This window comes from Acidovorax sp. 99, from assembly GCF_003096455.1.
GTDB classification, from domain to species: domain Bacteria; phylum Pseudomonadota; class Gammaproteobacteria; order Burkholderiales; family Burkholderiaceae_C; genus Acidovorax; species Acidovorax delafieldii.
This window is the reverse complement of record NZ_QEKU01000001.1, coordinates 2,346,075-2,401,646: the sequence shown is the minus strand read 5'-3', so window position 1 is coordinate 2,401,646 and position 55,572 is coordinate 2,346,075. Positions and strand designations below refer to the sequence as shown.

The following is a 55,572-nucleotide window of genomic DNA, read 5'->3' as shown; positions in this document are numbered from 1 at the left end:
CGTCCGGGCCTGATCGAGACCGACATCCACGCCAGCGGCGGCCTGCCCGACCGGGTGCGCGACCTCTCGCACCAGGTGCCCATGCAGCGCGGCGGCACGGCCGACGAGGTGGCCGAGGCCATCGTCTGGCTGATGTCCCCTGCAGCGAGCTACACCACCGCCACCTTGATGGATGTGTCGGGCGGGCGCTAGGAGAGAAGGCCCGGAGCCACCCGTGGCAGGCACGCTGCAATGCAGCATGCTTGGCCGCCAAACGGTGCAGAAAACACCGCATACTCGCGCACAGCCCGGGCTGCACCACCCTCATCTGCCGTTGGCCTGAGCCCCCCGAAGAACCACCCTGCCCACTTGCCCTTGGGAGCGCCCTGATGGACCTCAAACCCCTGATCACCCTGCTGGCCATCGTGAACCCGCTGGCCATCGTGCCGTTCTTCATCCACTACACGCAGGGCTTCTCGTACCCGCAGCGGCGCCGCACCATCCAGGTGGCCAGCTTCAGCGTGTTCTGCGTGATTGCAGCCTGTGCGCTGCTGGGCCTGCAGATCCTCGACTTCTTCAACATCTCGCTGCAGAGCTTCCAGGTGGGCGGCGGCATGCTGCTGCTCATCAGCGCGATGAACATGCTCAACGCCCAGCCCGCCGAGGCCAAGCCCAGCACCAACGAATACGAAGAAGGCGCCGAAAAGGCCGCCGCCGGCAGCAGCATTGCCGTGGTGCCGCTCACCATCCCGCTGCTCACCGGCCCGGCCAGCATGTCCACCGTGGTGATTTATGCCGACCGCGCCCAGACCTTCTGGCAGCACGCCGCGCTGGTGGGCTACGGCGTGGTCATCGCGCTGGCCACGGCCGTGTGCTTTGCGCTGGCCGACCCCATTGCGCGCGTGCTGGGCAAAACCGGCATCAATGTGATGACCCGGTTGATGGGCCTGATCCTGGCCGCGCTGGCCGTGGAGGTGATGGCCGACGGGCTGGGCAAGCTGTTCCCCATCCTCGTCGCACGCTGACCCTCCATGTCCGCCCGCCTGCTGCTGCTCGAAGACGACCCCGCCATCGCCCGCACCGTGGCCTATGCGCTGGAGCGCGATGGCCTGACCGTCACGCACAGCCTGCTGGTGCACGACGCGCGCCAGCAGCTGCAGAGCGCACGGTTTGACCTGCTGGTGCTGGACGTGGGCCTGCCCGACGGCAGCGGCCTGGACCTGCTGCGCGATGTGCGCAACACCGCGCCCACCGCCGCCCTGCCCGTACTGATGCTCAGCGCCCACGGCGAAGAAATCGACCGCGTGCTGGGCCTGGAGCTGGGTGCCGACGACTACCTCACCAAACCCTTCAGCCCGCGCGAACTGGCTGCGCGCGTGAAGGCTCTGTTGCGCCGCGCGGGTCACGGCAATGGCAACAGCCACCCGGCAGCGCCCGCCGCCACGGCCGCCGCACTGTTCCACGACGACGAGACGGGTCAGCGCATCAGCCTGCGCGGCCAGGCCCTGCCGCTGACCCGGCGCGAGTACCGCCTGCTGGCCCACCTGCTGCGCGGCGCAGGCCGCATCCACTCGCGCGACGCCCTGCTGGCCGCCGCCTGGGGCGACGACAGCGAAAGCACCGACCGCACGGTGGACACCCACATCAAGACCCTGCGCGCCAAGCTGCGCGAGCTGGACCCGGCGCGCGAGTACATCAGTACCCACCGGGGCATGGGTTACTGCCTGGACATCTGAAGCCAAATTGCCTGCCAGCGCCCATCCGAAAAGCGCTGACAGCTATTGTTTTTGAAGTAACGCACCATGCGCCTCGGCATCCGCCTGCTGTTCGCCTTCTTCCTCATCAACGGTATCGCCGCGTTCTTTGTGCTGCGCGTGTTCATGGCCGAGATCAAGCCCAGCGTGCGCGAAGTGATGGAAGACATGATGGTGGACACGGCCAACATCCTGGCCGAGCTGGCCAGCGAGGACCTGGCCGCAGGGCGGCTGGCGGCACAGGCCAACAACAGCAGCACCAGCCCGTTTGCGCAGCATGTGCGGCGCTATGCCACGCGGCCCATCGATGCGGCGATCTGGGGCTTTTCCAAGCAGTCGCTTGACTACCGCATCTATGTGACCGACACCACCGGGCGCGTGCTGTTCGACTCGGAAAACCGTGCCATCGGTGCCGATTATTCGCAGTGGCGCGATGTAGCCCGCACGCTGCGCGGCGAGTACGGCGCGCGCTCTACGCGCGATGTGGAAGATGACGACACCAGCGGCGTGATGCATGTGGCCGCGCCCATCTACGTCAAAAGCCAGATCGCGGGTGTGCTCACCGTGGCCAAGCCCACGCGCACGGTGCAGCGCTTTATCGACCGGGCCGAGCGCAAGGTGTTCATGGGCGGGCTGTTACTGCTGGCGCTCTCGGCCGCCGTGGGCGTGGCGGTGACGCTGTGGATGGTGTGGAACGTGCGCCGCCTGCGCGACTACGCACTGAGCGTGCAGGGCCCGGCCGATGGCGAACGCCACGACCCGAACCTTCCGCCCCCCACGGCCCTGGCTGTGCCCGAGGTGCCCGGCGAGCTGGGCGACCTGGCCCGCGCCATGGACCGCATGCGCGCGCGGCTGGAGGGGCGCGACTACATCGAGGGCTATGTGCGCGCGCTCACGCACGAACTCAAAAGCCCCGTGGCCGCCATCCGGGGCGCGGGCGAGCTGCTGCAGGACGAGCTGCCCGCCGCCGACCGCGCCGAGTTTGCGACCCAGGTGGTGCAGCAAAGCGAACGCCTGCAGCGCATCATCGACCGGCTGCTGGAGCTGTCCAAGCTGGAGCAGCGCCAGCACGCCGAAGGCCGCGCGCCCGTGGCGCTGCACGACTGCGCCGAGGCCGCCATTGCCCAGACCCGCGCCCGCGCGGGGCAGCGCGGCATCACGCTGGCATTGCAAGGGCACGGCACCAGCGGCCCGTGGGAGGCCGAACTGGTGACGCTGGCGCTGACCAACCTGCTGGACAACGCGATCGACTTTGCACCCGCAGGCAGCACGGTGCGGGTGGAGCTGGACGGCGCCACAGTGGCCGTGCAGGACAGCGGCCCCGGCGTGCCCGACTACGCACTGCCGCGCCTGGGCGAGCGCTTTTTCACCACCGCACGGCCGGGCGGCGAGCGCAGCGGATCGGGCCTGGGGCTGGCGATTGTGCGGCGCGTGATGGCGCTGCACGGCGGGCAGATGGTGGCGCGCAACACGGCGCCAGGGCTCCGGGTGGAGCTGGAGTTCCGCCGAGCCTAGACGGCGCTGTTCGGGAGGCAGGGCTGGGCCTGGAGAAATTCAACCAGGTCGCCCACCGTGGTCACTTTGCCGAACAGGGGGTTGGCCGATGTGTCGACCAGGCTGCGGCGGGACCGCTGGGCCATGTCTACGACCAAGTCGTCCAGATCGTCAGCATCGAGGCGCAGGTCACGCTGCAGGTGATCGGTCACGCGCAAGGGCACTGCCATCGCTACAGACAAGCTGCGCTGCAGTTCCTCGTACACCGCGCGCACCACCCAGGTGTCCACACGGCGGCAGTCAATGGAGCGGGCGAACTGGCAGATAGACTCGCCCGCCCGGCTTTGCGCCATGCGGGCCAGGCGCAGGGCCTCGCGCCGGCTCAGGATGGCCACCAGACTGCCGAGCGCCAGGAGCGAGCCGCTCACCGCCACGGGGTGCGTCCGGAACACGGCCACGAAGGCCACCGCCATCACGACCAGAACACAGCGCGCCGGCCAGCGCAATGGCGGGCGGACAGCCACCGAGGGCATGAAGCGGGACGCTGTTTTTCGCATGGCACTCCCCAGGCGGATGACACAGGCGGTCGATTCTGCCAGCGCCCCACTTCGCACTTCGCACGTCACCCCCGCCACTTCACACTGGCCTCACAAACTTCATAGCGCCCTCACAGCGCACCACAACACTGCCTCCACAACAGTCACTTGTGGAGGATCTTTTGTTCAAACACCCCTTGTTCACCAAACTGGCGGCGCTGACCGCCATCACCGTGTTGCTGCTCTTTGGCCTGGGCCTGATCGAAGACGTGGTGCGCGACCGGCTGCGCTACCGCAGCATCACCGCGCAGAGCGTGGCCGAGAGCCTGGCCGGGCCGCAGACGCTGATGGGCCCCATGATCCACAGCGCCTGCTTGGAAAGCTGGGATGAAGAAGTCGGCAAGGGCGAGGAGCGCCGCATGGTCGAAAGGCGCCGTGAGTTCATCCTGACCGCCATGCCCGAGCAGCTCAAGCTCACCACCGGCGCCGCGATGGAGGAACGCGCACGCGGGCTGCACAAGGTGAACACCTACAACCTCAAGGCCAACGTGACGGCGCAATGGGGTTCGCTGGCCAGCCTGCTGCCGCAGAGCAGCATGAAGAATTCGCGCATGCACTGCGGCGCGCCCATTGTGATGATGGCCGTGGGCGACGCGCGTGGCATCCGCACCGCGCAGTTCACCATGGGCAGCCAGGCGCTGGCCCTCAAGCCCGGCACCTTCCACCCCACCTACAGCCGGGGCCTGCACGCGGTGCTGCCCGAATCGGTGCGCGGCAAGGCCGATGGCCTGACCGCCACGCTGGACCTGGAACTGGTGGGCACCGAGCGCCTGGCCATCGTGCCGCTGGGCGGCAACACCGAGGTGCTGATGACCAGCAGCTGGCCCCACCCGTCGTTTGCCGGGCGCTTTCTGCCATCAGAACGCGAGGTCAAGAAGACCGGCTTTTCGGCCCAGTGGCGCCTGTCGTCGCTGGCCACCACGGCGCAGGCCGACATTGCGAACGGCAAGCGCATCTGCCTGGGCGCGGATGAGGGCAGCGACTATGCACACAGCGGGGCCACGCCGGGCGACTGCGCCGACAGCTTCAGCGTGGCCTTCATCGACCCGGTGAATCCCTATTCCCTGTCGGACCGCGCGACCAAGTACGGCGTGCTGTTCATCGCTCTTACCTTCGTAGCCGTGGGCCTGTTCGAGCTGATGAAAAAGCTGCGCGTGCACCCGGTGCAGTACCTGCTGGTGGGCAGCGCGTTGTGCAGCTTCTTCCTGCTGCTGGTGAGCCTGTCGGAGCACCTGCCGTTTGGCATTTCGTACGCGGTGGCCGCGAGCGCGTGTGTGCTGCTGCTGGCCTATTACGCCAGCCACATGCTGGGCGGGCTCACGCGCGGTGTGCCACTGGGGGCGGGCATTGCGCTGCTGTATGGCCTGCTGTACGTGCTGCTGCAGCTCGAGCAGACAGCGCTGGTGGTGGGTGCGATTGCGCTCTTCCTGGTGCTGGCAGCGGTGATGGTGCTGACGCGCAAGGTGAACTGGTACGGCCTGTCGCAAGGCGGCACGCCCCCGCGCCCCACCATGCCGCCCATGCAGCGCCCCGCAGCCCCGCGCGCGGAGGCCGCATGAACGCCGCCACGCAGACCACCCGCTGGGCCCAGTACCTGGCGCAGGCCCAGGCACTGACGCCGCCCGCCAGCACCGGCCCCGCAAGGGGCCCTGCGCTGACCGCCGCCGAAGCGGCCCGCGTGCAGCGCCACCGCGACCAGTTGATGGCGGCGCTGCGGTCGCAGGACCGGCTGGCCTTGCACTGCGCCAAGCAGCAGGTGCTGGACGCAGCCTTTTGCCCCCACCGTGCCGAGGCGGACCACAGCCACGGAGGGCCTGCAAGCGGCGCTGCAGATTCGCCCGCCCTGCGCCGGGCGCTGCGCGACCTGGCGTGGCGCACAGCGGCCTTGCTGTTGCCGCGCCGGCCGGAGTTCTGAAGGTGTCCCGGGGGCCGTGCGCAGGCCCCTGGGGCACAATTTTTTAGTGAGAACGGGTGGTAGCGCTAGTGCAATATGCGCTGGCAGCTATCTAAAACAGAGCATCTACACTACCACGGTGCGGCTGCGCCCCTCGCGCTTGGCGGTATAGAGCGCAGAGTCCAGCAGGCGCAGTGTGATGTCCAGCGGGCGCAGCGGGTCGAACAGGGTGAGCCCCATGCTGACCGACAGCACCAGCGCCGGCTCGATGCCGGGCAGCGGGTGGGCGGCCAGCGCCGCATGCACACGCTCGGCCACCACCTGTGCCTGGTCGAGCCCGGTGGCGGGCAACAGGGCCAGAAACTCCTCGCCCCCCCAGCGCCCCAGCACATCGGCCGCCCGGAAGACGTCGCGGCAGAGGGTGGCAAACAGCTGCAGGGCCTGGTCGCCCACATGGTGGCCGTACACGTCGTTCACGCGTTTGAAGTGGTCCAGGTCCATCATCAGCAGGCAGGCCGGCTCGTTGCCCCGCTGCAGCAGCGCCCATTCCTGGCGCAGGCGGTCGGTGAACGAGCGGCGGTTGGCCAAGCCAGTCAGCACATCGGTGTGGGCCAACACGTCCATCTGGTGGCGGGCCGCCTCCAGCTCCACCAGCATCTGCCCCTGGCGGTCGTTGGCGCGCTTGAGTTCCAGCAGCCGGATCACCTGGCGCGCCAGGGCACTGAGCAGGTCCTGCACCTTGGCAGACAGCTCGCGCGGCCGGTGGTCCAGCACGCACAGCGTGCCCAGCACAAAACCGTCGGGTGTGACCAGGGGCGCCCCGGCGTAAAAGCGCAGCGGGTTCTTTTGCGTGACGATGGCGTAATGCGCAAAACGCGGGTCTTGTGCCAGGTCCGGCACGATGAAGACGCCGGACTGCCGGATGGCGTAGCGGCACACCGACTGGTTGAGCGGGGTCTCGCGCAGTGCAAACCCGCGCGCGGCCTTGAACCACTGGCGCTGGTTGTCCAGCAGGCTGATCAGGGCCACGGGGGCTTCGCAGATGTAACCCGCCAGGTCGGCCAGCTCGTCGTAAGCGGGCTCCATGGGGGTGTCAAGAATGCCGTAGCGCTGCAGGGCTTGCAGGCGGTCGGTGTCGTCGCAGGGGTCGTCAGAAGGGGTGGTGTCGGCCATGACGCGAAGCGGCCGCGCCGCCCCCATTTGCCTTGAGATGGGGCAGCATGCCATACAAGCTGCACAGCTGCATGGGTGTTAGCCCGATTGCCCCATGACTTCGTCCGGCGGAACGCTTACCTTGATGCTCTGGTGCAGCGTTCGGTGTGCCCACTGCAGCGGGCAGTCCGTCAATATATGGGGGTCAGGCTGCCAAGGCAGGTGCGGCATCACGCTGGGTAGCGGGCTCGTCGGAACCGGGCGCGCCGGAGTCTGAGCAAGTGGCGCCACCGCATCCGTGGATCAATGCCTCGGGCAGCGCTGTGGGAGCGTGCACCACGCCCGTGGCGGGGTCAAAGCCCACGCGGCGCAGGTGCAGCGCCAGCGAGGCATCCATGCTCTGCGCGTGCTGCGGAAACCACAGCGCCAGTTCGCTGGCCATCACGCGCAGCACCTTCAGGTCGCCCTGCTCGGCACGGGCCGTGCCTTCCCGCATCACCTGCAGCACCACCTTGTGCTGCATGCTGTGGCAGTTGCCCGAGGCAAAGCGGGTAGAAGCCATCCAGTCGTCTTCCTGGCCGAAATGCTGCTCTGTGTGCTCCACCAGCGTGCGCCAGCGGGGCAGCAGCTCCGCGTCGCTGGCCTGGTCCACGGCGGCCAGCAAGTCGACAAACTCCCGGTGGGTGTCATCCATCAGGGGCAGGTCGAGGTTCAACGCATCAGACCATTCGAGGTGGGCCATGGGACTCCTTGGGCGGGCAGATCAAACGAAGGTGCGAGCTTAGAAGCCCCGGCCCGGCCGGGTGTTGATGCAGGTCATGGCTACGCCATACGCAGCCAGGCCCTGCACCGCGCGCGGCGGGCAGGGCCTGGTAGTGCAAGGGATTTGGGCGCTCAGCGCCCGCCCCATCAGCTCTGGCCGTACATGCGCTTGGCGTCGTCCACACACTTGGACTTGAGGTCGCCAGTCATCGTGTCGCAGCGCTCCTTGGCAGCCTTGTAGTTGGCTTCATTCTTCTCGGCGGTGGCGTCCTTGCGCGCCTCTGCCACGTTGGCGGCCTTCTCGGCCGCTGTGTCTGCAGGCTTGGCCTGGGCGGCGGCCACCTTGGCGTTTTCCTTGGCCTTCACATGTTCGGCCTTGGCATCCTTCACGCACACGTCCTTGGCGTTGCCGGTCAGGTCGTCGCACTTTTCCTTGGCGACAGCGTAGGCGGCGTCGGCACGGGCTTCAGCTACCTTCTGGCTGGCCTTGGCGCTGGGCTTGTACTGGGCTTCGAGCTCGGCCTTGGCCACGTCTTCCGCGCCCTTGGCTTCCTTCATGCAGATGTCCTTGGCGTTGGCCTTGAGGGCATCGCACTTTTCCTTGTTCATCTTGTAGTCTGCCGAGATGCTTTCCTTGGCGGCCTTGTGTTCCGCAGGGGTCATGGCAAAAGCGGTGGTCGCCATCAGACCGGCTGCGCAGGCGGCGATCAGGGTGCGTTGGAATGTCATGGTTTTCTCCTCGATGAAATTGAATGCAATGGGTGTGAATCTTGTGGGGGCGGTATGCCAGGGGTGGCCTGGCCGGGCGCGGGGCGAAGACCCCGCAGCGCGGTCGCGCTGTTTGCGCTATCAGTCGTTGAAGCGGAAGTCGGGGTGGCGGTCTTGCCATTCCTTGAGCTGCTTTTCAGCCGCGTCGCGGGCGATGCCCTGGCGCTCTTGCAGCTTGCCCAGGAACTGTTCGCGCTTGCCGTCGATGACATCGAAATCGTCGTTGGTGAGCTTGCCCCACTGTTCGATCATCTTGCCCTTGAACTGCTTCCAGTTGCCCTTGATGGTGTCTTCATTCATGGTGTGACTCCTTGTGCGAATTTCGCTTCAGCCATCCACTCGAAGTGCGTGGAACCTTTGCGTGATGCGATGGAGTTCACTGTAAAAATGATCTGGCGCTGGCGCCGTAGTCCGCGCCACGCAGCACGCGTCAGCACAGGACTACGGGCGTGACGGACATCGCCGATGCAGCGGCTCTGGCCCTCTGGCGAAGGCCCAACACCGCCCCCGCAAGGTACAAAGTGTTGCAAGGGCCCATCATTCAGACCCTGGGTGCGGCAGGCATTGCAGAGGCGTGTTTCGCTTGGTAACACTTGTGTTTCCAGGCGGGGGCGGCGTGTGATTTAGTCACGGCTGTGCTGCCAGCGGCAGACTTTTGACCACGACCACCATGACACATCCATATGAGGAGACTCTGACAACTGCGGTTGCAGAGGCACCTGAGGGCCAGCCCCTTCCCACCGAATCAACAGCCGCCAGCAGCCGGGCCCATGCGCCCCTGCTGACGGCGCTGTTCGCGTCCACTGCCTTGGCCGCCTGTGGCGGGGGCGGGGGCGACAGCACGCCGGGTACGGGCACCCCCGGCACCCCCGGCACCCCAGGCACACCCGCACCCACCACCCCGTCCCTGGGCAACTACGCACACCCTTCAGCCACGTCGGACAACGAGGCCGCCCGCTTTCTGCTGCAGGCCCAGTTCTCGGCATCGACCGCCGAAATCGCCGCCCTGCGCGCCACTACCTATGCAGACTGGCTGGAGAGCCAGTTCAATGCGGGCCCCAGCCAGGGCGGTTGGGACTGGCTGAACCAGCGCGGCTACGCAGACATCAGCAACGACACGGCCTACTACGACAACTCCTACCCCGCCGACTACATGATCTGGTACCAGCTCATGAAGTCGCCGGACGGACTGCGCAAACGGGTGGCGCAGGCGCTGTCCGAGATCTGCGTGGTCTCGCTCAGCGGCGTGGACATCACCTGGCGCTGCCATGCCATGGCCTGGTACTGGGACCAGCTGGTGAACAACGCCTTCGGCAACTACCGCTCGGTGCTGGAGAACGTGACGCTGAACGCGGCCATGGGCTACTACCTCAACACCCGTGGCAACCAGAAGGAAAACGCCGCCACGGGCCGCCAGCCCGACGAAAACTATGCCCGCGAGGTCATGCAGCTCATGTCCATCGGGCTGGTCGAGTTGAACCTGGACGGAACCCCCAAGAAAGACGGCGCCGGCAAGCCCATTGACAGCTACACCATGAACGACGTGACCAATCTGGCGCGCGTGTTCACGGGCTACGACTACGACCAGACGCAGAACGTACCCACCACCGTGCCAGGCACCACACGGGTGGTCTCCAACACCACCTTTGCGCGGCTGCCCATGGCGCTCAATGCATCGCGCCACTCCACGCTGGCCGCCACCTTCCTGGGCACCACCGTGCCCGCCAACACGCCCGGCGCCGCAGCACTCAAGACCGCGCTGGACACCTTGTTCAACCACCCCAACGTTGGGCCCTTTATTGGCAAGCAGCTCATCCAGCGGCTGGTCACCAGCAACCCGTCACCCGCCTACGTGGCGCGCGTGGCTGCGGCCTTCAACAACAACGGCGCCGGCGTGCGGGGTGACCTGCGCGCAGTGGTCAAGGCCATCTTGCTGGACGACGAGGCACGCTCGCCCACCGGGCTGACCCAGCCCGGCTTTGGCAAGCTGCGCGAGCCCATGTTGCGCTTTGTGCAGTGGGGCCGCACCTTTGGCATCAACTCGGTGCAGGGCAGCTGGAAGATCGGCGACCTGAGCGACCCCGGCTCCCGCCTGGGCCAGAGCCCGCTGCGTTCGCCCTCGGTGTTCAACTTCTTCCGCCCAGGCTACGTTCCACCATCCACGGCCCTGGCGGCAGCGGGCGCCGTGGCCCCCGAGTTCCAGCTGGTCAACGAGAGCAGCGTGGGGGGCTACCTCAACTACATGCAGGGCGTAATCCGCAACGGCATCTTTGTGAATGCCCCGGAGCTGCCCAACAATGCCAGTAGTTCCAACAACGGGTACGACATCAAGGCCAGCTACGCCAACGAGCTGGCCATCGTGGCGGATGCGGACGCACTGGTCGCACGCATCAACCTGCTGATGTGCGCAGGCCAGCTGTCCGCAGCCACCGTCAAGCTCATTGCGGACGCGCTGAAGGCAACGCCCGTCACCGCCGCCAGCACCGACGCTGTCAAGCTCGACCGCGTGGCGGCCGCCGTCTTCCTGGTCATGGCTTCGGCCGAATACCTCGTTCAAAAGTAAGCCCTGCCATGCACCTGCTTCAACCCGAACTCCACACCCGCCGCGCGTTTCTGCGCCGCTCCACCCAGCTGGGCCTTGCTGGCACGGCCCTGCCCTTTGCGCTCAACCTGGCTGCCATGGGCGAGGCGGCGGCCTTCAACGCCACCGACTACAAGGCGCTGGTCTGCGTGTTCCTGTACGGCGGCAACGACTACGCCAACACCGTGGTCACCTACGACGATGACAGCTACAACCGCTACAACACCATCCGGGGCGGTGGCGCAGGCCAGACGGCCGGCGGCATCGCGCTGGCCAAAGCAGCCCTCACCCCGACGCTGCTGACACCCACCACGCCGCTGCCTGGCGGCCGCCAGTACGCGCTGCACCCGGCCATGACAGGGCTGGCTGGCCTGTTCAACAGCGGCAAGGCGGCCGTGCAGCTCAACGTGGGCCCGCTGGTGGTGCCGCTAACCCGCGCGCAGTACAACAGTGCCGACCGCGCCACCTACCCCGTGCCGCCCAAGCTGTTCTCGCACAACGACCAGCAGTCGGTGTGGCAGTCATCCTCGCCCGAGGGCTCCACCGTGGGCTGGGGCGGCAACATTGGCGACCTGGCGCTGTCCTCCAACGGCAATTCGCTGTTCACCTGCATCTCGGTCACGGGCAATGCGGTGTTCCTGTCGGGCGACTCGGCCCTGCAGTACCAGGTCAGCACCAATGGGGCAGTGGCCATCAACGGTGTGAAGAACCGGGTGTACGGTTCTTCAGCGGTGCAGAGTGCGCTCGCGTCGCTCATCCAGCAGCCACGCACGCAAACGCTGGAGAACGAATACAACCGCGTGACCACCCGCGCCGTGACGGCCGAAAGCCAGATCACCAACGGGATCGCGGGCGTGACGCTGGCTACCACCTTCCCCAACAACAACTCCCTGGCCAACCAGCTCAAGATGGTGGCGCGCCTCATTGGCGCACGCACCAGCCTGGGCAGCAAACGCCAGGTGTTCCTGGTGTCGCTGGGGGGGTTTGACCTGCACGACAACCTCATCGCGCAACAGCCGGTGCTGATGCAGCGCGTGAGCGAGGCCATGACCGCGTTCTACAACGCCACGGTGGAGTTGGGCGTGGCCGACAAAGTCACGGCGTTCACCGCCTCCGACTTTGGCCGCACGCTCAGCTCCAACGGCGATGGCTCGGACCACGGCTGGGGCAGCCATCACCTGGTGGTCGGCGGCGCCGTCAAAGGCAAGGCCTTCTATGGCAGCGCGCCGCCGGTCAGCATCACCAACACGGCTGCCCCCGAAGACCAGTGGCACGTGGGCCAGGGCCGCCTGCTGCCGTCCACCTCGGTGGACCAGTACGCCGCCACCCTGGCCAAGTGGTTTGGCGTGGCCGACAACGAAATGGCGGGAGTGCTGCCCAACATCACGCACTTTGGCGCAGCGGCGGGGCGGCCGGACTACCCGGTGGACCTGGGGTTCCTGTAACTCGATGGAGCCCCCGTGACCCGGGGGCCTGCAGGTCGCGACCACGGCAAGGGCCTGGGGCCTCCACGGCTCCCCAATAATGGCAGCATGACGACTCCCTCTGCTTCCCCGCTTCGCCCCCGCGTGGTCATCATCGGTTGCGGGTTCGGCGGCCTTGAAGCCGCCCGGGCCCTCCAAGGCGCGGCGGTGGATGTGACCCTGGTGGACAAGACCAACCACCACCTCTTCCAGCCCCTGCTCTACCAGGTGGCCACGGCCGGGCTGTCGGCCCCGGCCATTGCGGCGCCCATTCGGCACCTGTTCCGGCAGCAGCGCAATGTGACCACCTTGCTGGGCGAGGTCATCCGCATCGACGTGGGCCAGCAGTCCGTGCATCTGGCAGACGGCGCCACGCTGCCGTATGACCACCTCATCGTGGCCGCCGGCGCCACGCACAGCTACTTTGGCCGCGACGAGTGGGCGGCCTACGCGCCCGGGCTCAAGACGCTGGACGACGCGTTCGAGATCCGCCGCCGCGTCCTGCTGGCGTTCGAGGCGGCCGAGAAGGAACCCGACCCCGCACGCCGCGCGGACTGGCTCAACTTTGTGGTCGTGGGCGCAGGCCCCACGGGCGTGGAGATGGCCGGCACGCTGGCAGAGATTGCGCGCCACACGCTGCCTGGCGAGTTCCGCCACATCGACCCCGCGAGCGCGAAGATCATCCTGCTCGAAGGCGGTGCACGCGTGCTGCAGGCCATGCCCGAGGCCCTGAGCCAGCGCGCCAAGGAACAACTGGAAAAGCTGGGCGTGGACGTTCGCCTGGGCGCCCGCGTCACCGCCATCGATAGCGATGGCTTGAAGGTCGAATCGCCTGCAAGCTCTAGTACATCAAGCGCAAACAGCTACCAAATAAATAGCAAGTGCATTGTATGGGCCGCTGGCGTGGCTGCGTCACCCCTGGGCCGCCACCTGGCGGATGCCACCGGTGCCAGCACCGACCGCGCGGGCCGCGTGGTGGTGGAGCCCGACCTGACGCTGCCGGGCCACCCCGAGATCAGCGTGATCGGCGACCTGGCGGCCGCCAAGAGCCACGTGGCCGGCCATGAACCCACGCCCGTGCCCGGCGTGTCGCCCGGCGCCAAGCAGATGGGCCGCGCCACGGCGGCCAACATCCTGCGCCGCCTGGCAGACCAGCCCACCCAGCCGTTTCGCTACCGCGACTACGGCAACCTGGCCACCATCGGCCGCAACTCCGCCGTGGTGGACCTCACCTCGCCCGCCGGGCCAGTGCGGTTCTCAGGCTACTTTGCGTGGCTGTTCTGGCTGTTTGCGCACGTGTACTTCCTGATCGGCTTTCGCAACCGGCTGGTGGTGCTGCTGGACTGGGCCTGGGCGTACTGGAGCTTTGCGCGTTATGCGCGGGTGGTGACGGGCATTGAACGCCATGAGACCGCGCCCCCGTCCCCGGCACCGCCGGGCACCTGACGGCCACGCGCGCTGCGTGGCGCAACAGCCAAAGCCAGCGCCTTGCCTGCAGGCTCTTGCCACAAAGACCTGTTGCGTTACTGCCCCACCTGCTCCACCCACGCCGCCAGCTCACTGGCCAGCTGGCCCGACGCCGCTGCCAGAGCGGCCACGCCGCCCGCCGCATCGGCCGACTTGGCGGGCTTCTGCACGATGAACACGCGCTGGCCGCGCAGCGATTCGCCCGCCGGGGTCAGCTCGACCACCGTGGCGCGCAGGCGCACCACCCCGGCGCTGTCGCTGGGACTGGTGAACAGGTGGCTGAACTCCTCCAGCTCGGTGCGCAGCACCAGGGGCAACTTGTTGCCCTGGGCGGGCTCGCGAGCCTGGGCGGCGCCGTCGTCGGCCTTGAGCACGGCGCGGCGCTGGCCCAGTTGCTCGCGCAGGCGCTGCTGCAGCAGCTGTGCAGGCGGCTGGCTCCAGCGGGCCTGGCTGTAGGGGCGCAGCTGCTGGGCGTCGGCATAGGCGAGGCGGTACAGCACGGCGTTCCCCCCCTCGGGCAGGCCGGGGGCGTCCATGTCGGCCATCGCCAGCGGAGGCAGGGGCGCACGGCGGTCTGTGGGCACGGTGGCCAGCGGGCCGGGGCCAAAGTCATACAGCACGGGGCGGGCCGGAGGCGCTGGCAGGGCCGAGCAGCCCGTGAGCAGCAGCACCGCCGCCAAACCACAGCCCCACAGCGCAGTAGCGCTAGATGAATATGCCTTGGTTGCTACATTTTTAATAGTATTCATGTTCACTCCTCACAGAGGGCCTGCGCCACCAATGCAGCGCGGGAGGGGGTCCAGCTCACGGGGCGCTGCCAAACCCTGGCTCACCCGGTCCGGGCGGGATGCGCCCCGAGCCATAGATGAACAACTGCGGGTTGTCGCTGATGCCCCCCGCCGCGCGGCCCATCTGGCGGGCGGCACGGGCCGTGTCGTCGGCGGCGCGGTTCACTCGGGGCAGGGTGGCGGTGCTGAACTGGTCCGCTGCGCGCGCCAGCGACTGGGTGCCAGCGGTGATCTGGTCAATGGGGCCGCCGTCGGCGTTGAGCCGCTGGTTGGTCTTGCCCAAGTCCACCGCCAGGGCCGACACACTGGCGCCCGCCTGCTGCAATGACTGCAGGGTCTGGCGCGCATCGCTGGCCAGGGGCGGCAGCGCGGCCAGGGCCGGGTCCAGGCGCTGGGCCACGGTGGCATCGAGCCGCTGGGTCAGGGTGTTGACGCTGCTGGCGGCCTGGCCGATGCTGGACAGCGCCTCGGTGAGCTTTTGCTGGTTGTTGTCGCCCAGCAGCTGGTTGATGCGGCGCGTGGCCTCTTCGACCTGGCCGAGGATGGCGGGCGCCTGTTCGGCCAGCTTGCCAAACGGCGAGGGCTTGAGCGGCAGGCGCGGCAGGCCGCTGGGGCCGGGGGGCAGCTCGGGGTAGGGCTTCTCGGCATCGTCCAGTTGCACGTGTGCCAGGCCAGTGACGCCCTGGTAGCCCAGCACCGCAAAGGTGGTGGGGCTGATGGGCGCCTGTTCGTTGACCGCAATACGGATCAGCACGTTGCCGCTCACCTGGGGGTCGAACCCGATGCGCGTGACCTTGCCCACGGCCACGCCCTTGTAGCGCACGGTGGCCTGGGGCTGCAGGCCACTCACGCCGTCGCGGGTGGAGAGTTCGTACTGCTCGTAGTTGGCGTTGTCGCGCGTGAGCCAGATGGCCAGGCCTGCCAGCATGGCGGCCACCACCAGCACAAAGATGCCTGCGGCGAGGGCGTGGGATTTGTTTTCCATCAGGGATGTTCCTTGTCGGGCGCAGGCGCGGCGGCGGTCTGCACCGCGGCCTGCTGCACAGGGGGCACGGGGGCCATGGCGCGTTGGCCACGTTCGCCCATGAAGAAGTGCTCGATGAACGGATGCGAAAAGTGCGCCACCTCGTGCGGCGGACCAGTGACGATGACCTTCTTGTCCGCCAGCACCGCCACGCGGGTGCTGAGCGCGAACAGCGTATCCAGATCATGCGTGACCATGATGACCGTGAGCCCCAGCGCCGCGCGCAGCTCGCGCAGCAGCGCGCAGAAGTCGTCAGAGCTGCTCGGGTCCAGGCCCGCCGTGGGCTCGTCCAGCAGCAGCAGCGGTGGGTCCATGATGAGCGCGCGGGCCAGCGCCACGCGCTTGACCATGCCCCCCGACAGGTCGGCTGGCATGCGCGTGGCGTGTTCGGGCTGCAGGCCCACCATCTGCAGCTTGACCAGCGCGGCATCGCGCACCAGCTCGGGCGGCAGCGTGCCCTGCTCGCGCAGCGCAAAGGCCACGTTGTCGAGCACGTTGAAAGCCGAGAACAGCGCACCGTGCTGGAACAGCATGCCCACCCGGCTGGCTGCCCCCTCGCGCCCCATCTCGGACGCGGGCCGGCCCAGCACGGTGACCTGCCCGCGCGTGGGCCGGGCCAGGCCCAGGATCTGGCGCAGCAACACCGTCTTGCCCGTGCCCGACCCGCCCACCAGCGACAGCATCTCGCCGCGCTGCACGGTGAAGTTCAGGTCCTGGTGCACGGTGAAGGTTTCGTCGCCCTTGCCAAACTGCGTCCAGAGGCCTTGCACATCCACGATGGGCGGCTCGCCGGGCGCGACGGCGATGTGTTCGGGCTTGGCGATGCGCTCAGTCATATGCCGATGTTCTTGAACGCTATGGCAAACAGCGCATCCACGATGATCACCATGGTGATGGACGACACCACCGACGCCGTCGTGCCTTCGCCCAGGCTCTGGGTGTTGGGCTTGACGCGCAGGCCCCAGTGGCAGCCGATCAGCGCAATGAACGCACCAAACACCACCGACTTGGCCATGGCCAGGCCCAGGTTGCCGATCTTTACCGCTGCGGGCAGTGCCTGCACAAAGTACGACGGCGAGATGTCCATGGAGATGTCTGCCGCCAGCATGCCGCCCGCCAATGCAGCCAGCGTGGTCCACACGCTGATGAGCGGCATCGCCAGCGCCAGCGCCAAGGTGCGTGGCATCACCAGCCGGAACCCGTGCGGGATGCCCATCACGCGCATGGCGTCCAGCTCCTCGGTCACCCGCATCACACCGATCTGCGCGGTGATGGACGAGCCCGAGCGGCCCGCCACCAGGATGGCCGCCAGCATGGGCCCCAGCTCGCGGATCAGCGAGATGCCCAGGATGTTGACAATGAACGACTCGGCACCAAACTGCCGCAGCTGCAGGCTCATCAGGTAGGCCAGCACCACACCGATGAGGAACCCCACCAGCGCCGTGATGGGCAGCGCCGTGGCGCCCATGCGGTACAGATGGCCGGACACATCACGCCATGGCCCCTTGCGCGGTGCGCGTGCCAGGCGCCCCAGGTCCAGCACCAGCTGGCCCACCATCTCCAGCAGGTGGCGGGCGTGGTCCACACCGTGCAGTACCAGCACGCCCAGGTGATCGACCTGTTCGCCCAGGCGCCAGGGCTCAGGCGGCGGTGCAACACAGGTGAACTGGGCCACCCGTGCCAGCATGGTGCGCTGGCTGTCGGTGCAGGCCAGCTCTGCGGGCCAGGCGTGCTGCCAGTGGTTCCACAGCAGCTGCGCGCCCACATGGTCCAGCCACTGCAGCTCCCGCAGGTCCCAGCCCAGCGTGGGGGCGGGGGGTGCGCCGCGCAGTTGGTCCGACACGGCCTCCCATTGCGCCGCGTTGCCCAGCTCGGCCGCACCCCAGCGCCCACGCAGCTGCGCACACGGCCCTTGGGGCGTATCGGCGCGGACGATGTGGGGAGCGTGGTCGGTCATGGGTCTGGCCGCCAGGGCAGCCGCAGGGGTGGGGTCGTCAAGAAGCAGCAAGGAAGAGCGTGCATGGTAGCGGAGCGAATCCTGCACGCGCTGTCGGACACGAGCCTGTCAAGCACAGACAGGCGGCGAAGCGTGTAATTATTATCAAATCAGCGCCAAGCGCAATCAATTCAAGCATCAGCAGCTACCAAAAGTGTAGCAATAGGCACACACCCTATCGACAGGGCCTGCCCCATCCGCACAATGGCCCACCGTTACCACCTTTGATCGGCACCGCCCCTCCTCCATGAGCGACACCACGTTTGACACCATCATCATCGGCGGAGGCACAGCCGGTGCCTTGCTCGCCAACCGCCTGAGCGCCGACGGCCGCCATCGCGTGCTGCTGATCGAGGCCGGCCGCAAGGACGACTACCACTGGATCCACATCCCCGTGGGCTACCTGTACTGCATCGGCAACCCGCGCACCGACTGGCTCTACAACACCGAGCCCGACGCGGGCCTGAACGGCCGTACCCTGCGCTACCCACGCGGCAAGACGCTGGGCGGCTGCAGCAGCATCAACGGCATGATCTACATGCGCGGCCAGGCGCGCGACTATGACCAGTGGGCCGAACTGACGGGTGACGCCAGCTGGCGCTGGGACAGCGCCCTGCCCTACTTCCGCCGCCACGAAGACCACTGGCGCCTGGACCAGCCCGGAGGCGTGAACGAAAATTTCAAACGCCTGCACGGCAACAAGGCCACCGGCAGCACTGGCGAGTGGCGGGTGGAAAAGCAACGCCTGCGCTGGGACGTGCTCGACGCCTTTGCCCACGCCGCGCAGCAGGCCGGCATCCCCGCCACCGACGACTTCAACAGCGGCAGCAACGAAGGCGTGGGCTATTTCGAGGTCAACCAGAAAAGCGGCTGGCGCTGGAACACCGCCAAGGCCTTTTTGCGCCCCACTTGCTATGGCCGACCCAACTTCGAGATGTGGACCAGCGCGCAGGCGTCCAAGCTCATCATCGAGACCCAGCCCGATGGCAGCCAGCGCTGCACCGGCGTGTTGGTGTGGGACGGCCACGAGATGGTCACGGCCCGCGCGGCGGGCGAGGTGATCCTGAGCGCAGGCGCCGTCAACTCGCCCCAGCTGCTGCAGCTGTCGGGCATCGGCCCCGCCACACTGCTGCGCCAGCATGGCATCGATGTGGCGGTGGACCTGCCGGGCGTGGGCGCCAACCTGCAGGACCATCTGCAGATCCGCGCGGTGTTCAAGGTGCAAGGGGTGCAGACGCTCAACACCATGGCCAACTCGCTGGTCGGCAAGGCCAAGATCGGGCTCGAATATGCGCTCAAGCGCAGCGGGCCCATGAGCATGGCGCCTTCGCAGCTCGGTGCGTTCACCCGCAGCAGCCCCGACCAGCCCTATCCCAACATCGAGTACCACGTGCAGCCCCTGTCGCTCGATGCGTTTGGCGAGCCGCTGCACAGCTTTCCGGCCTTCACCGCCAGCGTGTGCAACCTCAACCCCACCAGCCGGGGCACGGTGAACATCAAGAGCGCCGACTTCAAGGCCGCGCCCGCCATCACGCCCAACTACCTCAGCACGCCCGAAGACCGCCAGGTGGCCGCCGACAGCCTGCGCGTCACGCGCCGCATCGTGGCCCAGCCCGCGCTGGCCAAATACCAGCCGCAGGAGTGGAAGCCCGGCGTGCAGTTTGAAAGCGACGAAGACTTGGCGCGCCTGGCGGGTGACATTGCCACCACCATCTTCCACCCCGTGGGCACCACCAAGATGGGCCGCGACGGCGACCCGATGGCCGTGCTGGATGCTCAACTGCGCGTGCGCAATGGACGCGGCGGCGTGGTGGCCGGCCTGCGCGTGGTGGATGCGGGCGCCATGCCCACCATCACCAGCGGCAACACCAACTCGCCCACGCTGATGATGGCGGAGAAGGCGGCGGAGTGGATCATTCAGGCCCGGCAGGCGGCGTGAGTACCATCGCGCCGATGTATTCCTCCACCTTCATTTTTGCGACCAAGCAGTTCGACGACGCCTTTTACCGGCTGGACGAAGCCATTGCCACCGCCGCCCGTTCCATCGACGGCTACCTGGGCGAGGAGTCGTGGACGGACACCGGCAACGGCCTGGTATCCAACGTGTACTACTGGCAGTCGCTGGAGGCGCTGCAAACGCTGATGCAGCACCCCGCGCACCTGAAAGCCAAGGCCGCGCAGGCGCAGTGGCTCAATGGCTACCAAGTGGTGATTGCGCAGGTGCTGCGCACTTACGGCGACAACCAGCTCGCCGGACTGCTGCCCACGGCCGGGCTGTTCACACAGGGCACTGCGCCCCACTGATCTTTTCAAGCCACGGCGCAGAAGCCGCTTGGCAGGTCAGCGGATGCCACCCACATAGCGCGGCACCTCGGGGGCAGGCTCGGGGGGCGGTGCGGGGCGCGCACGCACCGCCTGCGCCGCTGCATCCAGCAGCGGTCGGCGCTGGGCGGCCGGCGGGCTGGCGTGCAGGGCGTGCTCCAGGCGGTCGGCCCATTCGGCCAAGTCGGGCGCGTTGTCTTCGGTGGCGCGCTGGCGCGCAAACCGCACGATCTCCTGCGCGTAGTCCGCGTTGGCCGCCATCCATTCGGTATCGGTCACGCGCCCTGTCTTGCGCCGCAACAGCACATGCAGGTGGGCGGCAATCGCCAGCTTGTCGGAATCGGACATGTTCGGCTCCTTACTGCATTGGGGTCATCCATCGGACTGCATTCGCTGGCCCGCACATCACAGGACGCGGCGACACATTCAGCCGCCCAGGCGCTCGCGGTGCTGGGCAATGTCCAGCCCGGTCTGCTCGCTTTGCTCGTCCACCCGCAGGCCCATCGCAAAGTTGACGACACACAGCAGCGCGGCCGTCACCACCAGGCTGTAGGCCCCCACCGCGCCCACGCCGATGGCCTGGGTCAGCAGGCTGCCCGCAGCGCCTCCCACGGTCTTGCTGGCCAGCACGCCTGTCAGCAGCGACCCCACGATGCCGCCAACGCCATGCACGCCAAATACGTCGAGCGAGTCATCCACCCGCAGCAGCCGCTTGAGCCCCGTGGCGCCCCAGTAGCAGGCCAGCCCGGCCACCAGACCAATAACGACGGCCGAGCGCAGCGTGACAAAACCGGCGGCGGGCGTGATGGCCACCAGCCCCGCCACCAGGCCAGAGCACAGCCCCAGCAGCGACGGGCGCCCGCGCACCACCCACTCGCCCAGCATCCACGACAGCGCACCGGCCGCAGCGGCCAGGTGCGTCACTGCCATGGCCAGCCCGGCACGCCCATCGGCTGCGACCGCAGAGCCCGCGTTGAAGCCAAACCAGCCCACCCACAGCATGCCCGCGCCCGCCATGGTGAGCCCCAGGTTGTAGGGCTCAAACGGCTCACGCCCATACCCCGCGCGGCGGCCCAGAAACCAGGCGCACACCAGCCCCGCGACGCCCGCATTCACGTGCACCACCGAGCCACCCGCAAAATCCAGCGCGCCCATCTGCGCCAGCCAGCCACCCGGCTCCCACACCCAGTGCGCCACGGGCGCATAGACCACCAGTGTCCACAGGCTGATGAAGACGAGCATGGCCGAAAACCGCATGCGTTCCACAAACGCGCCCACCAGCAGCGCGGCCGTGATGATGGCAAAGGTGAGCTGGAACATCGCGTACACCGACTCCGGGATCAGCGGCGCAATGTGGCTCACGGCCAGCTTGCCCGCCTCCAGCTGAAAGTCGAGTCCGGCAAAGCCAGCACGGTCCCAGCCGCCAAGCCAGGCGCTGCCCGGTGTGAAGGCCAGTGAATACCCCGCCGCAAACCACAGCAGGCTGACCAGCGCTGCAATGGCCACCACGCTGGCCATGGTGTTGAGCACGTTCTTCCTGCGCACCATGCCTGCGTAAAACAGCGCAATGCCTGGCAGCGTCATCAGCAGCACCAGGGCGGTGGAGGTCATCATCCAGCCGGTATGGGCTGCATTCACCGTGTCCTGGGCCACCAAGGCGGGGCGCGTGAGGGGCGCCGCGACTGCAGGAGCCTCTGGCACGCCCTGGGCCAGCGCGCAGGTGCAAAGCCCCAGACACAACGACACGACCGCAAACACCCGGTGGTTGACTGCACGCATGCACGCTCCCTTTCGCAATTTGTTACAAGCGCGTTGCACGAGCCATGCCAGCCGGTTGCCACCGAATCGGGGCACAGAACGCCCACCGAGAGCCATCCGGCGCCCAACAACGGGGGGCGGGAAACCCCCAATGCACCAGCAGGGTGCAGCCGTTACAGTCACGGCACTCGAAAGCGCGCTTCGGTGTGCCAAGCGAGGGGCCCGAGGAGACAACCTTTCTACCAAGAACCACATTCAAAACACCCAACGAGGTGTGAACCCTTTCAGGCGCTGGCGATCCCAGCGCCTTTTTCTTGCCTGCTAGGGATGGCCTGCATAACCCTCGCGAGTCGGTGGTAGTGCGGATCGGGATGGGCCGCAAGGCGCCTTTTCACAGCCAATAGCCCGGCTATTGGCAAGAAAAGCAACGCAGCGGACCGCGCGACGCCGCGCTATCACCGACCGCAGGGAGTTATGCATGCCATCCCTAGATCCTGAGCGGTCCTGAATCGATAGCAGGCCCGGTGCGACAATCCTGCGATGGAATGGATTTTGATGACCCTGGCCTCGCTGCTCGCGGGCTTTGTGGATGCGATCGTGGGAGGCGGTGGACTGGTGATGGTGCCCGCGCTGTTTGCAGCTTTTCCGGGGGCGCCCCCAGCCACCCTGCTGGGCACCAACAAGGCGGCCTCGGTCTGGGGCACCGCCATGGCCACCTGGCAGTACAGCCGCAAGGTGCAGATCCGCTGGTCGGCCATGCTGCCGGCCGCAGCCGCCGGTTTTGCCGGCTCATTCGTGGGCGCGTGGGCCGTCACCGTCGTGTCGGCCGACTTCCTGCGCAAGCTGCTGCCCCTGGTGCTGCTGGGCGTGCTGCTCTACACCCTGGCCAAGAAGGAGCTGGGGCGGCACCACACCCCCCGGTTTGCGGGCCGGGCCGAGGTGATCGCCGCCTGCCTGATTGGCGTGCTCATCGGCTTTTATGACGGGTTCTTTGGCCCGGGCACCGGCAGCTTCTTCGTCTTTTTGTTCGTGCGACTGCTGGGCTATGACTTTCTGAATGCATCGGCGTCGGCCAAGCTGCTCAACTGCGCCACCAACATCGCCGCCATTGCGTTGTTTGCCGCCAAGGGCCATGTGTGGTGGCACTTTGCGGTGACGCTGGCCGTGGCCAACGTGCTGGGCAGCCTGCTGGGCACCCACATGGCACTCAAGCATGGCACCGGCTTTGTGCGGGGCATCTTCATCGTGGTGGTGAGCACGCTGATCCTGAAGACGGGGTACGACGCCTTCCTGCGGTAGGCCTGCTCTTCACGCACCAGGTGTCGGTTGCCAGGGTGGCACCCAACTTGCAACGCCCTGCAAGGCCTACCACCAGGGCGCTCCGAGGTCATCGGGGTTGCCCTGCATGGCCCGAATGTGAACGCGCGTCCTATAATTTCCGCACGCTTCCGTTTGATGACGAGGCCCATCGCCAATGGCGATGTCCGCATCCACCCGCTCCGGCCTGCCTACCCGCAGGCCGGATTTTTTGTACCTGAACCACCCCCACAGGAACCTGTCATGCAATTTTTCAAGTCTGCCGTTGTCACCGCCGTGGCGCTGTGCGCTGCCCTCGCCGTCCAGGCCCGCACGCTGGACGAAATCAAGAAGGACGGCAAGATTATCGTGGCCACCGAGGGCCAGTTCGCTCCCTTCAACTACTTCGAAGGCACCAAGCTGACGGGTTTTGAGGTGGAAGTGGCGGAGCTGGTGGTCAAGAAGATGGGCCTGAAGCTCGAATGGAAGACCCTGGGCTTTGACGCCCTGCTGACCGGCCTGGGCCAGAACCGCTGGGACGCCGTGATCGCCTCGCACGGTGTGACCGACGAGCGCTCCAAGGCCGTGACCTTTGCCAACCCCCATTACTGCTCGGGCGGCATCATCGTGGCCATGGACGACAAGATCCGCAACGCCAAGGACCTGACCGGCAAGGTCGTGGCCGTGCAAACCGGCACCAGCTACCTGGAGCAGGTCAAGAAGGTCAGCGGCGTGAAGGAAGTGAAGAACTTCCCGCAAGACACCGACGCCCAGCGTGCCCTGATCTCCAAGCGCGTGGACGCCTGGGTGAGCGATAAGTTCGTGGCCAAGGAAGCCGCTGCCAAGAACGCCAAAGCCGGCTTCAAGCTGGGCGACATGCTGTTCATCGAGCGCATCGCCCCCGCCATGGCCAAGGGCAACACCGGCCTGGCCGACGCCTGGAACAAGGCGTTCACCGAAGTGCTGGCCGATGGCAGCTACGCCGCCGTCTCCAAGAAGTATTTCAACGAAGACGTGCGCTGCAATTGATATGACGGCACATGGGGTGCGCAGAAGGCCGGGAGCCTCTGCGCACCTTTTGCCTTTTGTGGCGGCGCAGGCCGATGTCCCTGCCGCCCACCCGATTTCCAACCAAGACCTTCTGGTCGTCTGATCCATGCTTCTCGCTCTTTGGCCACAAAGCTGGTCCCGACAGCAGCGCAGCAATGCCACGCTGGTCGCTGCACTGGTGGTGATGGTGCTGGCCCTCTCGTTGCTGGGCCAATTGCTGTCGTTCTTCCCTGACCCCATCGGCCCCAATGCCCAGGCGTTTTCTGAAGGTGCGCGCACCACGCTGTGGCTCACGCTGGTCAGCGGTGCCGTGGGCCTGGTGCTGGGCACAGCTGCGGCGCTGGCCCGCACCGCCCGCTGGACGCCCGTGCGCTGGATTGCTGGCGTGTACATCTGGGCGATTCGCGGCACACCGCTCCTGGTGCAGATCCTGTTTGTGTACTTTGCGCTGCCGGTGCTGGTGCCAGGGCTGAACCTGCCCGACTTTGCCGCCGCCGTCGTGGCGTTGGGACTCAATGTGGGCGCCTACAACGCCGAAGCCCTGCGCGCGGGCCTGCTGGCCGTGCCACGCGGGCAGACCGAGGCCGCCCGGGCGCTGGGCCTGGGCCGCATGCATGTGTTCATGGACGTGGTGTTTCCGCAGGCGTTCAAGATCTCATTGCCGCCGCTGGTGAGCAACTTTGTGGCGCTGCTCAAGGACTCTTCGCTGGCCTACGCGATCGGCGTGGTGGAGCTGACCAACGTGGGCAACCGCATCCAGTCGGCCACGTTCCAGCCCATCGCCACGCTGACCACGGTGGCCATCACCTACCTGCTGCTGACCACACTGGTCACACAGATATCCAACGCCGTCGAGTACCGCTTTGACGTGGAGGGCCGCAACCAATGAACTCCAACGTTCCACCCAAGCCCTACATCGTGGCCGAGCGCGTGTGCAAGTCGTTTGGCGCGCACCAGGTGCTCAAGGACGTGTCCACCGTGTTCCACACCGGCGAGGTGACGGTGATCATTGGCGCCTCGGGCTCGGGCAAGAGCACCCTGCTGCGCGCCATCAACCGCCTGGAGCCCCACGACAGCGGGCGCATCACCATCGATGGCGTGGAGGTGTGCGACGACCTCACCACCCTGCAGCGCCAGCGCTGCGAGGTCGGCATGGTGTTTCAGCAGTTCAACCTGTTCGGCCACATGAGCGTGCTGGACAACGTGACGCTGGCGCCCCGCCGCATTCGCCGCACCCCGCGCACCCAGGCCAACGACGAGGCCATGCAGCTGCTGCGCCGCGTGGGCATGCAGGACCATGCGCACAAGTACCCCTGGCAGCTGTCGGGCGGGCAGCAGCAGCGAGTGGCCATTGCACGGGCGCTGGCCATGGCTCCGAAGGTGATGCTGTTTGACGAGCCCACCTCGGCCCTCGACCCCGAGATGGTCAAGGAAGTGCTGGACGTGATGCGCGGCCTGGCCCGTGGCGGCATGACCATGATCGTGGTCACCCACGAAATGGGCTTTGCGCGCGAGGTGGCCGACCGGGTCATGTTCTTCGACCAGGGTCGCATCGCGCACGATGCGCCGCCGCAGGAGTTCTTCAGCAACCCGGCCAACGACCGCATCCGCGCGTTCCTGGGCCAGGTCAGCCACTGAACGGGCATGCTGCACACTCTGCAAAGCAGAGGCCACCGGGCAACCGGTGGCCCTTTTTCTTTTTGGTATTTAGGAATTTGTCGATGCGTACTGAACGCTGGGGCCTGATGGCCCTGCTGGCTGTGACCGTGGTGTGGGGCACCACCTTCCCGGCGATGAAACTGCTCTCGGCGCACCTCGACGCACTGCAGATCATCTGGCTGCGGTTTGTGATCGCACTGCTGGTGTTGGCGCCGCTGTGGCGCGGCATGCTGCGCCACGAGCGGCGCTGGGGCTGCGCGCTGGGGTTGCTGCTGTTCCTGGCGTTCTGGCTGCAGATCGAGGGCCTCGCACGCACCAGCAGCAACCGCAATGCCTTTGTCACCGGGCTCAACGTGCTGGTGGTGCCGCTGATCGCCATGGCAGCGCTGGGGCGGCGCTACGGCTGGCGGCTGTGGGGCGCCTGCGTGATGGCGCTGGCAGGCATGGCGCTGATGTTCCACGAGAACGAGCCCTGGAACCTGGGCGATACGCTGACGCTGGCCAGCACCGTGTTCTATGCGCTGTACATCCTGGCGCTGGAGGAATGCGCGCGCCGCACGGCCGCACAGCCCCTGCGTGCCACCCGCATGGCCGCCGCGCAGGCCACAGTGATGGCACTGGCCTCCACTGCGCTGTTGCTGGTGCAAAGCGGCAACATGGAGTGGCTGCACTCTGCCGCCCAGCTGCCGGTGGACGCCTTGCTGGCCTTGCTGTACCTGGGCCTGCTGGCCAGCGTGGTGGTGGTGACGCTGCAGGCCTGGGGCCAGCAGCGCGTGGACGCCATGCGAAGCGCCATCGTCTTCGGGCTGGAGCCGGTGTTTGCCGCGCTCACAGCGTGGGTGTTGCTGGGCGAGCAGCTGGGCTGGGCCGGGCTGAGCGGGGCGGCGCTGATTGTGGCGGCGCTGGTGTTCAGCCAGCTTCAGCCGTCACCGCGCGCTGCCGGTGCATAGCAGGCGCTTTTGAAGAAAAACAGCTTGTAGCGCAAGTCGATACTGCGCCAATAGCTATCAATTTGATTGCAATCCAGTGCCGGATCAAGGAGCGACCAACGGCACCTCGCTGGCCTTGCGGGGCTTGCCCATGGGCGCACTGGCCAGGCCCTTTTGCACGGCGGCGATGTCTTCTTCGCTGGGGTACTCGCCCAGCAGCCAATAGTCAAACACGCGCCGCGCAATCGGAGCGGCGTGGGCAGCACCAAAGCCTGCGTTCTCCACAATGGCGGCTAGGGCGATGGTGGGGTTCTCGGCCGGGGCAAAGGCCGCAAACAGCGAGTGATCGCGCTGGTGCTCCTCCAGCGCCTTGGCGTTGTACTTCACGTTCTGGCCCATGGTCACAGCCTGGGCGGTGCCCGTCTTGCCGGCCGAGGTGTAGGGCGCGCCCATGAACACCCGCGTGCCTGTGCCGCCCTTGTTCACCGCCACCAGGGCATTGCGCACCAGCTCCACGTTTTTGGCCTGGTAGCCCAGGTTGATGCCAGGGGGCTGCACGATCTCGGTGATGGCGCCGGTGACCGCATTCTTCACCGCCTTGGCCATGTGGGGGCGATAGCGGATGCCCCCGTTGGCCAGCGTGGCCTCGGCCAGTGCCAGCTGCAGCATCGTGAAATTGTTGTAGCCCTGCCCAATGCCCAGCGACACCGTTTCGCCCGGGAACCAGCGTTTCATGTCGGCGCGTTTGTAGGTGTTGCGCTTCCACTCAGTGCTGGGCAGCGTGCCCCGCACTTCGCCGTTGAGGTCGATGCCCGTGGACTGGCCGAAACCCAGCGGCTTCATGAAGTCGTGGATGGCATCCACGCCCATGTCCACAGCCAGCGAATAAAAGTAGGTGTTGCTGGAGAACTGGATGGCGCGGTGCATGTCCACGCCCCCCAGCCCGCCCTCGTGGCTGCGGAAGGTGTGGCCGCCGAAGGTGTAGAAGCCAGGGTCGTTCACCACCAGGCTGGGCGAGCGCTTGTTCAGCTGCAACGCCGCCAGCGCCATGAAGGGCTTGTAGGTGGAGCCGGGCGGGTAGGTGCCGCGCAGGGCGCGGTTGAGCAGCGGCTTGTCGATGGACTCATTGAGCGCGGCCCAGTTTTCGGCGTCAATGCCTTCGACAAACAGGTTGGGGTCGAAGGTGGGCTTGCTCACCAGCGCCAGGATCTCGCCATTGCGCGGGTCGATCGCTACCAGCGCTCCACGGCGGCTGCCATACAGCTCTTCGATGAGTTTTTGCAGCTTGATGTCGATGGACAGCATCACGCTGTCGCCGGGGGTGGCGGCGTGGCTGGAGAGCTTGCGCACGGCACGGCCACCCGCCGAGGTTTCCATCTGCTCCACACCTGTCGCGCCATGCAGGGCCGACTCGAAACTGTGCTCGATGCCGAGCTTGCCGATGTACTCCGTGCCCCGGTAGTTGGCCTCGTCCTCCGAGTCCTGGATGCGGGCCTTCTCGGTCTGGTTGATGCGCCCGATGTAGCCAATCGCATGGCTGGCCACGTCGCCCAGCGGGTAGTTGCGAAACAGCCGCGCCTTGATGTCCACACCCGGAAAGCGGTAGCGCTGGGCGGTGAAACGCGCCACCTCCTGATCCGTCAGGCGGGTGCGGATGGGCAGGGATTCGAAGTTGCGCGACTCTTCCATGAGCCGCTTGAAGCGGCGGCGGTCACGCGCCTGGATGTCCACCACCTTGGACAGGGCATCGATGGTCTCGTCCAGCACGCCGGCACGCGAGGGCGTGATCTCCAGCGTGTAGGCCGAATAGTTGGTGGCCAGCACCACGCCGTTGCGGTCCAGGATGAGCCCCCGGTTGGGCACGATGGGCACCACGGCCGTGCGGTTGCTTTCGGCCTGGGCTGCCAGGTCCTCATGGCGCACCACCTGCAGGTACACCAGGCGCGCCGCCACCAGGCAGAACGCAGCCATCACCACCAGGCCCACCACCACGGCGCGCACCCGGAACCGCGAGGCGTCGGCTTCGCTGCTGCGCACCTCGGTCATGGCCTCACCCCTGAAAAAACGGCCCAGAAGCTGGCTGCCTGTGTGACTGGCGCGGCCCAGGCCAGGGGACGCCGAGCAAGGGTCGCCCCGCCGCGAGCGCGTCGCAGCCCTTCCCGCAGTGCGCAGCACTGCGAGACAAGGGTGAGGCAGCGCTGCCGCTCAGGGGGTTGTTGCCTCATGTTCACAACGGCCGGTTCTGGTCTTTGTCGGGCGGGCGGCGCTGGGGCGCCAGCAGCACCCAGCTGGCCAGGGGCCACAGCAGCGCCTCCAGGAACGGGGCCAGAAAGCTCCAGAACCCCGGGAAAATTCCGCCCGCCGCCATGCGCAGCAGCAGCTCGATGGCATGGGCAACGGCAAACAGCGGAAACACCTGCAGCGCTTGCGACGGCACACTGAACCACAGCAAACGGCGGTGGATGGCGATAGCTCCGAACGACAGCACGGTGTAGGACAGCGCATGCTGGCCCAGCAGCGCAGACTGGCTCACGTCCATGCACAGGCCCAGCACGAAGGCCGCCCCCATGCCAATGCGCAGCGGCTGGTGCACGCCCCAGAACACCAGCAACACCATCAGCAGATCAGGCATCCACACCACGCGGCCCAGCGGCAGCATGTTGATGGCCAGACCCGCAGCCAGACTGGCCCAGATGAACACCGGGTTCACCGGCATCAGCAGGGGCTCACCCCGCGGCATGATCATCGCGGGCCTCCTTGTGTCGGGGTCATCGGGGCAAGGCGGCGGCTCATTTGCGGCCCCCGCGTTTGTTCGCGGGCGCGGCGGGGGCCGCATCCGGGCGGGGCAATTCATTGTCGGCCAGGGGCTTGAGCACCACCACATGGCGCGCACCCTGCACCTGCGCCAAAGGCACGCAGTAGATGCGCGCAAACGCGGAGTCGGCACGGCGCTCCACCTTCACCACGCGCGCCACGGGCAGGCCCGGCGCATACAGGCCGTCCACGCCGCTGGTGGTCAGCAGGTCGTCTTCGCGGATGTCCGCGTTGGCAGGCATGAAGCGCAGCTCCATGCCACCACCATGGCCCGCCACCGGGTCGCCATAGGCCACGCCGCGCACGCCGGTGCGGATGTTCAGCACCGGAATCGCCTGGTCACGGTCCACCAGCAGCGTGACTTCGCTGACCAGCGGAAACACGCGGGTGACCTGGCCCAGCACACCGGCCTCGTCCATCACCGGAGCGCCCAGCTCCACGCCGCCCAGCTGCCCCCGGTCCAGCACCACGCGGCGCGTGTAGGGGTCTGCGGTGTCATAGATGACTTCGGCCGCCTGTGCAGGGGTCTGGAGCCGGTCGCGCAGCTCCAGCAGTTTGCGCAGCCGCTGGTTTTCCATGGCCAGCTGGTCGGCCTGGTTGGCGCGCTGGCCCATCACGGTCATCTTCTTGCGGGCGGCATCCAGGTCTTCTTGCGCGGTTTGCAGCGACTGGAAATAGCTGCGCCCGTGACTCGCGAACTCCACCGGCTGCAGCATGAGCCACTGCACCGGGTACAGCACCGTGGCCACGGCCTGACGGAAGGGGCCGGTAATCTGAAAGCGCGCGTCGGCCACCATGAGGAACAGCGCCAGCGCACTGAACACGGCCAAACGCGACAGGGCCGAAGGGCCCTGTTTGAAGAAAGGGGGAGCGCTGCGCTCCAGAGTACCCAAGGGCATGGTGCGCAGCGGTCAGGATCTGCCGCGGGGAGCGGGCTCCACGGGCGGGTGCTCAGAAACAAGCATTGGAGCAGGTGCAGTCATGCAATTCAGAGCGCAAAAAAAGTGCCTGCAGCATACAGGCCTGCCGACTTACTCGCTCGTGAAAATGCTGCCCAGGCGGTCCATGCGCTCCAGGGCGATACCGCAGCCGCGCACCACGCAAGTCAGCGGGTCTTCGGCCACCAGCACGGGCAGGCCGGTTTCTTCGGCCAGCAGGCGGTCCAGGTCGCGCAGCAGCGCGCCGCCGCCGGTGAGCATCATGCCGCGGTCGGCAATGTCGGCGCCCAGCTCGGGGGGGGTTTGTTCCAGCGCGTTCTTCACGGCCGAGACGATCTGGTTCAGCGGGTCGGTCAGAGCTTCCAGCACTTCGTTAGAAGAAATGGTGAAGCTGCGTGGCACGCCTTCGGACAGATTGCGGCCCTTGACTTCCATCTCGCGCACTTCGGAGCCCGGGAAGGCCGAGCCGATGTTCTTCTTGATGGCTTCGGCCGTGGGCTCACCGATCAGCATGCCGTAGTTGCGGCGGATGTAGCTGATGATGGCTTCGTCAAACTTGTCACCACCCACGCGGACGCTGCCCTTGTAGACCATGCCGCCCAGCGAGATCACGCCCACCTCGGTCGTGCCGCCGCCGATGTCCACCACCATCGAGCCCGAGGCTTCCGACACGGGCAGACCGGCGCCGATACCGGCCGCCATGGGTTCTTCGATCAGATAGACGGCCGTGGCGCCTGCGGCCTCGGCTGCGTCCTTGATGGCGCGGCGCTCGACCTGGGTGGAGCCACAGGGCACGCAGATGATGATGCGCGGGCTGGGGGTGAACAGCGTGCGCGGGTGCACCATCTTGATGAACTGCTTGATCATCTGCTCGGTGATCACGAAGTCGGCAATCACGCCGTCCTTCATCGGGCGGATGGCCTCGATGTTGCCGGGCACCTTGCCCAGCATGGCCTTGGCCTCGTGGCCTACGGCCTGGATGACTTTCTTGCCATGGGGCCCGCCTTCGTGGCGGATGGCGACAACGGAGGGCTCGTCGAGCACGATGCCTTTGTCGCGGGCGAAGATGAGGGTGTTGGCTGTGCCAAGGTCAATGGCCAGGTCGGTGGAGAAATACCGACGGAAAGCTCCGAACATTCAAAAATCCTCTCGGGCACGGCATGCGCGTCGGCCTGCCATCGCCAGGTATTCAGGGGGGTGTTTATGGGCTTTTTTCACGCAATTGACTCCCATTCCGGGAGCTTTGCGGCAAAGCCGGGATAATACCCCATCCCCTGTGAATAACTCCCTCCGGCGCAGCCCGGATCACAGCTTTACTTCTGGTTTCTCTAGATTCTCCTCCCTATGGCACTGACCCCCCAGGACATCGGCCGCATTGCCAACTTGGCGCGGCTTGAGCTGACGCCCTCCGAAAGTGAGCGCATGCTCACTCAGCTCAACGGCTTCTTTGACATCGTGGAACAGATGCGGGCTGTGGATACCTCGGGCGTCAGGCCCCTGGCCCACCCCGTCGCGGCTATCCAGGACGTGGCCCTGCGGCTGCGCGAGGACGTGGCCAGCGAGCCCAACCAGCGCGAAGCCAACCAGCAAAGCGCCCCCGCCGTCGAACGAGGCCTGTTCCTCGTGCCCAAAGTGATCGAGTAAGAGCCCCGCCGCATGACTTTCACCGCATTGCATGACCTGGGCGTGGCCCAGCTGGCCACCGAGCTGCGCGAGCGCCGCGTCTCGGCCGTCGAGGCCGCCCAGCATTTCCTCGCCCGCGCGCAGGCCCACCAGAACCTGGGCGCCTACGTGGCCGTGAACCCGGACATCACCCTGGCCCACGCCCGCGCCCAGGACGCCGCCATTGCCGCAGGCACCGCCGGCCCGCTGGCGGGCGTGCCAATCGCGCACAAGGACATCTTTGTCACCAAAGGTTTCCCCAGCACCGCAGGCTCGAAGATGCTCGCGGGCTACCAGTCACCCTTTGATGCCACCGTGGTCACCAAGCTGGCCGACGCTGGCGCCGTGACGCTGGGCAAGCTCAACTGCGACGAGTTCGCCATGGGCTCGGCCAACGAGAACTCCGCCGTCGCCCCCATGGGCTTTGACGCCCCTGCCCCGGTGCGCAACCCCTGGGCCACAGACCGCATCCCGGGCGGCTCGTCCGGCGGCAGCGCTGTGGCCGTGGCCGCGCGCCTGGCCCCGGCCGTCACCGGCACCGACACCGGCGGCTCCATCCGCCAGCCCGCGTCGTTCTGTGGCATCACCGGCATCAAGCCCACCTATGGCCGCGCCAGCCGTTACGGGATGATCGCGTTCGCTTCCAGCCTCGACCAGGCAGGCCCCATGGCCCGCTCGGCCGAAGACTGCGCACTGTTGCTGTCCGCCATGTGCGGCCCGGACCCGGACCGCGACTCCACCAGCCTGGACGTGCCCGCAGAGAACTTCAGCGCCAAGCTCAACGACAGCATCGATGGCCTGCGCATCGGCATCCCCGCCGAGTTCTTTGGCGAAGGCCTGGCGCCCGACGTGCGCGCCGCCGTAGATGGTGCCCTGAAGGAATACGAGAAGCTCGGCGCCAAGCTCGTGCCCATCAGCCTGCCGCGCACGCAGCTGTCCATCCCGGTCTACTACATCATTGCCCCGGCCGAAGCATCGTCCAACCTCTCCCGCTTTGACGGCGTGAAGTTTGGCCACCGCGCCAAGGACTACACCGACCTGGTGGACATGTACAAGAAGACCCGCGCCGAAGGTTTTGGCGACGAGGTCAAGCGCCGCATCATGATCGGTGCCTATGTGCTGAGCCATGGCTACTACGACGCCTACTACCTGCAGGCGCAGAAGATCCGCCGCATGATCGCCGACGACTTCCAGAACGCGTTCAAGAGCTGTGACGTCATCGCTGGCCCCGTGGCCCCCACGGTGGCCTGGAAGCTGGGCGACCACGGCAACGACCCGCTGGCCGATTACCTGGCCGACATCTTCACCCTGCCCGGCTCGCTGGCCGGCCTGCCCGGCATGAGCGTGCCCGCCGGTTTTGGCGAGGGGGGCATGCCCGTGGGCCTGCAGCTGCTGGGCAACTACTTCCAGGAAGCCCGCCTTCTGAACGCTGCGCACCGCCTGCAGCAAGCCACCGACTTCCACCTCCGCCGTCCGGAGGGCTTCTGACATGACCGCCAAACTGATCCATGGCTACGAAGTCGTCATCGGCTTCGAAACCCACACCCAGCTCGCCACCCAGAGCAAGATCTTCAGCCGTGCTCCCACCGCCTTTGGCGCCGAGCCCAACACGCAAGCTTGCGCCGTGGACCTGGCCCTGCCCGGCACCTTGCCAGTGATGAACCGCGAAGCCGTGGCCTGCGCTATCAAATTGGGACTGGCCCTCGGCTCCCACATTGCGCCCGTGAGCATTTTCGCGCGCAAGAACTACTTCTACCCTGATCTGCCCAAGGGCTACCAGATCAGCCAGTTCGAGATCCCGGTGGTGCAGGGCGGCGAGGTCGAGTTCTTCCTGGGTGACGAAAAGAAGACCGTGCGCCTGGTGCGCGCCCACCTCGAAGAAGACGCCGGCAAATCGTTGCATGAAGATTTCATCGGCCAGAGTGGTATCGACCTGAACCGCGCGGGCACGCCGCTCCTGGAGATCGTGACCGAACCCGACATGCGCTCGTCCGAAGAGGCCGTGGCCTACGCGAAAGAGCTGCACAAGATCGTCACCTGGATCGGCATCTGCGACGGCAACATGCAGGAGGGCAGCTTCCGCTGCGATGCCAACGTGTCCGTACGCAAACCTGGCCAGCCGCTGGGCACGCGCCGCGAGATCAAGAACCTGAACTCGTTCAAGTTCATGCAGCAGGCCATCGACTACGAAATTCGCTGGCAGATCGAGCAGATCGAAGACGGTCATGCAATCCAGCAAGCCACCGTGCTGTTCGACCCCGACACGGGCGAAACCCGCGCGATGCGCACCAAGGAAGACGCGGCGGACTACCGCTACTTTCCGGACCCCGACCTGCCTCCGCTACACATTTCGGAGCAGTGGGTGCAGGATGAACGTGCGCAGATGGCTGAATTGCCTCGCACCATGGCCGCCCGTTTTGTGGCGGACTATGGCCTGCCCGAGTACGACGCCACCACGCTCACGCAGAGCAAGGCGATGGCAGCGTACTTTGAGGCGGCGGCCAAGGCCTGCGGCCAGCCCAAGCTGGCTAGCAACTGGATCATGGGCGAGGTGTCGCGCCGCCTGAACATGACGGAGACCGGTATCGAGCAGGCTCCTGTGACTGCAGCGCAGCTGGCCGCATTGATCGGCCGCATCGCCGACGGCACCATCTCCAACAACGCCGCCAAGCAGGTGTTTGATGCGCTGTGGACCGGGGAGTCGAGCGACGTGGACGCCGTCATCGAATCCAAGGGCCTCAAGCAAATGAACGACTCAGGCGCGCTGGAGAAGATCATCGACGAGGTGATTGCCGCCAACCCCGATAACGTGGCGCAGTTTCGCGCGGGCAAGGACAAGGCGTTCAACGCTCTGGTGGGCCAGATCATGAAGGCCAGCAAGGGCAAGGCCAATCCGACGCAGGTGAACGAACTGTTGCGCGCCAAGCTGGCGGGATGACGCGCAAGCCGACTGGCAACAACACCAACAACAAAGGGCCGCGAGGCCCTTTGTTGTTTCGATCTTCTCAATGGGGTGATGGCCGCCGAGGGCCTATGGCAAGGGAGTTGCCCCCCGCGCGGGCCTCACCGCGTGGCGGCTGGAGCGGAGGCGTCGCTGGCAGGCGTTGTGCCCGGCAGTGGCATGCGCTGCGCATCCCACAGTTTGCGCAGCTGGGCCAGCTCCACGTCAAAGCGCTGGTGCACGCGGCGCTTTTCCTGGTCCTGCCCGGCAATGAAGCGCTGCTGCTCGGCAATACTGTCTTCGTTCTCGGCAATCTTGCGGCGCAGCGCCATGGGGGCTTTGTTGGGGTCCTTCTTGTAGAACTCCATCTCCACATCGAAGGCTTTGCGCTGCTGGGCCAGTTCGACCAGGCGCTTTTCGGCGGTGGCGGTCACGTCATCGACGAGCTGAATAGCCGCAGCGCGCTCCACATCGTGCGTGGCCTTGTCGGGATAGCGGGCCGTCAGCGCGCGCTCGCGGCGGCGTTCTTCCAGCTCGCGGGCACGGGCTTCGGCCTCCTTGCGGCGCTGCGCTTCTTGCGCGGCGCGTTCCTGCTCGGTCAGCGAGGGGCCAATTTGCCGCCGTACGATGCCCGAGGGCCCGAGTTCCCGCTGCTCGCGGTCCAGGCATTCAGCGATCGGACGGTCGGCCGTCAGGCGCCGGCCATTGCGGTCCACGCAGGTGTAGATGCCGCTGGATGTCCCGGGGGCTTGCGCCCGCGCCCAATCGGCGCCCAGGGTGGCCAACAGAACCCCGCCCATGATCCACGCCGATTTGCTCAAACCATCTACCCCTCGTTGACGCCGTATCGCTGGCGGTAGGCCAGCACCTTTTCGTGATGGGAACGCATCCCCTCTTCCCCGTTTTGCTCCAGAAAGAGCAATAAGTCTGCCAGCCGCGCAATGGCACACACCTGCATGCCCAGCTGGTTGCGTACGTACTGCACCGCGCTGTGGTCTACGTCCTGTCCATTCTCGGTGGCTTTTTCCTGGCGGTCCAGTGCAATGGCCACTGCATGGGGTGTGGCGCCTGCCGCCTTGATGATGGCGATGGACTCCCGGGCGGCCGTGCCGGCCGACATCACATCGTCCACGATGAGTACCCGGCCTTTGAGGGGCGCGCCCACCAGGGTGCCGCCTTCGCCGTGATCCTTGGCCTCCTTGCGGTTGTAGGCAAAGGGCACGTTGCGGCCCAGGCGCGCCAGCTCCACGGCCACGGTGGCAGCCAACGGAATGCCCTTGTACGCAGGGCCAAACACCATGTCGAATTCGATGCCGCTGGCCAGCAAGGCTTTTGCATAGAATTCCGCGAGCCGGCCGATCTTGCGGCCGTCGTCAAACAGTCCGGCGTTGAAAAAATAGGGGCTCAGGCGCCCGGCTTTGGTCTTGAATTCGCCAAACCGCAGCACGCCCGACTCGACGGCAAAACGGACGAAATCCTGCGCCAGCTGGCCCTGTTCGGGGGTTTGCACGCCAACATCCACCATGGGGAAATCCTTGTTCAAGTTAACCAGCCTCAATCTCAATGGCATCCGCTCGGCCACCAGCAAAGGCGTGGAAAGCTGGATGGCAGCCACGCGGCCGGATTGTATTTGTGTGCAGGAAGTCAAGGCCCAGGCCGCCGACATGGCCAACCGCTTCGAGCGCCTGGCCGACCTGCAAGGGCACTTCCACTTTGCCCAGAAAAAGGGCTATTCGGGCGTCGGCATCTACACGCGGCACGTGCCGTCGGATGTAGTCATTGGCTATGGATCGGCCGAGTTCGATGCAGAAGGCCGATACGTCGAGCTGCGTTTTGACACGCCCGCCCGCAAGCTGTCGATCATCAGTGCGTACTTTCCCAGCGGCTCGTCGGGCGAAGAGCGGCAACAGGCCAAATTCCGCTTTCTGGCGGAGTTCCACCCCCACCTCATGCGCCTGAAGGCCGAGCGCGACTTCATCCTGTGTGGCGACATCAACATTGCGCACCAGCAAATCGACCTCAAAAACTGGCGCAGCAACCAGAAGAACAGTGGTTTTTTGCCCGAAGAACGCGCCTGGATGACAAAGTTGTTGCACACAACTGATGAAGGCGGCGGCATCATAGACGTTTACCGTCAGTTACAACCTACCGCCACCGACACCGCCTACACCTGGTGGAGCAACCGCGGCCAGGCCTATGCCAACAACGTGGGTTGGCGGCTGGACTACCACCTGGCCACCCCTGCGATCGCGGCGCTGGCGCGCGCTGAACATATTTACAAGGGCGAAAAGTTCTCGGACCACGCACCCATCACAGTGGACTACGCACTGACCCTCTGAGCCCTGCCCCAGCCCCTCTGCCCCCGATGACCGACGCCAGCACCTCCGCCCCGCCTCCCGCCCACAGTTTTCGCCCCCAGAGCGCCGAAGCGCTGTGGCGTCAGATCTCTACCCCCCACCCCACGGTGGGCAAGGCACGGCACCTGGGCGAGGCGCTGGTCCACGCGGGGCTGCTGTCCACGCCGGACCTGGCAGAGGGCCTGCAGGCGCAGCAGGAGGAGCGCGGCAATGGCGTGCAGCGGCCCATCGGCCAGATCCTGGTGGACCGGGGGGCACTCACCCAGGACCAGCTGCGCAGCGTGATTGCCACCTGGCTGGGTGAATACACCGTGCACCCCGGCGACATCACGCCGGAAGCGCCGGCCCTGGCACTCATCCCCCGTGCCGTGGCCGAGCGCGAATCCGTGCTGCCCCTGATCGCACGCGAGGACGCGCTGGTGCTGCTGATGGCGGACCCCTGGGACCGCGTGCTGATCGACGAGATCCGCTTTCTGACCCAGCGGCGGCTGATCCCGCTGCGCGCAGCGCCCGGCACGCTGATGCCGGCCATCCACAAGGCCTACCGCACCCGCCCTGCCGACGCGGGCGGCGCGGCAGCCGGCGCACGCGCCACCTCGCAGGAGTTGCTGACCAACCTGGCCACTGCGTCGCCAGACGCAGACACCGAGCAGGCCGACGTGATCAGCGAGTCGGACAACACCCTGGTGCGGCTCATCAACTCGGTGATTGACGAAGCCATCAGCCACCGTGCGTCAGACATCCACATCGAGACCGAGCCCGCACCGCACAACGTGCGCGTGCGCCTGCGCATCGATGGCGACCTGGTGCCCTACCTGGAGCTGCCCGCGCGCTACCGCTTTGCGATGGTGGCACGCATCAAGATCATGGCCAGCATGGACATCTCGGAGCACCGCAAACCGCAGGACGGCAAGATCGACTTTGCCCGCTTTGGCGGCCCTCCGGTGGAGCTGCGGGTGGTCACGGTGCCCACCTCGCGCGGGCTGGAGGACGTGGTGCTGCGCCTGCTGGCAGGCGCCAAGCCCCTGCCGCTGGAGAACATCGGCCTGAGCCAGCCCAACCTGCTGGCGCTGCGTGCGGTGGTGCAAAAAAGCTATGGCCTGGTGCTGGTGTGTGGCCCCACGGGCTGCGGCAAGACGACCACGCTGCACTCGGTGGTGCGCGACATCAACACCGCAGGCCGCAAGATCTGGACGGCCGAAGACCCCATCGAGATCACGCAGGAGGGCCTGCGCCAGGTGCAGGTGAACCCACGCATCGGCTGGACCTTTGCCGCCGCCATGCGCACCTTTTTGCGCGCTGATCCGGACGTGATCATGATCGGCGAGATGCGCGACGAGGAGACGGCACGCATCGCCATCGAGGCCTCGCTCACCGGGCACCTGGTGCTGTCCACCCTGCACACCAATTCGGCGCCTGAGAGCATTGCGCGCCTGCTCGAAATCGGCCTGGACCCGTTCAACTTCTCGGACTCGCTGCTGGCCATCCTGGCGCAGCGCCTGGTGCGGCGCCTGTGCACCGCCTGCCGCGAGCCGCGTGTGGCCGACGACGACATGCTGGCGGGCCTGGCGTCGCAGTACCTGGAGAGTGGCACCCACAACACCGCCGAGGCGCGCCAGGCGCAGATCGGACGCTGGCGCCAGCAGTACGGCGGTGCCCAGGGCGAGCTGCGAATGTGGCGCCCCGTAGGCTGCGCCAAATGCGAAGGCCACGGCTACCACGGCCGTCTGGGCATCCACGAGCTGATGATGAGTGACGAAACCATTCGCCAGCACATCCGCCACCGGGCCCCGGCCTCGGACATCCGGCACTCCGCCCTCACCGCCGGCATGCTCACCCTGCGCCAGGACGGCATCGAAAAGGTATTGCAGGGCCTGACCGACATGAGTGAAGTGGTAGCCGCCACCAACCTGTAGCCCCGACAGCGGCCCCAGGCCGCCAACCCGACGGCAAATACCGTCAACAATTGTCAAAACCACCCATCTCGCGGCAATTTTCCGTTGGACGGCTGTCGGTTTTCCTGCTTTCACGGGCATAGTCAAGCCGTACCAGCCGCCGTACCTGGAGCCATTCCGGGCCCTGGCGCGCTGGTGGGATGTGAAAGTGGTGACGATGTTGTTCCGATTTCTGGCGGCCCTGCGGGCCCGCACAGGCACTGCCCTGGTGGCCCTGCTGGGCCCCTTGAGCCTGTGCCTGCCGCTGTGGGCCCACCCCGCTCCGGTGTGCCCAGCCCCCCAGGGCCGCAGCGTGCTGCGACTGCAGCCTGCGGGCGACGGCCCGGCACAGGCCTGCGACCTCCAGGCTCTGGAGCGGCTGCCAGCGCGCGACATCACCACAGCCTTGCCCCCCGCGCTGGGCCTGGCGGGCGAACATCGCTGGACTGGTGTGCCGCTGCGCCACCTGATCGAGCAGCTTGGCGGTGGCGAGCGCAGCCGCATCGTGCTGACGGCCCTGAACGACTATGCCGTCGAGATCCCCTGGAGCGACCTGCTCCGCTACAACCCCGTGCTGGCCTACCGGCGCGACGGCCAGCGCATGGGCATCCGCGACAAGGGGCCGCTGATCCTGATCTACCCGTTCGATGCCCATCCTGTCCTGCAGCAGGGGCAGGACTACGTCAACCGCACCATCTGGCAGGTCCATGCCGTCTCCGTCCGCTAAGCCGCAGGCGCCCACCACCGGCAGCCCCCGCACGGCCTACCGGCTGCTCGCCCTGGTGGTGGCCATGGCCCTGGCCACGTCGGTAGCCCTGTGGTGGACGCTGCGCCAAGCGCAGGACCTTGCGCAGCCCCACCAGCAAAACGACCTCTGGTACATCGCCAGCGTGCACAACGAGCTGGCGCGGGTGAGCCTGCTGGCACGCCAGCTGCGGGCCCGTGAGGCCAGCGCGCAAGACCTGATCGACCGGCTGGACGTGCTCTACAGCACGCTGGACACCACGGGCCGCGGACCGCATGTGAGCACCCAGCTGCGCGACGCGTTGCCGGACACTGCACAAGGCCTGGACAACTTGCGCACCCAGGTCGAGCACTGGTCGGCGCTAGCCAGCGCGAACGCGAACACCAAGCCCCACGAATCCGGCAGCACCGCAGCGCGGCGCACAAACCCGACCGCCGCACCACCCCAAGCGCTGCGCGTGGCCGAGGACATCACCCGCCAGTCCGACGCTTTGCTGGAACGCTTGCGCCAGGCGGTGGCCACCGTGCACCTGTTCAGCACCCAGCAGACAGACCAGGCGCGCCGGCAGCTGCACCAGCGCTTCATCGTGCTCAGCGTGGTGCTCAGCGCCCTGCTGGTGGGCACCACGCTGCTGATTGCGCGGCTGGTGCAGGACGCACGCGCCGCCGCCGCCGCATCGCGGCAACTGGCGCAGACCAACCGGGAACTGGAAGACCGCGTGGCCCGCCGCACACGCAAGCTCGAAGAAAGCCGTGCGCTGCTGGGCTTCATCCTGGACACCAGCCCCAGTGATGTGCTGCTGACCGAGGTCGAGAGCGGCCGCGTGCATTTCATCAACCACCGGCTGACCGAGCGGCTAGGTCTCCCGGCCGCGCCCCAGACCCTGTTTCTGCCCGACCTGCTGCACGACCCCGATACCCGCCAGCGCTTCATGCAGACCCTGGACCAGTACGGGCAGGTCGATGCCTTGGAGGCGCAGATCGGCACCCATGCCCCGCGCTGGAGTTCGCTGTCGGCACGCCTCATCGATGTCGAGGGCCGGCTGGCCCACCTGCTGTGGGGCTTTGACATCAGCACCCACAAGGCCCTGGAGGCCCAGCTGCGCGAACTGGCCACACGCGATGCCCTCAGCGGGCTGCTGAACCGCCGGGCGTTCATGGAGCGCAGCACGGCCTTGTTCGACCACTGCCGCCGCCACGGGCAACCGTGCACCGTGCTGATGATCGACATCGATCACTTCAAGCGCATCAACGACCAGCATGGGCACCAGATGGGCGACACTGCCATCCGCGCCTGCGCAGACGCCATCGGCCAAGCCCTGCGCGAGGCAGACCTGCTCGGCCGCCTGGGGGGCGAGGAATTTGCCGCACTCCTGCCCCACGCCAGTGCCGACAGCGCCCGCCAGGTGGCCGAGCGCATCCGGGGCGCCATCGCGCAGCTGGGGCTGGTGTCCCCGTCCGGGCATCCGGTCACGTTCACCATCTCCATCGGCATGGCTGCCAGCGAGCGCCACCACACGGGCATCGAGCCGCTGCTGGCCGATGCCGACGCGGCGCTCTACCGCGCCAAGGCCACCGGCCGCAACCGGGTGCTGGCCCACGAGGCCGCACTTCCCGCCCATTGATCTCCACCCACGACACAACGACCATGAGCCTTCGCCTTTTGATAGTGGATGACAGCCGCATGTCCCGCCTGATCCTGCAGGGTCTGGTGCTGCAGGCCCACCCTGACTGGACCATCGTGCATGCCAGCAGCGGCGAAGAAGCCCTGCAGCAGGTGCGCGAGAGCCCTGTGGATCTGGTTTCCATGGACTTCAACATGCACGGCATGAACGGTCTGGAAGCCGCCCTGGCGCTGCGCCAGCTGCTGCCACAAGTGCCCATTGCCATCCTCACGGCCAATGTGCAGACTGCGGTGCAGGAGCGCATCGAAGAAGCCGGCATGGTGTTCATCGCCAAGCCCATCACCGCGCAAGCCGCCCAAGAGCTCGCCGCCCTCGCAGGAGCCTGACATGCCCATTCAGCTAGACGCCGAACAGATCGATGCACTGAGCGAGATCTTCAACATCGGCGTGGGCAAAGCCGCCGCCGCCATGGGCGGCCTGCTGCGCGACGAGGTGCTGCTGTCGGTGCCGCATGTCAGCGTGTTCACCGTGAGCGAGGCGGCGCAGCAGCTGGGCACCCAGGGCCACCCCATGTATGGCGTGCGGCAGCCGTTTCGCGGCGTGCTCAATGGCGATGCCTTGCTGATCTTTCCGGGGCACCGCAGCCTGGAGATCGTGCGCATCGTTGCCGGGCAGAACGTGCCCAGCGAAGACCTGAGCGCCATCGAACAGGATGCGCTGACCGAGGTGGGCAATGTGATGCTCAACGCCTGCATCGCCGCCTTGTCCGACCTGCTGGGCCACGAGTTCGAGCTGAGCCCGCCACGGTTCGACATGGGCGACAGCCGCACCATCCTGGGCACGCGCATCCAGAACCACCTGGTGGTGTTCCTGCACATCCGCTTTGAGCTGCTCAGCAGCCAGATCGAGGGCTTTGTGGTGTTTGTGCTCAACACCACTTCGCTGGAAGGCCTGCGCACCGCCGTGAACCGGCTGCTGGGCCGTCCTGTGGACGCCGACTGAGGCCCGAAGCGGCCAAGCGGCCGCCAACGGGCGCCGCGCGCTGCACAGGCCCTGTGCGAAACTCGCGGCTGTTGCCTTCCGGCCCTGCCGCCACCGCGCCAGCCCGCTGTCACCCTGGGTGGGGATAGCGGCCCTGGCGTGACGGGCGCTGGGCTTACTGCCTCCATCCCATGCTCCGCTACCTCACCGTTCCCGTCACTCCTTTCCAGCAGAACGCTTCTATCGTCTGGTGCGACGCCACCCGGCAGGCCGCCGTGATCGACCCGGGGGGCGACCTGGACACCTTGCTGGCCGCAGTGGAAGAACACGGGCTGACGCTGTCGCAGATCTGGCTCACCCACGCGCACATCGACCACGCGGGCGGCACGGGCGAGCTGGCCCAGCGCCTGTCGCTGCCCATCGTCGGCCCCCACCCGGGCGACCAGTTCTGGATCGACGGGCTGCCGCAGCAAAGCGCGATGTTCGGCTTTCCGCCCGCGCAGCACTTCACCCCCACACGCTGGCTGCAAGACGGCGACACGGTGCAGATTGGCAACGAGACCTTGAACGTGCGCCACTGCCCCGGCCACACGCCCGGCCACGTGGTGTTCCACGCGCCGCAGATCGACCGCGCGTTTGTGGGCGACGTGCTGTTTGCGGGCAGCATCGGCCGCACGGACTTCCCCCAGGGCAACCACCAGCAGCTCATCGACAGCATCACGCAGCGGCTGTGGCCCATGGGCAACCAGACGGTGTTCATTCCCGGCCACGGACCGGAGAGCACCTTCGGGCGCGAACGGCAAAGCAATCCCTACGTGGGCGGGACCTGAGCGCTGATCGCCAATGCTCCTGTATTCATAGCATTTCAGGCATATTGCACTAGCGCATCCGGCTGATTTGGCTTGAAATGGGTTGCAGGAAGCCGTCGCAGGCCTCTGGGGCGTGCTCCGCGCCGCTGGGGGCGCAGCAGCGATCAGGCCCCGGGATACCGGCCAGTTCGCCGCACCTCCGACACCGCCGGGGGCTACGATGGTGTGGTTTGCCACCCCTGCGGGCCGCCCATGCCCCTGTGCCATGACCCCATCCAACGCAGCGCGCCCCCCGCTTGAACCCCAGCGCGGCTCCCGCCTCGCGGGCAAGGCTTACTGGGCGATGGTGCAGCGGGTGGCGCTGACAGCAGCCGCCATCGACGCGGGCTACATCCTGCTGTTTCTGTGGCTGGGCTCGATGCCGCTGGCGGCCATCAATGTGCTAAGCATCACCATGTATCTGGGCGCCTACCGGCTCATCCAGAAGCGCTACAACACCGCCGCGCTGGCCCTGATCTGGCTGGAGGTGATCGGGCACTCAGCCCTGGGTTCGCTGCTCATCGGCTGGGAGAGCGGCTTTCATTACTACCTGCTGATGTTCATCCCCGCCATCGTGATCGCCAACACGCGCGGCTATGCCACGCCCATGGTGCTGGCCCTGCTGGCCTACTACCTGGGCCTGCACATGCTGAGCGACGCGGTGGGGCCGCTACACCCGCTGCCCGCGCAGAGCGTGAAGATCGTGAACTGGGTGCACATCTGCGTGGTGTTTGCCATGTCGGCAGCGCTGTCGGCGTTCTACCGCCGCACCATCCTCATTGCCGAGGCGCGCCTGCGCAAGCAGGCCACGCGCGATCCGCTGACCGGACTGGCCAACCGCAGCCACTTTGACGCCCAGGCCACCGAGGCACTGGAGCGCAGCCAGCGCAGCGGCGTGCCCGTGACGCTGCTGCTGTGCGACGTGGACCACTTCAAGCGCGTGAACGACCAGTACGGCCACGCCGTGGGCGACCAGGTGCTGGTGGCCATGGGCCAGGTGCTGGCCGACAACCTGCGCGAGGGCGATGTGCTGGCGCGTTGGGGCGGTGAAGAGTTTCTGGCGCTGATGCCCGCCAGCCCGCTGGACGCCGCCCGCGCCACGGCCGAACGCATCCGCGCCGCCGTGGCCCAGGCGCCGCTGTCCGTGGGCCCTGCGCCCATCACGCTGACGCTGTCGTTTGGTGTGGCCCAGGTGCACGGGCCCGACGATCTGCAGGCCGCCATCGCCCGCGCAGACCAGGCACTGTACGCCGCCAAACACGCAGGGCGCAACCGGGTGCAGCTGGCGGGTGAAAACGCCACCGACGCAGTGGCGGCCAGCGCTTAGGGCAACGCTGAATAAGTCCCCGCAGTGGCGCGCACCCTGATTTGGGATGGGATGCAAGGCGCAAACCACAGCGATAGCCGTAGCTATCGCGAGGATTTGCAACGCGGCAGACCGCCCAAAGCAGGGGTGCGCGGTGCGCGAGGGACTTGTTCAGCGTTGCCTTAGATACGCTGGCCAGGCGGTTCAACCGTTGCGGCGCGCGGCCTCGTACAGGCCCTGCACCTTGGGCACGTTCAGCTCCAGTTCGCGGATGCGCGCAGGGCCTGAAGGGTGGGTGGACAAAAACGCCAGCCCGCCTTGCTTGCTGCCACTGGCGTTGCCCATCTTCTGCCAAAGACTCACGGCGGCCGATGGCTGGTAGCCCGCCCGCGCAGCCAGCTCCAGCCCCACCAGGTCGGCCTCGCTTTCGTCCGAGCGGCTGAACTGCAGCGTGAGCAACTGCCCGCCCAAACCCGCCGCCGCCTGCCCCAGGTCGCCCAGCCCCAGCAGCTGCGAGCCCAGGCGCAGCGCCAGGTTGGTGCCCTGCGTCTTGGCGATGCGCTCGCGTGCGTGCTCACGCAGCGCATGGGCCATCTCGTGGCCCATGATCATCGCGGCCTCGTCGTCGGTGAGCTTGAGCTGGTCGAGGATGCCGGTGTAGAACGCAATCTTGCCGCCAGGCATGCAAAACGCATTGATCTGCGAGCTGCCGATCAGGTTGACCTCCCACCGCCACTGGCGGGCGCGGTCGTTCCAGGGCGTGGCGTACGGGATCAGCCGCTTGGCGATGGCGTGCAGGCGCTGCAGCTGGGGGTGGTTGTCGGGCGCCAGCGCGCGCTTGGCGCGGGCCTGCTCCAGCATCTGGCGGTACTGCTGGGCGGCAGACTGCTCCAGCGTCTCGGCGGGCACGAGCTTGCGCAGGCTGGACGCCGAACCCACGTCCACCTGCGCCAGCACCGGCGTGGCCGCAGCGGCGCCCGCTGCCAGCAGGAACGCGCGGCGTGCGGACCAGGGGGACGACGGCGCGACGGAAGGAGCGGGGCAGAAAAGACACATACAAGGCAATCCCAGAAGGAATAATGAGCAGCGCTGGCACACAACACACCAGAGCCTGCCGCGCAGATGGAGGCTGACAGGATGGCTACAAGGGTGCGTCGGCGATGATAGACAAAACCCCCGCTCGCCCATGTCAGACACCTCCACATCTTCCACCCCCAGCCTCGCTCCCGCTACCGCCGCAGACAAGCCCCCGCGCACCCCCTGGCTGCAGACCCTGCGCGTGTACCTGGAGCCTGCCAGCCTGCGCATGCTGACGCTGGGTTTTTCGGCCGGGCTGCCGCTGCTGCTGGTGCTGGGCACGCTGAGCTTTCGCCTGCGCGAGGCAGGCATCGACCGCAGCACCATCGGCTACCTGAGCTGGGTGGGCCTGGCCTACGGCTTCAAGTGGGTGTGGGCGCCGCTGGTGGACCGCATGCCCATCCCGGTGCTCACACGGCTGCTGGGGCGGCGGCGCAGCTGGCTGCTGCTGGCACAGCTGGTGGTGGTGGCGGGCCTGGTGGGTATGGCCCTGGCTGACCCGCGCCTGACTCTGGGGCCCATCGTGTGGTGCGCGCTGGCCGTGGCATTTGGGTCGGCCACGCAGGACATCGCGCTCGATGCCTTCCGCATCGAATCCGCCGACGCCAACCACCAGGCCGCGCTGGCGGCGTCGTACCAGACGGGTTACCGCCTGGCGATGATCTGGGCCGGAGCCGGTGTGCTGTGGATTGCCGCGCGCTCCGAGGTCGCGCCCGCGGCCGGCCAGGCCGTGGCCCTGGGTGCCGCCGCGTACCAGAACGGCGCCTGGCAGGCGGCCTATCTGGCCATGGCGGCGTCGATGGCCGTGGGCGTGGTCACCGTGTTGTTTTCGCGTGAGCCTGCACCCGTGGCGCTGCCCCCCGCCAAGAACGCTGCCGAGTGGATCCAGGGCGCACTGGTGGCCCCGTTTGCCGACTTCCTGCGCCGCTACGGCTGGCATGCGGCGCTCATCCTGGCGCTGATTGCCGTGTACCGCATCAGCGATGTGGTGATGGGCATCATGGCCAACCCGTTCTACGTGGACATGGGCTACACCAAGGACGAAGTGGCCGCCGTGACCAAGATTTACGGTGTGATCATGACGCTCGCGGGCGCCTTTGTGGGCGGCGTGTTGTCCATGCGCTTTGGCGTGATGCGCATTCTGATGCTGGGCGCCATCCTTAGCGCGGCCAGCAACCTGCTGTTTGCCTGGCTGGCGGGCCACGGGCACGACGTGACGGCGCTGATTGCCGTGGTGTCTGCCGACAATCTGGCCAGCGGCATCGCCTCGGCCGCGTTCATCGCCTACCTGTCGAGCCTGACCAACGTGAGCTACTCGGCCACGCAGTACGCGCTGTTCAGCTCGATGATGCTGCTGCTGCCGAAGTTCGTGGCGGGCTTCTCGGGCGACTATGTGGATGCGTTTGGCTACGCCCAGTTCTTCACCTCCACGGCGCTGCTGGGGCTGCCGGTGCTGGTGCTGGTGTGGCTGGCATCGCGCATCCAGAAGGTCGGTGGCGCCTGATTCATACGTCCAGACAGCTACTAAATCGATAGCAATTTCTGAAGCCTCTCGCCACCCGGTTTACCGGAACTTTACGGGGGCTTCAACACGGGGAGACGGCGGGGCCGGACCATGACGACAGTTTCAAAGCCTCGCTACTACACTGCCCCCATGAGCTCCCAACTGCTGATGATCGAAGACGACGCCCGCCTCGCGCAGATGGTGGGCGAGTACCTGGGCCAGTCGGGCCTGCAGGTCACGCACCGTGCCGATGGCAAGAGTGGCCTGGCGCAGCTACAGGGCCCTGATGCCGGGCCGCTGCCCGACCTGGTGATCCTGGACCTGATGTTGCCCGACATGGATGGACTGGAAGTGTGCCGCCGCATCCGCTCGCTGCAGGGCAACGCGGCGCAGGTGCCGGTGCTCATGCTCACCGCCAAGGGCGACCCCATGGACCGCATTATCGGGCTGGAGCTGGGTGCTGACGATTACCTGCCCAAGCCCTTTGAGCCCCGCGAGCTGCTGGCCCGCATCCGCGCCATCCTGCGCCGGCGCACGGATGGTGGCGGCGCGGCAGCCGCCACCCAGGTGCTGCGCTTTGGCACGCTGGAGATCGACCGCGACGCGCGCACTGTGACCGTGGCGGGGCAGCTGGCGGACCTCACCTCGTACCAGTTCGACCTGCTGGTGGCATTGGCCGAGCGCGCGGGCCGGGTGCTCACGCGCGACCAGATCATGGAGGCCGTGCGCGGCCGCGAGCTGGAGGCGTTTGACCGCTCCATCGACGTACACATGGGCCGCATCCGCGCGGCCATCGAGGCCGACGCCAAGAACCCGCGCCGCATCCTCACGGTGCGCGGCGTGGGCTATGTTTTTGCCAAACAGCAGGATTGATCGCTGACGCAGGCCGCTGCTGCCTGCGCTGTCGCCCCACGCATGTCATTGTCCAACCCTTTTTCCCGCCGCCTCTATCTGCGCATCTGGCTCGCCGTGGTGGGCGGCATGGCGGTGCTGACGCTCACCGTGGGCTGGGCCTGGCGCATTGCCGAGGAACAAAAGGCCCAGAACAACCAGCCGTTTGTGCCGCCTTCGCGCGAGATGGCGGTGCGCGACCCGGCGGGCAACCTGGTGCTGCGCGGCATGGCCACGCGCCAGCCGTCCGAGCCGGGCGAGGTGGTGGAATTCCACATCGAGGCAGAAAACGGCCAGATCTTCACCCTGCAGATGGCGCCGCGCCAGCCCCGCATGGGCCGCAATGGCGGCCGACCCGGTGGCCCCGGCCAGGACGAGGCCGCTTTCTGGACCCGGCCGCCCTTCGGCTTCTTGTGGCTGCTGGGCATCGTGGGCCTGGCAGTGGCGGTGGGGGTGTACCCCATCATCCGCCGCCTCACGCAGCGGCTGGAGGCGCTGCAGCGCAGCGTGAAGAAGTTTGGTGAGGGCGACCTGTCGGTGCGGGTGCCCGAGCAAGGGCAGGATGAGGTGGCCGACCTCGCACGCCAGTTCAACGCAGCGGCCGAGCGTGTGGAAACCCTGGTCAAGTCACACAAGTCCCTGCTGGCCAATGCCTCGCACGAGCTGCGCTCACCCCTGACCCGCATCCGCATGGGGCTGGAGCTGATGGGTGGCCAGCAGCCTTCCCCCGCCTTCCGCGAAGAAATCCTGCGCAACATCGCCGAGCTGGACCAGCTGGTGGACGAGATCCTCCTGGCCAGCCGGCTCGACGCGCGCGAGGCCGACGTGGGCACGGTGGAACTGGTGGACCTGATTGGCCTGGCCGCCGAGGAATGCGCGCGGGTGGACGCCGACCTGGACGTGAGCGCGAGCCCCGATTCGCTGGAGGTGCGCGGCGTGGCCAAGCTGCTGCGCCGGGCGATCCGCAACCTGCTGGAAAACGCACGCCGCTACAGCACCGGCGAGATCACCGTGGTGGTGCACCGCCGCCAGGGCCGCGCCGAAGTGCATGTGTGTGACCACGGCCCGGGTGTACCGCCCGGCCAGCGCGAGCGCATCTTCGAGCCCTTCTACCGGCTGCCGGGCGCCAGCGAGCGCGCGGGCGGCGTGGGCCTGGGGCTGGCGCTGGTGCGGTCGATTGCCGGCCGCCACAACGGCACCGTGCACTGCCAGGACCGTGCTGACGGCGACAGCGGCGCGTGTTTTGTGCTGGCGCTGCCGCTGGCACCATCCACGCACTGATCGGCGCCTGTATTCGCGTGTGCTCAGCGCGCTACCGGGCGGGGCGCCAGGGGCCAGCGCCAGGCCATGGCGGCATACAGCACCGCACCCACACCGAGCGCTGCGGCGGCCACAGCCAGCCCGTAGACAAAGCCCTGCCCTTGCGTGGCCGCGTGGTGCAGCATCCATGCCACCATGGGCGGGCCCACGATCTGACCGATGCCGTAGGCCGCCGTGAGCAGCCCCGGAAAACTGTCGCCCGCCGCAGGCCACACGCGCCGCGCCTCCTGCAGGGCATAAAAGGTGATGGCAGTGAACGGCAAGCCCAGCAGCAGGCTGCCCAGCGCAAACCCCGCAGGCCCCGGCCACACCAGGCTGAGCGCGATGGCCCCGGCCTGCACCACGTAGGCTGCCATCAGCAGCCAGCGCCGGTCCCACGCGGCCGGGGTGCGGGTGGACAACGCCGCGCCCAGCGCCACGCCGGCACCAAACAGCGGCCAGAACAGGTCGGGCCAGGGCGACCCTGCAGGCAAGGCAGCGCGCGCAATCACGGGCAAAAAGGTGGCGGTGACGATGTAGCCCAGCCCTGCGAGCCCATAGGCCAGCGTGAGCCCCGTGCGCGCCCAGACTCCGTGGCCGGGGGTGGAGCCGTCCACCACCGGCCCGGCGGCTGCGGCTGACGCGGGCATGGCCACACCCTGCAGCACGGGCCAGATAGCGGCGCACAGCCCCACACTCAGCAGCCCAAACACCGCCCAGCCCGCTGCGGCAGGCCACTGCAGCGCCACCATGGCGCTGGCCGACAGCCCGGTGAGCACGATGCCCAGCCCCGGGCCGCAAAAGATCAGCCCACCGAGCGCAGCCTGGCCCAGCGCCACCAACCGCACCATGCACCACACCGAAACATTCAAAAACACCAGCGCACTCGCCACCCCTGCCGCAAACCGCAGTGCGGGCCAAGCGCCCGGCAGTGGCAGCGCCATGCCCAGCGTGAGCAGCACAGTGGCCGCCAGCCCCCAGCGCGCCAGCCGCGCCGCATGCCAACGCTGCCGTGCACGCGGCGCCACCCAGGGCAGCGCCATGCAGGCCAGCGCCCCAATCAAGTACCCAAGGTAATTGGCCGTAGCCAGCCAGCTGCCGCCCGCCAGCGTGACCACGCCGTCGTGCAGCATCATGGGCAGCAGCGGCGTGAAGGCAAACCGGCCCACGCCCATCGCCACCGCCAGCGCGGCCATGCCCGCCAGCGCTACGGACAGGGGGCGGTCTTGGGGGGCGGTGCGCGGTTCCATGCGGGCGGTTTCCAGTCTATGATTCTGTTTTGAGATTTATTTTTTATTAATCATCTCATAACAAGAATATTTATGGATCTGGCAGCGCTCGAAATATTCCGCGCCGTCGCGCTGGAAGGCAGCGTGACCCGCGCGGCCGAACGGCTGGGCCGCGTGCAGTCCAACGTGACTACGCGCGTGCAACAGCTGGAAGAGCAGCTGGGCGCCACGCTGTTCCTGCGCGAGGGCAAACGCATGGTGCTGACGCCTGCCGGGGAGGCGCTGCGCGGCTATGCCGACCGCCTGCTGGCGCTGGCCGAAGAGGCCCGCCAGTCGGTGCACCCCGGCCAGCCCGGCGGCCGGTTGCGCCTGGGCGCCATGGAAAGCACGGCCGCCGCACGCCTGCCGCAGCCGCTGGCCCGGCTGCATGCGCAGTGGCCGGGGCTGGTGCTGGAGCTGTCCACCGCCCCCTCGCGCCAGCTGGTGGAGCAGGTGCTGGCCCACACCATCGACTGCGCGCTGGTGGCCTGGCCGCCGCCGGGCATCGACGCCGAGGCGCCGGTGGAGCACACCGCCGTGTTTGCCGAGGCCCTGTTGCTGGCCCTGCCCGCCGACCACCCGCCCGTGCACACGCCCCAGGACCTGCAGCTGGACACCCTGGCCGCCTTCAGCCCCGGCTGCACCTACCGCCGCATGGGCGAGGCCTTCATGCAACAGAAGGACGGCAGCCAGCCGCGCGTGCTGGAGCTGGCCTCGTACCACGCCATCCTGGCCTGTGTGGCCACCGGTCGCTGCGCGGGCGTGGTGCCCCAGGCCGTGATCGACCTGATGCGCGAGCCGCCTGCGCTGCGCCTGGTACCTTTGGCCACCTGCGACACGGTGCTGGTGCACCGGCGCGGCTACCAGTCCCCTGCGCTGGACGCGCTGCAGACCGCACTGACCTCCGGCGAAGCGCACCGCCCCGCGACATCGACCTGACCCCCTCCCCCCACAGATCGCACAAGGAGCCCCCATGCCCGCCGCCTTCACCACCCACCTGGGCCTTGCGCTGCCCATCATCCAGGGCCCGATGACCGGGTCGGACACGCCCGCGCTGGCCGCCGCCGTGTCCGAGGCCGGCGGCCTGGGCATTCTGGGCTGCGGCATGCGCTCGCCCGCAGCCATGGCCGAGGCCGCCGCTGAGGTGCGCCGCCGCACCGACCGGCCCTTTGGCATGAACCTGTTTGTGCAGGCCACGCCCACGCCGGACGACGCCACGGTGCAAGCCGCACTGCAGCGCCTGGCGCCGTTCTACGCGGAATTCGGCCTGGTGCCCGAGCGGCCCGCACAGTGGTGTGAGGACTTCGCGGCACAGTTCGACGCCCTGGTGGCCGCGCGCCCGGCCGTGGCCAGTTTTACCTTCGGCATCCTCACGGCGGCGCAGGTGGCACAGCTGCAAGCGGTGGGCAGCACGGTGGTGGGCACCGCCACCACGCTGGCCGAGGCGCAGGCCTGGGCCAGCGTGGGCGCGGATGCCGTCTGCGCCTCCGGCATGGAAGCTGGGGGGCACCGGGGCACCTTTCTCACCCCTACGCAGCCCGGCGCCACCGGTGCGGCGCCGTCGCTGGCCGACTTTGCGGCCAGCATGGTGGGCACGCTGCCGCTGGTGGCGCAGTGCGCACAGGCGCTGTCCATCCCGGTGATCGCTGCGGGCGGCATCATGGACGGGCGCGGCATTGCGGGCGTCCTGGCGCTGGGCGCCCAGGCGGTGCAGATGGGCACGGCATTCCTCACCTGCCCCGAGTCGGCCATTGGCACCGCTTACCGCGAGGCCCTGACACGCGCCCAGGCCACCGACACGCGCACCACCCGCATCTTCTCGGGCCGGCCGGCGCGCGGCATCGTCAATCGCATGATGCAAGCGCTGCAGGCCGACGAGGCCACCGTGCCGCCCTACCCCGTGCAGAACGCGCTGACCGGCGCGCTGCGCCGCGCGGCCGCCCAGGCGGGCCAGGCCGACTGCCTCTCGCTGTGGGCAGGCCAGGGGGTGGCCCAGGTGCGACCCATGCCTGCGGCACAGTTGATGGCGTTGCTGGCCCAGGAGTGGCAACAGGCCACCGCGCCGCGTGGCAACTCCCCTATCGGCCACCAATAACTACTATTTTTATAGCAGCAGGGGCATATTGAACTAGCGCTTGCGGCCAAAAACGCCCCAGAACCCGCGCAGTAGTCTCCCTGATATGAGCAGGGCACTCAAAACTGGCGCGCTGTGAAACCAAGTGCCACCGTGGAGCTGGCTTTGCCAGGCCACGGGTGGCGTTCCCCTTGGGGAAAGGCGCCGCAGGCGACTCAGGGGGGCTTCACTGCCTCCAGGGCAGTTCGCGCGCGGGGCCCTGGATCATGGGCGGCTGGGCGTTGAGGGTTTCGCCCGCCAGCACGCGCTCGTACATGCGTAGGTAGTTGCGGGCCATGCGCTCGGCGCCAAAGTGCTCCACCACATGCTGGTGGCAGGCGCGCGGGTCAAAGCGGTTGCCCCGCACCGCCTCGGCCAGCACCGAGGCCTGGTCGGACAGCACACCGCAGTGCACGGGCACCAGCTCGGGCAAGGCGCCGTAGGGCGTAGAAAACACGGGGCAGCCGAAGTACAGGCTCTCGATCACGGCCAGCCCGAACGGCTCATGCCAGCGCACCGGAAAGATCAGCCCGCGCGAGGCGTTGAGCAGACCCGTCTTCTGCGAGCCGCCCACCATGCCGTGGAAGTGGATCTTGCGCGACAGCGTCCAGCGAAAGCCGCGCTTGAAGTTGATGCGGTTACCGCCCAGCACGTCCAGCTCCACCCCGGCCATCTTGGCCACCTTGATGGCGCCGCGCACGTTCTTCACGCCCCAGGCCGCCTTGCCCAGGAAGTGGTAGTGCGAGCGCGGGCGGTCAAAGTCCACCGGGCCATAACCGGCCCAGTCCAGCCCGTTGTAGACGAACTCGCTGGAGCCATAACGCGCCGCGTGGTCGCGCGACAGGAACACCGTGTTGCGCGGCAGCGGCTTGGGCTTGCGGGCGTTGCCGTGCTCAGTCACCAGGTAGGGCTTGGACAGCTCGGAGCGCGGGTTGAACTGAAAGTGCGTGATGTCCACGTCGGCCGGGATCTGCCCCTCCCACGGCTCGTCCGGCCGGATGGGCAGCACCTGGCCGAAGTCGCATGTCGAGCCCTCGGGCACCAGATAGCTCACGCGGTGGCCCTGCTGCACCAACGTCTTGCCCAGGTCCCAGATCACGCGCTCGGTACCGCCGTAGCCGTACACCGGGATGGGAGAGTTGTTGACCAGCAGGATGTGCATGGCAGAGGTCCTTCAGGAAAGGGAGGCGGCGGCTTGCCCGGGCGTTTGCAGCCGCAGGCGCTCGCGGCCTTGCAGGATGGCCAGCACCAGCATGCCCATGAACAGGTAGAACATGGTGCCGCTGTTGTGCCCCAAAAACACCTGGGTGGTGCCAAAGCCCATATACGACACGGGCAGCAGCACGCCGATCATGCGCAGGCACAGCCCATCAGCATCGAGCACACCCGCAGCCCCCGGGAACACGCGGCGCCGCGTGGGCCAGAACAGCACCAGCGGCACCCCATAAAAAATCAGCAAGACCACCACGCCAGGGATGCCGCGCTTGGCAAAGATGTCCAGCAGCTCGTTGTGGGCGTGGCTGAACTGCAAAACAATCGGGTGCGCCTCACCGGCAGCCACGCGGCGCTGCTTCTCGGCCTCGTAGCCGTAGCGGCCCCAGCCGGTCAGGGGGCGGTCCAGGCCCATGCGCCAGGCCAGCCCCCAGTGCGCCAGACGCTGGCCGACCGAACTGGCCGCATCGCCCCGCGACTCGTACTGCGTGATCTCCTGCCGCGCCTCATCCACGCGCAGGCGCACCTCGTTGGCCTTGAAGGCCATCAGGCCCACAGCCCCCACCACGACCAGCACGGCGCCGATGATGGCCCTGCGGGGTTGGCCGGAGCGCCCCTGGAGCCAGACGCACAGCAGCAGCGCCATGGGCAACACCACCCAGCCCCCGCGCGACTCGGACAGCAGCGATCCCTCCAGGCCCAGCAGAATGCCCACCGCCCAGCCGCCCCGTTGCCAGGGCTTCCAGCGGTCCCACAGCACCAGCAGCGCCACCGAGCACATCAACCCCAGCAGCAGGCTGAGCCCGCCGTACTGGATCGCATTGGTAAAGCCGTTGGCGCGCGGTAGGTGCAGTACCAGGGCCTGGTACAGGCCGATCAGGCCCGCCCCGCAAGCGCCCACGGCAATACCGGCCCAGAGCCAGCGCACCCGCGGGGGATAGGCCAGCACGTACAGCAGACAGGGCAGCGCCAGCAGGTACTTGGCGGGCCGGTCCAGGTTGGACCAGCTGCCCTGGGCGGGGTCAAAGTCGAGAGCCCAGACCATGCCCATCGCCACGATGGAGCCAAAAAGCAGCCAGGCATCGCGCCCAGGCCCGCGCCGCAGCCACACCCCGGCGGTGGCCAGGCTGCACAACAGCAGTACCACCGCTCCCCAGGAGTAGCCCGAGCGCACCCACAGCGCCAGGCCCGGCACCATGAACGCCGCCACGCCCGACAGGCGCACAAAAAGATCGTCAGCTTTGGTCAACGGCGCACGCTCTCACTCAGTTGCTGGTGGTCGTACTCCAGGGCGGCATACCGGAAGAACGCCTCCAGCGCCACAAA

General features: G+C 67.3%; 54 protein-coding genes (2 of these 54 running past the window's edge). 32 read left to right on the top strand and 22 right to left on the bottom strand.

Going from position 1 to position 55,572, the window contains the following annotated elements; translation table 11 throughout:
* The 4 genes from C8C95_RS11250 to creC form a co-directional block, all read left to right on the top strand.
* Window positions 1–192: the final stretch of an SDR family oxidoreductase gene (locus tag C8C95_RS11250; protein ID WP_116748656.1), read on the top strand. 555 nt of this gene lie to the left of the window's left edge; 192 of the gene's 747 nt are visible here — the last part of the coding sequence; the start codon falls outside the window, past its left edge; it ends in the stop codon at window positions 190–192.
* A 176-nt stretch (window positions 193–368) separates the two neighbouring features.
* A complete protein-coding gene (locus C8C95_RS11245) occupies window positions 369–1,004 on the top strand; it encodes a MarC family protein (RefSeq protein ID WP_055402029.1) in 636 nt (211 codons plus the stop codon).
* 6 nt (window positions 1,005–1,010) lie between these two features.
* Window positions 1,011–1,715 carry a winged helix-turn-helix domain-containing protein gene (locus C8C95_RS11240; RefSeq protein ID WP_116748655.1) on the top strand — a complete coding sequence of 235 codons (705 nt, stop codon included), beginning with the start codon at window positions 1,011–1,013 and terminating at the stop codon, window positions 1,713–1,715.
* Window positions 1,716–1,781: 66 nt separating this feature from the next.
* Window positions 1,782–3,248 carry a two-component system sensor histidine kinase CreC gene (creC, locus tag C8C95_RS11235; protein ID WP_116748654.1) on the top strand — a complete coding sequence of 489 codons (1,467 nt, stop codon included), beginning with the start codon at window positions 1,782–1,784 and terminating at the stop codon, window positions 3,246–3,248.
* Here the strand turns inward: creC and C8C95_RS11230 are convergent.
* Entirely contained in the window at window positions 3,245–3,784 is a 540-nt protein-coding gene (locus C8C95_RS11230; protein WP_116748653.1) for a hypothetical protein, read from the bottom strand. The two genes, creC and C8C95_RS11230, sit on opposite strands and share 4 nt — an antisense overlap.
* 161 nt (window positions 3,785–3,945) lie before the next feature.
* Here C8C95_RS11230 and creD point away from each other — a divergent pair, with 161 nt between their 5' ends.
* Together creD and C8C95_RS11220 are read left to right on the top strand one after the other, a co-directional pair.
* Entirely contained in the window at window positions 3,946–5,382 is a 1,437-nt protein-coding gene (gene creD, locus C8C95_RS11225) for a cell envelope integrity protein CreD (RefSeq protein WP_116748652.1), read from the top strand.
* A complete protein-coding gene (locus C8C95_RS11220) occupies window positions 5,379–5,738 on the top strand; it encodes a hypothetical protein (protein ID WP_243415680.1) in 360 nt (119 codons plus the stop codon). The genes creD and C8C95_RS11220 overlap by 4 nt, the downstream gene beginning before the upstream one ends.
* A 105-nt stretch (window positions 5,739–5,843) precedes the next feature.
* Here C8C95_RS11220 and C8C95_RS11215 read toward each other — a convergent pair whose 3' ends face one another.
* The 4 genes from C8C95_RS11215 to C8C95_RS11200 form a co-directional block, all read right to left on the bottom strand.
* The gene (locus C8C95_RS11215; RefSeq protein WP_116748651.1) at window positions 5,844–6,890 is read right to left on the bottom strand and encodes a sensor domain-containing diguanylate cyclase; all 1,047 of its coding nucleotides are present in this window, start codon (window positions 6,888–6,890) and stop codon (window positions 5,844–5,846) included.
* A 184-nt stretch (window positions 6,891–7,074) separates the two neighbouring features.
* A complete protein-coding gene (locus tag C8C95_RS11210; RefSeq protein WP_116748650.1) occupies window positions 7,075–7,611 on the bottom strand; it encodes a hemerythrin domain-containing protein in 537 nt (178 codons plus the stop codon).
* Between the two features lie 167 nt (window positions 7,612–7,778).
* Window positions 7,779–8,360 (bottom strand): hypothetical protein, encoded by a 582-nt coding sequence (locus C8C95_RS11205; RefSeq protein WP_116748649.1) that lies wholly within the window; start codon window positions 8,358–8,360, stop codon window positions 7,779–7,781.
* A 120-nt stretch (window positions 8,361–8,480) separates the two neighbouring features.
* Entirely contained in the window at window positions 8,481–8,699 is a 219-nt protein-coding gene (locus C8C95_RS11200) for a CsbD family protein (protein WP_015012165.1), read from the bottom strand.
* Window positions 8,700–9,069: 370 nt separating this feature from the next.
* Between C8C95_RS11200 and C8C95_RS11195 the strand changes: the two genes are divergently transcribed.
* The 3 genes from C8C95_RS11195 to C8C95_RS11185 all read left to right on the top strand — a co-directional run bounded on the left by C8C95_RS11195 (window position 9,070) and on the right by C8C95_RS11185 (window position 13,889).
* Window positions 9,070–10,962 (top strand): DUF1800 domain-containing protein, encoded by a 1,893-nt coding sequence (locus C8C95_RS11195; protein WP_116748648.1) that lies wholly within the window; start codon window positions 9,070–9,072, stop codon window positions 10,960–10,962.
* An 8-nt stretch (window positions 10,963–10,970) separates the two neighbouring features.
* Complete coding sequence (locus C8C95_RS11190; RefSeq protein ID WP_116748647.1) at window positions 10,971–12,425, top strand: DUF1501 domain-containing protein; 1,455 nt, start codon at window positions 10,971–10,973, stop codon at window positions 12,423–12,425.
* Window positions 12,426–12,512: 87 nt separating this feature from the next.
* The gene (locus C8C95_RS11185) at window positions 12,513–13,889 is read left to right on the top strand and encodes an NAD(P)/FAD-dependent oxidoreductase (protein ID WP_116748646.1); all 1,377 of its coding nucleotides are present in this window, start codon (window positions 12,513–12,515) and stop codon (window positions 13,887–13,889) included.
* A gap of 77 nt (window positions 13,890–13,966) precedes the next feature.
* Here C8C95_RS11185 and C8C95_RS11180 read toward each other — a convergent pair whose 3' ends face one another.
* From C8C95_RS11180 to C8C95_RS11165, 4 genes are read right to left on the bottom strand one after another with little or no spacing between them, the layout of a single operon-like run.
* Entirely contained in the window at window positions 13,967–14,659 is a 693-nt protein-coding gene (locus tag C8C95_RS11180; RefSeq protein ID WP_116748645.1) for an ABC-type transport auxiliary lipoprotein family protein, read from the bottom strand.
* Window positions 14,660–14,714: 55 nt separating this feature from the next.
* Window positions 14,715–15,683, bottom strand: a complete 969-nt coding sequence (locus C8C95_RS11175) for an MlaD family protein (protein ID WP_116748644.1) — start codon at window positions 15,681–15,683, stop codon at window positions 14,715–14,717.
* A complete protein-coding gene (locus C8C95_RS11170) occupies window positions 15,683–16,558 on the bottom strand; it encodes an ATP-binding cassette domain-containing protein (RefSeq protein WP_116748643.1) in 876 nt (291 codons plus the stop codon). The genes C8C95_RS11175 and C8C95_RS11170 overlap by 1 nt, the downstream gene beginning before the upstream one ends.
* On the bottom strand, window positions 16,555–17,679 hold the full coding sequence (locus tag C8C95_RS11165) for an ABC transporter permease (RefSeq protein WP_099732256.1): 1,125 nt from the start codon (window positions 17,677–17,679) through the stop codon (window positions 16,555–16,557). Before C8C95_RS11165 ends, C8C95_RS11170 begins: the two co-directional genes overlap by 4 nt.
* Before the next feature lie 286 nt (window positions 17,680–17,965).
* On the opposite strand from C8C95_RS11165, the gene C8C95_RS11160 reads away from it, so the two are divergent.
* Together C8C95_RS11160 and C8C95_RS11155 are read left to right on the top strand one after the other, a co-directional pair.
* Entirely contained in the window at window positions 17,966–19,657 is a 1,692-nt protein-coding gene (locus C8C95_RS11160; protein ID WP_116748642.1) for a GMC family oxidoreductase N-terminal domain-containing protein, read from the top strand.
* A gap of 14 nt (window positions 19,658–19,671) precedes the next feature.
* Entirely contained in the window at window positions 19,672–20,022 is a 351-nt protein-coding gene (locus C8C95_RS11155; RefSeq protein WP_116748641.1) for an antibiotic biosynthesis monooxygenase, read from the top strand.
* A gap of 36 nt (window positions 20,023–20,058) precedes the next feature.
* On the opposite strand, the gene C8C95_RS11150 is transcribed toward C8C95_RS11155, so the two are convergent.
* Window positions 20,059–20,388 (bottom strand): hypothetical protein, encoded by a 330-nt coding sequence (locus C8C95_RS11150; RefSeq protein WP_116748640.1) that lies wholly within the window; start codon window positions 20,386–20,388, stop codon window positions 20,059–20,061.
* 78 nt (window positions 20,389–20,466) lie between these two features.
* Window positions 20,467–21,819 (bottom strand): ammonium transporter, encoded by a 1,353-nt coding sequence (locus tag C8C95_RS11145; protein WP_116748639.1) that lies wholly within the window; start codon window positions 21,817–21,819, stop codon window positions 20,467–20,469.
* A gap of 519 nt (window positions 21,820–22,338) precedes the next feature.
* Here C8C95_RS11145 and C8C95_RS11140 point away from each other — a divergent pair.
* From C8C95_RS11140 to C8C95_RS11120, 5 genes are all read left to right on the top strand, one after another.
* Complete coding sequence (locus C8C95_RS11140) at window positions 22,339–23,097, top strand: TSUP family transporter (protein ID WP_015012153.1); 759 nt, start codon at window positions 22,339–22,341, stop codon at window positions 23,095–23,097.
* Between the two features lie 261 nt (window positions 23,098–23,358).
* Window positions 23,359–24,123, top strand: a complete 765-nt coding sequence (locus C8C95_RS11135) for an ABC transporter substrate-binding protein (protein ID WP_015012152.1) — start codon at window positions 23,359–23,361, stop codon at window positions 24,121–24,123.
* Window positions 24,124–24,250: 127 nt separating this feature from the next.
* The gene (locus C8C95_RS11130) at window positions 24,251–25,033 is read left to right on the top strand and encodes an amino acid ABC transporter permease (protein ID WP_056057473.1); all 783 of its coding nucleotides are present in this window, start codon (window positions 24,251–24,253) and stop codon (window positions 25,031–25,033) included.
* Window positions 25,030–25,782 (top strand): amino acid ABC transporter ATP-binding protein, encoded by a 753-nt coding sequence (locus C8C95_RS11125; RefSeq protein WP_099731500.1) that lies wholly within the window; start codon window positions 25,030–25,032, stop codon window positions 25,780–25,782. The genes C8C95_RS11130 and C8C95_RS11125 overlap by 4 nt, the downstream gene beginning before the upstream one ends.
* Window positions 25,783–25,865: 83 nt before the next feature.
* On the top strand, window positions 25,866–26,753 hold the full coding sequence (locus C8C95_RS11120; protein WP_116748638.1) for a DMT family transporter: 888 nt from the start codon (window positions 25,866–25,868) through the stop codon (window positions 26,751–26,753).
* Window positions 26,754–26,837: 84 nt separating this feature from the next.
* Here C8C95_RS11120 and mrdA read toward each other — a convergent pair whose 3' ends face one another.
* From mrdA to C8C95_RS11095, 4 genes are all read right to left on the bottom strand, one after another.
* A complete protein-coding gene (gene mrdA / locus C8C95_RS11115) occupies window positions 26,838–28,778 on the bottom strand; it encodes a penicillin-binding protein 2 (RefSeq protein WP_116748637.1) in 1,941 nt (646 codons plus the stop codon).
* Between the two features lie 181 nt (window positions 28,779–28,959).
* Complete coding sequence (gene mreD, locus C8C95_RS11105) at window positions 28,960–29,478, bottom strand: rod shape-determining protein MreD (protein ID WP_056057460.1); 519 nt, start codon at window positions 29,476–29,478, stop codon at window positions 28,960–28,962.
* A gap of 43 nt (window positions 29,479–29,521) precedes the next feature.
* Entirely contained in the window at window positions 29,522–30,445 is a 924-nt protein-coding gene (gene mreC, locus C8C95_RS11100; RefSeq protein ID WP_056742141.1) for a rod shape-determining protein MreC, read from the bottom strand.
* Window positions 30,446–30,577: 132 nt separating this feature from the next.
* On the bottom strand, window positions 30,578–31,621 hold the full coding sequence (locus C8C95_RS11095) for a rod shape-determining protein (RefSeq protein WP_008907364.1): 1,044 nt from the start codon (window positions 31,619–31,621) through the stop codon (window positions 30,578–30,580).
* Between the two features lie 207 nt (window positions 31,622–31,828).
* Between C8C95_RS11095 and gatC the strand changes: the two genes are divergently transcribed.
* Genes gatC through gatB form a run of 3 tightly spaced genes read left to right on the top strand, consistent with a single transcriptional unit; the run spans window position 31,829 to window position 35,084 of the window.
* Window positions 31,829–32,128 (top strand): Asp-tRNA(Asn)/Glu-tRNA(Gln) amidotransferase subunit GatC, encoded by a 300-nt coding sequence (gatC, locus tag C8C95_RS11090; protein ID WP_116748636.1) that lies wholly within the window; start codon window positions 31,829–31,831, stop codon window positions 32,126–32,128.
* Window positions 32,129–32,140: 12 nt separating this feature from the next.
* On the top strand, window positions 32,141–33,634 hold the full coding sequence (gatA, locus tag C8C95_RS11085; RefSeq protein WP_116748635.1) for an Asp-tRNA(Asn)/Glu-tRNA(Gln) amidotransferase subunit GatA: 1,494 nt from the start codon (window positions 32,141–32,143) through the stop codon (window positions 33,632–33,634).
* Between the two features lies 1 nt (window position 33,635).
* Window positions 33,636–35,084, top strand: a complete 1,449-nt coding sequence (gene gatB / locus C8C95_RS11080) for an Asp-tRNA(Asn)/Glu-tRNA(Gln) amidotransferase subunit GatB (protein ID WP_116748634.1) — start codon at window positions 33,636–33,638, stop codon at window positions 35,082–35,084.
* A gap of 125 nt (window positions 35,085–35,209) precedes the next feature.
* Here gatB and C8C95_RS11075 read toward each other — a convergent pair whose 3' ends face one another.
* Both C8C95_RS11075 and pyrE read right to left on the bottom strand, forming a co-directional pair.
* Window positions 35,210–35,908 carry a DUF4124 domain-containing protein gene (locus tag C8C95_RS11075; protein ID WP_116748633.1) on the bottom strand — a complete coding sequence of 233 codons (699 nt, stop codon included), beginning with the start codon at window positions 35,906–35,908 and terminating at the stop codon, window positions 35,210–35,212.
* 5 nt (window positions 35,909–35,913) lie between these two features.
* Complete coding sequence (gene pyrE, locus C8C95_RS11070; RefSeq protein WP_060986588.1) at window positions 35,914–36,612, bottom strand: orotate phosphoribosyltransferase; 699 nt, start codon at window positions 36,610–36,612, stop codon at window positions 35,914–35,916.
* A 10-nt stretch (window positions 36,613–36,622) separates the two neighbouring features.
* Between pyrE and C8C95_RS11065 the strand changes: the two genes are divergently transcribed.
* From C8C95_RS11065 to C8C95_RS11030, 8 genes are all read left to right on the top strand, one after another.
* A complete protein-coding gene (locus C8C95_RS11065) occupies window positions 36,623–37,426 on the top strand; it encodes an exodeoxyribonuclease III (protein WP_060986590.1) in 804 nt (267 codons plus the stop codon).
* 26 nt (window positions 37,427–37,452) lie between these two features.
* Window positions 37,453–39,360, top strand: a complete 1,908-nt coding sequence (locus C8C95_RS11060) for a GspE/PulE family protein (RefSeq protein ID WP_116748632.1) — start codon at window positions 37,453–37,455, stop codon at window positions 39,358–39,360.
* Window positions 39,361–39,556: 196 nt separating this feature from the next.
* Window positions 39,557–40,105 carry a molybdopterin-dependent oxidoreductase gene (locus tag C8C95_RS11055; RefSeq protein ID WP_243415773.1) on the top strand — a complete coding sequence of 183 codons (549 nt, stop codon included), beginning with the start codon at window positions 39,557–39,559 and terminating at the stop codon, window positions 40,103–40,105.
* Window positions 40,086–41,747 carry a GGDEF domain-containing protein gene (locus C8C95_RS11050; RefSeq protein ID WP_116748630.1) on the top strand — a complete coding sequence of 554 codons (1,662 nt, stop codon included), beginning with the start codon at window positions 40,086–40,088 and terminating at the stop codon, window positions 41,745–41,747. Before C8C95_RS11055 ends, C8C95_RS11050 begins: the two co-directional genes overlap by 20 nt.
* Before the next feature lie 23 nt (window positions 41,748–41,770).
* Window positions 41,771–42,133: a response regulator gene (locus tag C8C95_RS11045; protein ID WP_116748629.1), complete on the top strand. Its 363-nt coding sequence runs from the start codon at window positions 41,771–41,773 to the stop codon at window positions 42,131–42,133.
* 1 nt (window position 42,134) lies between these two features.
* Window positions 42,135–42,749, top strand: a complete 615-nt coding sequence (locus tag C8C95_RS11040; protein ID WP_116748628.1) for a chemotaxis protein CheC — start codon at window positions 42,135–42,137, stop codon at window positions 42,747–42,749.
* A gap of 170 nt (window positions 42,750–42,919) precedes the next feature.
* Entirely contained in the window at window positions 42,920–43,558 is a 639-nt protein-coding gene (locus C8C95_RS11035; RefSeq protein WP_110960447.1) for an MBL fold metallo-hydrolase, read from the top strand.
* A gap of 244 nt (window positions 43,559–43,802) precedes the next feature.
* Window positions 43,803–44,903 (top strand): GGDEF domain-containing protein, encoded by a 1,101-nt coding sequence (locus tag C8C95_RS11030; RefSeq protein WP_116748627.1) that lies wholly within the window; start codon window positions 43,803–43,805, stop codon window positions 44,901–44,903.
* Window positions 44,904–45,086: 183 nt separating this feature from the next.
* On the opposite strand, the gene C8C95_RS11025 is transcribed toward C8C95_RS11030, so the two are convergent.
* A complete protein-coding gene (locus C8C95_RS11025) occupies window positions 45,087–45,938 on the bottom strand; it encodes a M48 family metallopeptidase (protein ID WP_116748626.1) in 852 nt (283 codons plus the stop codon).
* A gap of 130 nt (window positions 45,939–46,068) precedes the next feature.
* Between C8C95_RS11025 and C8C95_RS11020 the strand changes: the two genes are divergently transcribed.
* The 3 genes from C8C95_RS11020 (at window position 46,069) to C8C95_RS11010 (ending at window position 49,635) form a co-directional block, all read left to right on the top strand.
* A complete protein-coding gene (locus C8C95_RS11020) occupies window positions 46,069–47,463 on the top strand; it encodes an AmpG family muropeptide MFS transporter (RefSeq protein WP_116748625.1) in 1,395 nt (464 codons plus the stop codon).
* Between the two features lie 150 nt (window positions 47,464–47,613).
* Complete coding sequence (locus C8C95_RS11015) at window positions 47,614–48,336, top strand: response regulator transcription factor (RefSeq protein WP_056057318.1); 723 nt, start codon at window positions 47,614–47,616, stop codon at window positions 48,334–48,336.
* 42 nt (window positions 48,337–48,378) lie between these two features.
* Window positions 48,379–49,635, top strand: coding sequence for an ATP-binding protein (locus tag C8C95_RS11010; RefSeq protein WP_056057315.1), 1,257 nt, complete (start codon window positions 48,379–48,381; stop codon window positions 49,633–49,635).
* 23 nt (window positions 49,636–49,658) lie between these two features.
* Here the strand turns inward: C8C95_RS11010 and C8C95_RS11005 are convergent, their stop codons facing one another.
* Window positions 49,659–50,903, bottom strand: a complete 1,245-nt coding sequence (locus tag C8C95_RS11005; RefSeq protein WP_116748624.1) for a YbfB/YjiJ family MFS transporter — start codon at window positions 50,901–50,903, stop codon at window positions 49,659–49,661.
* Between the two features lie 72 nt (window positions 50,904–50,975).
* Here C8C95_RS11005 and C8C95_RS11000 point away from each other — a divergent pair, with 72 nt between their 5' ends.
* Together C8C95_RS11000 and C8C95_RS10995 are read left to right on the top strand one after the other, a co-directional pair.
* The gene (locus C8C95_RS11000) at window positions 50,976–51,860 is read left to right on the top strand and encodes a LysR substrate-binding domain-containing protein (protein WP_116748623.1); all 885 of its coding nucleotides are present in this window, start codon (window positions 50,976–50,978) and stop codon (window positions 51,858–51,860) included.
* A gap of 34 nt (window positions 51,861–51,894) precedes the next feature.
* Window positions 51,895–53,016, top strand: coding sequence for a nitronate monooxygenase (locus tag C8C95_RS10995; RefSeq protein WP_116748622.1), 1,122 nt, complete (start codon window positions 51,895–51,897; stop codon window positions 53,014–53,016).
* A 205-nt stretch (window positions 53,017–53,221) separates the two neighbouring features.
* Here the strand turns inward: C8C95_RS10995 and C8C95_RS10990 are convergent, their stop codons facing one another.
* The 3 genes in view from C8C95_RS10990 to C8C95_RS10980 are tightly spaced (at most 12 nt apart) and all read right to left on the bottom strand, a layout consistent with a single transcriptional unit that may run on beyond the window.
* The gene (locus tag C8C95_RS10990) at window positions 53,222–54,196 is read right to left on the bottom strand and encodes a glycosyltransferase (RefSeq protein ID WP_116748621.1); all 975 of its coding nucleotides are present in this window, start codon (window positions 54,194–54,196) and stop codon (window positions 53,222–53,224) included.
* A gap of 12 nt (window positions 54,197–54,208) precedes the next feature.
* A complete protein-coding gene (locus C8C95_RS10985; RefSeq protein WP_116748620.1) occupies window positions 54,209–55,495 on the bottom strand; it encodes an O-antigen ligase family protein in 1,287 nt (428 codons plus the stop codon).
* On the bottom strand, window positions 55,492–55,572 hold the 3' portion of the coding sequence (locus C8C95_RS10980; RefSeq protein ID WP_116748619.1) for a glycosyltransferase family 2 protein. Its footprint extends 735 nt past the window's final position; only the last 81 of its 816 coding nucleotides appear in the window; the start codon falls outside the window, past its right edge; the stop codon is at window positions 55,492–55,494. Before C8C95_RS10980 ends, C8C95_RS10985 begins: the two co-directional genes overlap by 4 nt.

Bases quoted from the DNA above. Each gene is read 5' to 3' on its own strand.
- C8C95_RS11000 (WP_116748623.1), top strand. From the start codon at position 50,976: ATGGATCTGGCAGCGCTCGAAATATTCCGCGCCGTCGCGCTGGAAGGC.
- C8C95_RS11170 (WP_116748643.1), bottom strand. From the start codon at position 16,558: ATGACTGAGCGCATCGCCAAGCCCGAACACATCGCCGTCGCGCCCGGC.
- C8C95_RS11095 (WP_008907364.1), bottom strand. From the start codon at position 31,621: ATGTTCGGAGCTTTCCGTCGGTATTTCTCCACCGACCTGGCCATTGAC.
- C8C95_RS11125 (WP_099731500.1), top strand. From the start codon at position 25,030: ATGAACTCCAACGTTCCACCCAAGCCCTACATCGTGGCCGAGCGCGTG.
- C8C95_RS11050 (WP_116748630.1), top strand. From the start codon at position 40,086: ATGCCGTCTCCGTCCGCTAAGCCGCAGGCGCCCACCACCGGCAGCCCC.
- C8C95_RS11195 (WP_116748648.1), top strand. From the start codon at position 9,070: ATGACACATCCATATGAGGAGACTCTGACAACTGCGGTTGCAGAGGCA.
- mreD (WP_056057460.1), bottom strand. From the start codon at position 29,478: ATGATCATGCCGCGGGGTGAGCCCCTGCTGATGCCGGTGAACCCGGTG.
- C8C95_RS11220 (WP_243415680.1), top strand. From the start codon at position 5,379: ATGAACGCCGCCACGCAGACCACCCGCTGGGCCCAGTACCTGGCGCAG.
- C8C95_RS11005 (WP_116748624.1), bottom strand. From the start codon at position 50,903: ATGGAACCGCGCACCGCCCCCCAAGACCGCCCCCTGTCCGTAGCGCTG.
- C8C95_RS11040 (WP_116748628.1), top strand. From the start codon at position 42,135: ATGCCCATTCAGCTAGACGCCGAACAGATCGATGCACTGAGCGAGATC.
- C8C95_RS11140 (WP_015012153.1), top strand. From the start codon at position 22,339: ATGGAATGGATTTTGATGACCCTGGCCTCGCTGCTCGCGGGCTTTGTG.
- C8C95_RS11055 (WP_243415773.1), top strand. From the start codon at position 39,557: ATGTTGTTCCGATTTCTGGCGGCCCTGCGGGCCCGCACAGGCACTGCC.
- C8C95_RS11135 (WP_015012152.1), top strand. From the start codon at position 23,359: ATGCAATTTTTCAAGTCTGCCGTTGTCACCGCCGTGGCGCTGTGCGCT.
- C8C95_RS10995 (WP_116748622.1), top strand. From the start codon at position 51,895: ATGCCCGCCGCCTTCACCACCCACCTGGGCCTTGCGCTGCCCATCATC.
- C8C95_RS11155 (WP_116748641.1), top strand. From the start codon at position 19,672: ATGTATTCCTCCACCTTCATTTTTGCGACCAAGCAGTTCGACGACGCC.
- C8C95_RS11160 (WP_116748642.1), top strand. From the start codon at position 17,966: ATGAGCGACACCACGTTTGACACCATCATCATCGGCGGAGGCACAGCC.
- mrdA (WP_116748637.1), bottom strand. From the start codon at position 28,778: ATGACCGAGGTGCGCAGCAGCGAAGCCGACGCCTCGCGGTTCCGGGTG.
- C8C95_RS11145 (WP_116748639.1), bottom strand. From the start codon at position 21,819: ATGCGTGCAGTCAACCACCGGGTGTTTGCGGTCGTGTCGTTGTGTCTG.
- C8C95_RS11215 (WP_116748651.1), bottom strand. From the start codon at position 6,890: ATGGCCGACACCACCCCTTCTGACGACCCCTGCGACGACACCGACCGC.
- gatC (WP_116748636.1), top strand. From the start codon at position 31,829: ATGGCACTGACCCCCCAGGACATCGGCCGCATTGCCAACTTGGCGCGG.
- C8C95_RS11035 (WP_110960447.1), top strand. From the start codon at position 42,920: ATGCTCCGCTACCTCACCGTTCCCGTCACTCCTTTCCAGCAGAACGCT.
- C8C95_RS11240 (WP_116748655.1), top strand. From the start codon at position 1,011: ATGTCCGCCCGCCTGCTGCTGCTCGAAGACGACCCCGCCATCGCCCGC.
- C8C95_RS11060 (WP_116748632.1), top strand. From the start codon at position 37,453: ATGACCGACGCCAGCACCTCCGCCCCGCCTCCCGCCCACAGTTTTCGC.
- C8C95_RS11130 (WP_056057473.1), top strand. From the start codon at position 24,251: ATGCTTCTCGCTCTTTGGCCACAAAGCTGGTCCCGACAGCAGCGCAGC.
- mreC (WP_056742141.1), bottom strand. From the start codon at position 30,445: ATGCCCTTGGGTACTCTGGAGCGCAGCGCTCCCCCTTTCTTCAAACAG.
- C8C95_RS11165 (WP_099732256.1), bottom strand. From the start codon at position 17,679: ATGACCGACCACGCTCCCCACATCGTCCGCGCCGATACGCCCCAAGGG.
- creC (WP_116748654.1), top strand. From the start codon at position 1,782: ATGCGCCTCGGCATCCGCCTGCTGTTCGCCTTCTTCCTCATCAACGGT.
- C8C95_RS11200 (WP_015012165.1), bottom strand. From the start codon at position 8,699: ATGAATGAAGACACCATCAAGGGCAACTGGAAGCAGTTCAAGGGCAAG.
- C8C95_RS11175 (WP_116748644.1), bottom strand. From the start codon at position 15,683: ATGGAAAACAAATCCCACGCCCTCGCCGCAGGCATCTTTGTGCTGGTG.
- C8C95_RS11020 (WP_116748625.1), top strand. From the start codon at position 46,069: ATGTCAGACACCTCCACATCTTCCACCCCCAGCCTCGCTCCCGCTACC.
- C8C95_RS11210 (WP_116748650.1), bottom strand. From the start codon at position 7,611: ATGGCCCACCTCGAATGGTCTGATGCGTTGAACCTCGACCTGCCCCTG.
- C8C95_RS11205 (WP_116748649.1), bottom strand. From the start codon at position 8,360: ATGACATTCCAACGCACCCTGATCGCCGCCTGCGCAGCCGGTCTGATG.
- gatB (WP_116748634.1), top strand. From the start codon at position 33,636: ATGACCGCCAAACTGATCCATGGCTACGAAGTCGTCATCGGCTTCGAA.
- C8C95_RS11120 (WP_116748638.1), top strand. From the start codon at position 25,866: ATGCGTACTGAACGCTGGGGCCTGATGGCCCTGCTGGCTGTGACCGTG.
- C8C95_RS11030 (WP_116748627.1), top strand. From the start codon at position 43,803: ATGACCCCATCCAACGCAGCGCGCCCCCCGCTTGAACCCCAGCGCGGC.
- C8C95_RS10990 (WP_116748621.1), bottom strand. From the start codon at position 54,196: ATGCACATCCTGCTGGTCAACAACTCTCCCATCCCGGTGTACGGCTAC.
- C8C95_RS11010 (WP_056057315.1), top strand. From the start codon at position 48,379: ATGTCATTGTCCAACCCTTTTTCCCGCCGCCTCTATCTGCGCATCTGG.
- C8C95_RS11150 (WP_116748640.1), bottom strand. From the start codon at position 20,388: ATGTCCGATTCCGACAAGCTGGCGATTGCCGCCCACCTGCATGTGCTG.
- C8C95_RS11230 (WP_116748653.1), bottom strand. From the start codon at position 3,784: ATGCGAAAAACAGCGTCCCGCTTCATGCCCTCGGTGGCTGTCCGCCCG.
- C8C95_RS11025 (WP_116748626.1), bottom strand. From the start codon at position 45,938: ATGTGTCTTTTCTGCCCCGCTCCTTCCGTCGCGCCGTCGTCCCCCTGG.
- C8C95_RS11245 (WP_055402029.1), top strand. From the start codon at position 369: ATGGACCTCAAACCCCTGATCACCCTGCTGGCCATCGTGAACCCGCTG.
- C8C95_RS11015 (WP_056057318.1), top strand. From the start codon at position 47,614: ATGAGCTCCCAACTGCTGATGATCGAAGACGACGCCCGCCTCGCGCAG.
- C8C95_RS11190 (WP_116748647.1), top strand. From the start codon at position 10,971: ATGCACCTGCTTCAACCCGAACTCCACACCCGCCGCGCGTTTCTGCGC.
- pyrE (WP_060986588.1), bottom strand. From the start codon at position 36,612: ATGGTGGATGTTGGCGTGCAAACCCCCGAACAGGGCCAGCTGGCGCAG.
- C8C95_RS11045 (WP_116748629.1), top strand. From the start codon at position 41,771: ATGAGCCTTCGCCTTTTGATAGTGGATGACAGCCGCATGTCCCGCCTG.
- C8C95_RS11185 (WP_116748646.1), top strand. From the start codon at position 12,513: ATGACGACTCCCTCTGCTTCCCCGCTTCGCCCCCGCGTGGTCATCATC.
- C8C95_RS11180 (WP_116748645.1), bottom strand. From the start codon at position 14,659: ATGAATACTATTAAAAATGTAGCAACCAAGGCATATTCATCTAGCGCT.
- gatA (WP_116748635.1), top strand. From the start codon at position 32,141: ATGACTTTCACCGCATTGCATGACCTGGGCGTGGCCCAGCTGGCCACC.